General features: G+C 67.7%; 38 protein-coding genes. 19 read left to right on the forward strand and 19 right to left on the reverse strand.

What is annotated here, in order from left to right; all coding sequences use genetic code 11:
• Window positions 1-16: 16 nt before the first annotated feature.
• Entirely contained in the window at window positions 17-3103 is a 3087-nt protein-coding gene (locus EBL85_RS06060; RefSeq protein ID WP_062276108.1) for an efflux RND transporter permease subunit, read from the reverse strand.
• Window positions 3100-4206 carry an efflux RND transporter periplasmic adaptor subunit gene (locus tag EBL85_RS06065; protein ID WP_123140253.1) on the reverse strand — a complete coding sequence of 369 codons (1107 nt, stop codon included), beginning with the start codon at window positions 4204-4206 and terminating at the stop codon, window positions 3100-3102. The genes EBL85_RS06060 and EBL85_RS06065 overlap by 4 nt, the downstream gene beginning before the upstream one ends.
• 213 nt (window positions 4207-4419) lie before the next feature.
• On the opposite strand from EBL85_RS06065, the gene EBL85_RS06070 reads away from it, so the two are divergent.
• Window positions 4420-5142 (forward strand): class I SAM-dependent methyltransferase, encoded by a 723-nt coding sequence (locus EBL85_RS06070; RefSeq protein ID WP_123142429.1) that lies wholly within the window; start codon window positions 4420-4422, stop codon window positions 5140-5142.
• A gap of 13 nt (window positions 5143-5155) precedes the next feature.
• Here the strand turns inward: EBL85_RS06070 and cysZ are convergent, their stop codons facing one another.
• Entirely contained in the window at window positions 5156-6376 is a 1221-nt protein-coding gene (gene cysZ, locus EBL85_RS06075; RefSeq protein WP_123140255.1) for a sulfate transporter CysZ, read from the reverse strand.
• 192 nt (window positions 6377-6568) lie between these two features.
• Between cysZ and amrS the strand changes: the two genes are divergently transcribed.
• The 4 genes from amrS to EBL85_RS06095 all read left to right on the forward strand — a co-directional run bounded on the left by amrS (window position 6569) and on the right by EBL85_RS06095 (window position 13734).
• Window positions 6569-7642, forward strand: coding sequence for an AmmeMemoRadiSam system radical SAM enzyme (gene amrS, locus EBL85_RS06080; RefSeq protein WP_123142430.1), 1074 nt, complete (start codon window positions 6569-6571; stop codon window positions 7640-7642).
• Window positions 7643-7734: 92 nt separating this feature from the next.
• The gene (locus tag EBL85_RS06085) at window positions 7735-11598 is read left to right on the forward strand and encodes a PAS domain S-box protein (RefSeq protein ID WP_190288049.1); all 3864 of its coding nucleotides are present in this window, start codon (window positions 7735-7737) and stop codon (window positions 11596-11598) included.
• 30 nt (window positions 11599-11628) lie between these two features.
• Window positions 11629-12543, forward strand: coding sequence for a response regulator (locus tag EBL85_RS06090; protein WP_123142432.1), 915 nt, complete (start codon window positions 11629-11631; stop codon window positions 12541-12543).
• Window positions 12544-12555: 12 nt separating this feature from the next.
• Window positions 12556-13734, forward strand: a complete 1179-nt coding sequence (locus EBL85_RS06095; RefSeq protein WP_123142433.1) for a response regulator — start codon at window positions 12556-12558, stop codon at window positions 13732-13734.
• Between the two features lie 10 nt (window positions 13735-13744).
• Here EBL85_RS06095 and EBL85_RS06100 read toward each other — a convergent pair whose 3' ends face one another.
• The 4 genes from EBL85_RS06100 to recC all read right to left on the reverse strand — a co-directional run bounded on the left by EBL85_RS06100 (window position 13745) and on the right by recC (window position 25251).
• Window positions 13745-15850, reverse strand: a complete 2106-nt coding sequence (locus EBL85_RS06100; protein WP_369964121.1) for a Lon protease family protein — start codon at window positions 15848-15850, stop codon at window positions 13745-13747.
• A gap of 176 nt (window positions 15851-16026) precedes the next feature.
• Window positions 16027-18057: an exodeoxyribonuclease V subunit alpha gene (gene recD / locus EBL85_RS06105; protein WP_123142435.1), complete on the reverse strand. Its 2031-nt coding sequence runs from the start codon at window positions 18055-18057 to the stop codon at window positions 16027-16029.
• The gene (gene recB / locus EBL85_RS06110) at window positions 18054-21770 is read right to left on the reverse strand and encodes an exodeoxyribonuclease V subunit beta (protein ID WP_123142436.1); all 3717 of its coding nucleotides are present in this window, start codon (window positions 21768-21770) and stop codon (window positions 18054-18056) included. The genes recD and recB overlap by 4 nt, the downstream gene beginning before the upstream one ends.
• The gene (recC, locus tag EBL85_RS06115) at window positions 21760-25251 is read right to left on the reverse strand and encodes an exodeoxyribonuclease V subunit gamma (RefSeq protein WP_123142437.1); all 3492 of its coding nucleotides are present in this window, start codon (window positions 25249-25251) and stop codon (window positions 21760-21762) included. The genes recB and recC overlap by 11 nt, the downstream gene beginning before the upstream one ends.
• 293 nt (window positions 25252-25544) lie before the next feature.
• Here recC and EBL85_RS06120 point away from each other — a divergent pair, with 293 nt between their 5' ends.
• The 6 genes from EBL85_RS06120 to EBL85_RS06145 all read left to right on the forward strand — a co-directional run bounded on the left by EBL85_RS06120 (window position 25545) and on the right by EBL85_RS06145 (window position 32872).
• Entirely contained in the window at window positions 25545-27203 is a 1659-nt protein-coding gene (locus EBL85_RS06120; protein ID WP_123142438.1) for an acyl-CoA synthetase, read from the forward strand.
• 97 nt (window positions 27204-27300) lie between these two features.
• Window positions 27301-28053: an electron transfer flavoprotein subunit beta/FixA family protein gene (locus tag EBL85_RS06125; protein ID WP_123140265.1), complete on the forward strand. Its 753-nt coding sequence runs from the start codon at window positions 27301-27303 to the stop codon at window positions 28051-28053.
• Window positions 28054-28068: 15 nt separating this feature from the next.
• Window positions 28069-28998, forward strand: coding sequence for an electron transfer flavoprotein subunit alpha/FixB family protein (locus EBL85_RS06130; protein ID WP_123142460.1), 930 nt, complete (start codon window positions 28069-28071; stop codon window positions 28996-28998).
• Window positions 28999-29014: 16 nt separating this feature from the next.
• Entirely contained in the window at window positions 29015-30790 is a 1776-nt protein-coding gene (locus EBL85_RS06135; RefSeq protein ID WP_123142439.1) for an acyl-CoA dehydrogenase, read from the forward strand.
• Window positions 30791-30800: 10 nt separating this feature from the next.
• Window positions 30801-32444 carry an electron transfer flavoprotein-ubiquinone oxidoreductase gene (locus EBL85_RS06140; RefSeq protein WP_123142440.1) on the forward strand — a complete coding sequence of 548 codons (1644 nt, stop codon included), beginning with the start codon at window positions 30801-30803 and terminating at the stop codon, window positions 32442-32444.
• A gap of 14 nt (window positions 32445-32458) precedes the next feature.
• Window positions 32459-32872: a MaoC family dehydratase gene (locus EBL85_RS06145; protein WP_123140268.1), complete on the forward strand. Its 414-nt coding sequence runs from the start codon at window positions 32459-32461 to the stop codon at window positions 32870-32872.
• Between the two features lie 40 nt (window positions 32873-32912).
• On the opposite strand, the gene EBL85_RS06150 is transcribed toward EBL85_RS06145, so the two are convergent.
• On the reverse strand, window positions 32913-33587 hold the full coding sequence (locus EBL85_RS06150) for a TetR/AcrR family transcriptional regulator (protein WP_223806074.1): 675 nt from the start codon (window positions 33585-33587) through the stop codon (window positions 32913-32915).
• A 569-nt stretch (window positions 33588-34156) separates the two neighbouring features.
• Here EBL85_RS06150 and EBL85_RS06155 point away from each other — a divergent pair.
• Both EBL85_RS06155 and EBL85_RS06160 read left to right on the forward strand, forming a co-directional pair.
• Window positions 34157-35557 carry an ABC transporter ATP-binding protein gene (locus EBL85_RS06155; protein ID WP_223806075.1) on the forward strand — a complete coding sequence of 467 codons (1401 nt, stop codon included), beginning with the start codon at window positions 34157-34159 and terminating at the stop codon, window positions 35555-35557.
• A 1-nt stretch (window position 35558) separates the two neighbouring features.
• Window positions 35559-36422, forward strand: a complete 864-nt coding sequence (locus tag EBL85_RS06160) for a polysaccharide pyruvyl transferase family protein (RefSeq protein ID WP_223806076.1) — start codon at window positions 35559-35561, stop codon at window positions 36420-36422.
• Between the two features lie 8 nt (window positions 36423-36430).
• Here the strand turns inward: EBL85_RS06160 and EBL85_RS06165 are convergent, their stop codons facing one another.
• A complete protein-coding gene (locus EBL85_RS06165; RefSeq protein WP_123142443.1) occupies window positions 36431-39931 on the reverse strand; it encodes a YhaN family protein in 3501 nt (1166 codons plus the stop codon).
• Window positions 39928-41169 (reverse strand): DNA repair exonuclease, encoded by a 1242-nt coding sequence (locus EBL85_RS06170; protein WP_123142444.1) that lies wholly within the window; start codon window positions 41167-41169, stop codon window positions 39928-39930. Before EBL85_RS06170 ends, EBL85_RS06165 begins: the two co-directional genes overlap by 4 nt.
• 390 nt (window positions 41170-41559) lie before the next feature.
• On the opposite strand from EBL85_RS06170, the gene EBL85_RS06175 reads away from it, so the two are divergent.
• The 4 genes from EBL85_RS06175 (at window position 41560) to EBL85_RS06190 (ending at window position 46246) form a co-directional block, all read left to right on the forward strand.
• Window positions 41560-42444 carry a L,D-transpeptidase gene (locus EBL85_RS06175; RefSeq protein WP_165913483.1) on the forward strand — a complete coding sequence of 295 codons (885 nt, stop codon included), beginning with the start codon at window positions 41560-41562 and terminating at the stop codon, window positions 42442-42444.
• The gene (locus EBL85_RS06180) at window positions 42441-43589 is read left to right on the forward strand and encodes an aminotransferase class V-fold PLP-dependent enzyme (protein ID WP_123142446.1); all 1149 of its coding nucleotides are present in this window, start codon (window positions 42441-42443) and stop codon (window positions 43587-43589) included. Before EBL85_RS06175 ends, EBL85_RS06180 begins: the two co-directional genes overlap by 4 nt.
• Before the next feature lie 354 nt (window positions 43590-43943).
• Entirely contained in the window at window positions 43944-45593 is a 1650-nt protein-coding gene (locus tag EBL85_RS06185) for a tetrathionate reductase family octaheme c-type cytochrome (RefSeq protein ID WP_123140276.1), read from the forward strand.
• Window positions 45593-46246: a cytochrome b/b6 domain-containing protein gene (locus EBL85_RS06190; RefSeq protein WP_062276155.1), complete on the forward strand. Its 654-nt coding sequence runs from the start codon at window positions 45593-45595 to the stop codon at window positions 46244-46246. The genes EBL85_RS06185 and EBL85_RS06190 overlap by 1 nt, the downstream gene beginning before the upstream one ends.
• Here EBL85_RS06190 and EBL85_RS06195 read toward each other — a convergent pair.
• From EBL85_RS06195 to hisC, 7 genes are all read right to left on the reverse strand, one after another.
• On the reverse strand, window positions 46191-47120 hold the full coding sequence (locus tag EBL85_RS06195) for a DMT family transporter (RefSeq protein ID WP_123142447.1): 930 nt from the start codon (window positions 47118-47120) through the stop codon (window positions 46191-46193). The genes EBL85_RS06190 and EBL85_RS06195 overlap by 56 nt on opposite strands.
• Window positions 47121-47215: 95 nt before the next feature.
• Complete coding sequence (locus EBL85_RS06200; protein ID WP_123142448.1) at window positions 47216-47977, reverse strand: AraC family transcriptional regulator; 762 nt, start codon at window positions 47975-47977, stop codon at window positions 47216-47218.
• A 70-nt stretch (window positions 47978-48047) separates the two neighbouring features.
• Window positions 48048-48413 carry an integration host factor subunit beta gene (ihfB, locus tag EBL85_RS06205; RefSeq protein ID WP_005223924.1) on the reverse strand — a complete coding sequence of 122 codons (366 nt, stop codon included), beginning with the start codon at window positions 48411-48413 and terminating at the stop codon, window positions 48048-48050.
• Window positions 48414-48490: 77 nt separating this feature from the next.
• The gene (gene rpsA / locus EBL85_RS06210) at window positions 48491-50173 is read right to left on the reverse strand and encodes a 30S ribosomal protein S1 (RefSeq protein WP_062276163.1); all 1683 of its coding nucleotides are present in this window, start codon (window positions 50171-50173) and stop codon (window positions 48491-48493) included.
• Window positions 50174-50308: 135 nt separating this feature from the next.
• The gene (cmk, locus tag EBL85_RS06215; RefSeq protein ID WP_123140279.1) at window positions 50309-50977 is read right to left on the reverse strand and encodes a (d)CMP kinase; all 669 of its coding nucleotides are present in this window, start codon (window positions 50975-50977) and stop codon (window positions 50309-50311) included.
• Window positions 50974-52311: a 3-phosphoshikimate 1-carboxyvinyltransferase gene (gene aroA / locus EBL85_RS06220; protein ID WP_123142449.1), complete on the reverse strand. Its 1338-nt coding sequence runs from the start codon at window positions 52309-52311 to the stop codon at window positions 50974-50976. The genes cmk and aroA overlap by 4 nt, the downstream gene beginning before the upstream one ends.
• Window positions 52312-52426: 115 nt before the next feature.
• A complete protein-coding gene (gene hisC / locus EBL85_RS06225) occupies window positions 52427-53485 on the reverse strand; it encodes a histidinol-phosphate transaminase (protein ID WP_123140281.1) in 1059 nt (352 codons plus the stop codon).
• Window positions 53486-53618: 133 nt separating this feature from the next.
• Between hisC and EBL85_RS06230 the strand changes: the two genes are divergently transcribed.
• Together EBL85_RS06230 and yhbY are read left to right on the forward strand one after the other, a co-directional pair.
• Window positions 53619-54287 carry a heme-binding protein gene (locus EBL85_RS06230; protein ID WP_123142450.1) on the forward strand — a complete coding sequence of 223 codons (669 nt, stop codon included), beginning with the start codon at window positions 53619-53621 and terminating at the stop codon, window positions 54285-54287.
• A 107-nt stretch (window positions 54288-54394) separates the two neighbouring features.
• Window positions 54395-54697, forward strand: coding sequence for a ribosome assembly RNA-binding protein YhbY (gene yhbY, locus EBL85_RS06235; RefSeq protein WP_062276170.1), 303 nt, complete (start codon window positions 54395-54397; stop codon window positions 54695-54697).
• On the opposite strand, the gene EBL85_RS06240 is transcribed toward yhbY, so the two are convergent.
• Window positions 54698-55537 (reverse strand): hypothetical protein, encoded by an 840-nt coding sequence (locus EBL85_RS06240; RefSeq protein ID WP_123142451.1) that lies wholly within the window; start codon window positions 55535-55537, stop codon window positions 54698-54700. It abuts the gene before it with no gap.
• Between the two features lie 9 nt (window positions 55538-55546).
• Window positions 55547-57625, reverse strand: coding sequence for a molybdopterin-dependent oxidoreductase (locus EBL85_RS06245; RefSeq protein WP_123142452.1), 2079 nt, complete (start codon window positions 57623-57625; stop codon window positions 55547-55549).
• Between the last annotated feature and the right edge of the window lie 46 nt (window positions 57626-57671).

The raw sequence follows: 57671 nt of genomic DNA on the forward strand, positions 1-57671 counted from the left end.
ATCTGGGCGCCGGGGCTCAGCCGGCCTGGGGCGCGGTGTTCTCTTCGTCTTCGTCGGTCAGCGGGCCGCTGTGCTCCTTGGGCGAGAGCAACAGATAGAAGGCCGGGACCACGAACAGGGTGAACAGGGTGCCGATCCCCAGCCCGGTGACGATCACCAGACCGATGTCGAAGCGGCTGACCGCACCCGGACCGCCGGCGGTGAGCAGCGGGATCATCGCCACCAGCATCGCCACCGTGGTCATCAGGATCGGACGCAGCCGGATCGTCGAGGCCTCCTCGATCGCCGCGCGCTTGTCGAGCCCGTCGCGCTCGCGCAGCTGGTTGGCGAACTCGACGATGAGGATGCCGTTCTTGGCGATCAGTCCGATCAGGGTGATCAGTCCCACCTGGGTGTAGATGTTGACGCTGGCGAAGCCGAGGAAGAGGAAGGCCATGGCCCCGGCGATCGACAGCGGCACCGACATCAGGATGACGAAGGGATCGCGCCAGCTCTCGAACTGGGCGGCGAGCACCAGATAGATCACCACCAGCGAGAGGAAGAAGGTGACCTCGAGCGCGCTGCCCTCGGTCTTGTACTGACGCGACTCGCCCTTGTAGTCCCAGCTCACGCCGCGCGGGAACTGCTCGCCGGCGATCTCCTCGAGCGCGCCGAGCGCCTCGCCGAGGGTCACGCCCGGCATCGCCACGCCGGAGACGGTGATGGCGTTGAGCTGCTGGAACTGGATGCGCTTGGAGGGCTCGACCTGGTTGCGGACGGTCACCAGGGCGTCGAGCGGGATCAGCTCGCCGTCACCGTTGCGCACATAGTAGTCGCCGAACTCCTCGACGCTGTCGCGGAAGGCGCGCTCGACCTGGGGGATGACCTGATAGCTGCGCCCCTCCAGGCTGAACCAGTTGACGTAGTCCTCGTTGAGCATCACCCCGAGACTGGTGCCGAGATCGGCCATGCTGATGCCGAGATCGCCGGCGAGATCGCGATCGACCTCGAGCACGGTACGCGGGCGCTCGTACTTCACGTCCTTGGTGAGGAACATGAACTTGCCGCTGCCCATCGCCTGACCGAGCAGGGCGTCGGCGATGCCGGTGAGCTCCTTGTGCGAGCGATCCGAGAGGATGACGAACTCCACCGGCAGGCCGTCGCCCGGGGTGGGCAGGCTGGGGCGCGGGAAGACCACCGTCTGCATCCCGGTGATCTGCGAGACGGCGCCCTGGAGCTGCGGCTCGATCTCCATCTGCGAGCGCTCGCGCTCGTCGGTCGCGGGCATCTTGAAGCCGCCGAAGGTGGTGCTCTGGTCGCCACCCATGCCGATGATGATGAAGCTCTCCTTGTACTCGGGGAAGGACTCGAAGATCGGCAGCAGCTCCGTGTCGACATAGTGCTTGTCGTAGTCGATGGTCGCCGTCTGCGGTGCGGTGGCCATGAAGAAGAGGATGCTCTGGTCCTCGGTGGGGGCCAGCTCCTTCTCGGTCATGGTGTACATCACATAGATGCTGCCGAGCAGTGCCACGGCCACCAGCAGGGTCACCGAGGGGTAGCGCAGCCAGCGCACCAGCAGACCGCGATAGCTGTTGGAGAGCCAGCCGAAGAAGCGCTCGACACCCTGCTCGAAGCGGCTCTGCTCGCTGCTGGCGTGCAACACCCGCCCGGCGAGCATCGGCGAGAGGGTGAGCGCGACCACGCCCGAGACCAGCACCGCGCCGGCGAGGGTGAAGGCGAACTCGGTGAACAGCGAGCCGACCAGCCCGCCCATGAAGCCGATCGGGGCGTAGACGGCGATCAGCGTGGTGGTCATGGCGATGATCGGCAACGCCAGTTCGCGCGCGCCGTCGAGCGCGGCGCGCAGCCCGCTCTTGCCCATCTCGAGATGACGATGGACGTTCTCGACGACGATGATCGCATCGTCGACCACCAGACCGATGGCCAGCACCATCGCCAGCAGGGTGAGCAGGTTGATCGAGAAGCCGAACAGCAGCATCAGGAAGCCGGCGCCGATGATCGACAGCGGGACGGCCACCGAGGGCACCAGCGCGGCGCGGATCGAGCCGAGCGAGAGGAAGATCACCAGCAGCACGATCAGCACCGCCTCGCCGAGGGTGGCGAAGACCTCGTCGATCGAGGACTGGATGAACGCGCTGCCGTCATAGGCCTCGAATCCCTGCAGCCCCTCGGGGAACTGGGCGCGCAGCTCGGGCAGCAGCGCCTTGACCCGCGAGGCGACCTGCAGCGGGTTGGCCCCGGGCGTCGGCTCGATGCCGATGAAGATCGACGGCTTGCCGTTGTGCAGGCTGCTCGAATCGTAGCTCTTGGCGCCGAGCTCGACCCGGGCGATGTCGTCGAGCCGGATCAGGGTGTCGTCCTGATCGCGGATCACCAGGCGGCGGAAGTCCTCGACCTGGCTGACGTCGGTGGTCGCCGAGAGGTCGACCTGCACCATGTTGCCCTTGACCTTGCCGATACCGGCGAGGTGGTTGTTGTTGGCGAGCACCTGGGCGACCTCGTCGCCGCTGATCCCGAGCGAGGCCATCCGCGCCGGGTCGAGCCAGACGCGCATGGCATAGGTCTGGTCGCCGAAGATCTCGGCCTTGGCCACGCCGTCGATCGCCTGGAGCTGGGGCTGGACCACGCGCAGCAGATAGTCGGTGATCTGCGGCAGGGTCATCTGCTCGCTGGTGAAGGCGAGATACATGAGCGCGGTGGAGTCGCCGGTGGAGGAGTCGATCACCGGGTTCTGCGCCGCCTCGGGGAGCACGTTGGTGCGGCTGGCGACCTTGGCCTGGATCTCGGCGACCGCGGCGTTGGGGTCGTAGTTGAGCTTCATGTGCGCCTCGATCATCGAGGTGCCGGCGCTGCTGGTGCCGAGGATGAAGTCGATGCCGTTGGCCTCGGCGATGGCCTGTTGCAGCGGGGTGGTGATGAAGCCCTGCACCAGGTCGCTGCTGGCGCCCGGGTAGGCGGTGGTGACGGTGACCACCGTGTTGTTGGTCTCCGGGTACTGACGGATCTCGAGATCGAGGAAGGAGCGCAGACCGAGGATCAGGATCAGCAGGCTGACGACGCTCGCCAGCACCGGACGGCGGATGAAGATATCGGTGAATCTCATTCGGCCTCACCCTCGGCGTCGGTCGACGTCTGTGCTGGCTTGTCGACCACGCGCACCGGCTGGCCGTTGGTGAGCTTGACCTGACCGCCGAGCACCACCCGGTCGCCGGCGACGAGTCCGTCGAGGATGACGATCTCCTCGCCGCGCACCGCGCCGGTGGTGACCTGGCGGCGCTCGACCAGGGTCTGGCCGTCGCGCTCGACGACGCGATAGACCGAGTCGCCATAGGTGTTGAAGGTGATCGCCTCGCGCGGCAGGGTCAGCACCGCGTCCTGGGTCGGCAGCAGGGTCTCGACGCGGGTGAACATGCCCGGTCGCAGCGCCAGATCGGGGTTGTCGAAGCGGGCGCGGATCCTGACGTTGCGCGTGCCCTGGTCGATGCCCGGATCGATCGCCTGGATCCTGCCCTCGAAGACGCGCTCGGGATAGGCCGCCACCCGGACCCGAACCTGCTGACCGGCGTGGAGCTGGGCGAGATGGCGCTCGGGCAGGGCATAGTCGACATAAACCGGATCGAGTGCCTGGAGCGAGACGATGGCGGTGCCGGCGGCGAGGAACTGGCCGAGATCGACCTGACGGATGCCGAGCTGACCGGCGAAGGGCGCGCGGATGGTCTTCTTGCGGATGTTGGCCTCGATGGCCTTGACCTCGGCGCGGGCCTGATCGAGCTGGGCGGCGCGCTCGTCGACGTCGCCCTGGGCGACGGCGCGATCGCGCAGCAGGGTGCGGTTGCGTCGCAGCTGGATCTCGGCGAGCTGCTCGGCGGCCTTGAGGCCCTCGAGGGTGGCGCGGTCCACATCGTCCTCGAGGCGCAGTAGAATCTGCCCCGCCTCGACCATGGCGCCGGACTCGAACAGGATCTCGCGGACCTGGCCGTCGACCTCGCTGTTGACCTCCACGCCCTGGACCGCCTGGACCGTGCCGACCCCGGAGAGGGTGGGACGCCAGTTGGTGGTGTCGACGCTGACGGCGGCGACGGCGGTGGCCGGGCGGGGCTGGGAGAAGGCGGCCATCTCCTGGGCGATCTGGCCGTATTTGAAGAAGGCGAGTGCGCCGATCAGCGCGGCGAGCGCCACCAGCACGGTGAGGATTCGGGCGATCATGCGTGCTACGAGCCTCTTGCGGTCGATGTCGTTGATGGTGGTGTCGTTGGGGTAGCGGGTGGAGGCTGCGCTCGTGCCGAACGCCGGGTGCTCCGGTCCGTCGAGTTACCTGGCGACGTGGTCGCCAATTATAGGGGCGTGAGGATGCGGGCGTCTCGTCGAGACGCCGCCGTTCGTGTCCAAGCGACCCGGATCGATATGGAGAGTTCCCCTTTGGTTCAACAGATGCGTCTCAACGACCCCAGTGCCTATCGCCTCGATCGCGAGCCCGAGGTGCTCGCCGGGCTGCTCGACCCGGCAGGTCAGGAGGTGCTCGAACTCGGTTGCGGCGCGGCCTGGATGACGCGGCTGCTGGTCGAGCGCTTCGGCGCCGCGTGGGTGGTTGCCACCGAGGTCGATCGCGCGCAGCTGGCGCGCAACCGTGCGCTCGATCTGCCCCCTGCGATCGAGTTGCGCGAGGGCGGTGCCGAGGCCATCGCCGATCGCGACGGACGCTATGCGCAGGTGTTCATGTTCAAGTCGCTGCACCACGTGCCGCCGGCGCTGATGACGCGCGCGCTGCACGAGATCCACCGGGTGCTGGCGCCGGGCGGCGCGCTCTATGTCTCCGAGCCGGTCTACTGGGGCCCCTTCGCCGAGCTGACCGGGCTGATCCACGACGAGCGCGCGGTGCGTGCGGCGGCCTTCGCCGCGCTCCAGGAGGCCGTCGAGGCCGGGCTCTTCGACTGCGAGCACGAGGTCTTCTACCAGGCCGAGGGCAGCTATCCGGACTGGGCGCACTTCGCCGCGCGCTTCATCGATGTCAGCCATCGCGCCGAGCCTTTGCCCGAGGCGCGCCGCGCCGAGGTCCGCGCGGCCTTCGAGCGCCACCTGACCCCGAGCGGCGCGCACTTTCTCAAGCCGCACCGCGTCGACCTGCTGCGCAAGCCGGGGTAGTCGGGTTTCCGGCTCAGGCCGCCTCACCGACACGCGTGAGCACGCGCTTGGCCTCGTTGATCTTGGCGGCGAGATAGGCCGAGCCGCCGCGATCCGGGTGCATGCGCTGGATCAGCCGGCGATGGGCGGCACGGATCGCGTCGTTGTCGGCGTTGGTCGCCACCCCGAGGATGGCGCGCGCCTCGTCGTCGCCCATTCGCGTATCGCTCGGGCGCGGCGGCGCGCTGCGCGGCTCCTGTTCCTGACGGGCGCGGGCGCGCTCGGCGAAGCGCTGTCCGCGCTCGCGCGAGAGATAGACCTCGAGCGCCTCGGCCGAGGCAGCATCGCTGGCGCAGCCGCCGGCGAGCAGATCGAGCAGGGCCTCGGTGGCGATCGACTCGAGCCGCTGTCCCTGCAGTGGGCCGAGCAGGATCTCGCCGCCGATGCGCCCGGAGAGGTGGTCGATCTCGAGTCGCACCCAGCGCGTGGTCATGCGCGATTCGTAAGGGCCCTGATAGCGGGCGCGGGCGTGCTCGCGATTGAACTCGCGCACCCACATCGCGGTGGCGCCGGCCACCGCGCTCGGCATCAGGATGAAGTTGACCACCGGCACCATCCCCAGCCCGGCGGCCGCCGCGCCGAAGCCGAGGCTGAGTCCGCGCTCGCCGCGCAGCCGCGCGCGCATCTCGCGGAACTTCAGCCCGTGGTTGCCCATCGGGTAGTCGCTGTACTGCACCGCGAGGATCCAGGCGGTGTAGAGGAACCACAGCAGCGGGCCGACCACCGGGACGAACAGCAGGACCAGGAAGGGGATGGCCAGGGCCAGGGCGTAGACCACCTTCACCAGCTCGTCGAGCAGGGTCGGGAGCAGCTCCTTGAGGAGCTTGCCGACGCTGCCGCTGTCCTGCAGCGGTCGGCCGGTGAGCAGCAGCTCGACCTTCTCGGCGAGCAGGTTGTTGAACGGCGAGGCGATCAGGTTGGCGACCAGGTTGAAGGTGTAGAACACCACCACCAGCAGCAGCAGCGCGAACACCGGCCAGAGGATCCACTCGAGCCAGCCGAGCCAGCTCGGGATCTGGGCCTCGACGAGGTCGAGGAAGGCGGCGAACTCGCGGGCGCCGAGATAGATCGCCAGCGAGAAGACGAGGATATTGACCGCCAGCGGGATCAGCACGAAGCGTCTGAGTCCGGGGCGGGTGATGAGCCGGACGCCTTGCAACAGGTATCCGGCACCGAGCATGGGTTTGGCGACCATAAGCGGCATCTGACGTCGTTGTCGAGGGGCTGGACACGATGGTCCTGACCCTGGGGTTAAGGGCGATCCTGTGGATCGAGGAGAGTCTCGGGATACGGGGGCGTTGCGGTCGGGACGCGGCGGCCCGCATCGGCAGCAGTATACTCAGCACGAGACCTCGATGCAGTGCACAAAACGCACGGGAGGTGGACGATGTCGATCGCGCGCCGCGCGCGTCACTGGCGAGCGCTTGCCGATGGTCGGGTGTGCTGTGAGCTCTGTCCGCGTCGCTGCCGGCTCGCCGAGGGACAGCGGGGGCTGTGTTTCGTGCGCGCCTGCCGCGATGGGGCGCTGGTGCTCACCGAGGCGGCCCGCCCGCTCGGTTGCCGTCCCGACCCGATCGAGAAGAAGCCGCTCTACCACTTCCTGCCGGGGTCGCTGACCTATTCCTTCGGCACCGCCGGTTGCAACCTCGCCTGTCGCTACTGCCAGAACTGGGAGATGAGCCGGGCGCGTGTCGCCGCCACGGGTGGCGGCGCGCCGACCGATCCGGCGCGGATCGTCGCCGCGGCGAGGACGAGCGGCTGTCGCTCGCTGGCCTTCACCTACAACGATCCGGTGGTGTTCCACGAGTACGCGCTCGATTGCGCCGCGGCGGCGCACGCCGCGGGGCTGTATACGGTGGCGGTGAGCGCCGGTTATGTGCAGCCTGCGCCGCGCGCCGAGTTCTATGCCGCGATCGATGCGGCCAACATCGACCTCAAGGCCTTCGACGACCGCTTCTATCGTCGGCTCTGTGGCGCCCGGCTGGCGCCGGTGCTCGAGACCCTGGAGTCTCTGGTGCACGAGACCGCCGTCTGGGTCGAGATCACCACCCTGGTGATCCCCGGCGAGAACGACGATCCGCGCCGATTGCACGCGCTGAGTGCCTGGATCGCCGGGCATCTCGGCTGCGAGGTCCCGCTGCACCTCAGCGCCTTCCATCCCGCCCACCGCATGCGTGACCACGCCGCCACCCCGATCGCGACCCTGATGCGTGCCCGCGAGATCGCCCGCGCCAACGGGCTGCGTCACGTCTATCTCGGCAACCTGGGAGCGGAAATCGGCGGGGAGACGCGGTGCGTGAGCTGCGGGGCACGGTTGATCGCGCGCGTCGGCTACCGGGTGGTGGCGCGCGCGCTGGACGAGACCGGACGCTGTCTGGTCTGTGGCGCCCGCTGTCACGGTGTGTTCACGACGGCTGCCCGCGACACCGCCTTGGATCATCCCGCTCGCGGGCCTACCTAGTCAGTTGCGCCGGCGTTGTCCCCATGGTCGGTGTGTCGATATCCTTACCTCTTGGGAGACGCGGGCCCCGAGGCCCCACGGCGGATGAACCCATGGAGCAGCCCCGTTTGCACATCCTCCTGCTGGAGGATGCCTCCAGTGCGCCACTTGCGCTCGATGCCATGCTCGATGGCGCGGCACATGTGCTCGAGCGTCATCGTCTCGACCAACCCGGTCTGGCTGAGCTGATCGCCAGCCGTGTCGACGACTGGGATCTGGTTCTCTGCGATGGTCGCGCCGCGAGTGCCGACCTGGAGCGGGCGCTGACGGGGAGCGGCGCGTTGCCGGTGCTGCTGCTCTCGCCGCTCGACGATGGCGGCGCAGCTGTCTGTCGCGTCTGGGAGGCCCTGTCAGGCCCCCTCGTCGAGCATCTTGCCAGGCTGGCCGTGCCGCGTTCGGCGGGGGTGGGTGACGATGACTCGATCCGGCTGGAACGGATCGTCGCCAGTGTACCCGGCATGATCTACGCCTATCGGCTCGATGCCGAGGGCGCGCCACAGCTCCAGTTCATCACCTCGACGGTCGAGCCGATCCTCGGGATCCGTGCGAAGGAGCTGTTCAGCGACAGTCATCGCTTCATCGCCAACATCCACCCCCAGGACCTGCCGCGCGTGCTCGCGCATCATCGTCAGTGCGAGCGCGAACTCTGCCATCGTCACGATCAGTATCGCTATCTCCATCCCGGACGGGGTGAGCGCTGGCTGGAGGCCTGGTCGGTGCCGGGGCGTGAGCGCGACGGCACCATCCTCTGGTACGGCTATCTGCACGACATCACCGAACGCAAGCACGCCGAGATCGCGCTCGAGGAGGAGCGTCGCCGACTGAGCACGCTGATCGAGACCATCCCCGATCAGATCTGGCTGAAGGATCCCAGGGGACAGTATCTCGCCTGTAACCTGTCGTTCGCCCGCTGTATCGGGCTCGACAAGCGACGCATCCTCGGGCGCAATGACCGCGAGATCTTCCCCGAGACGCTCGCCGAGCGGGTGGAACGGCGTGATCGCGAGGCGGTCGAGCACGGCGGCGCGATCCGCTACGAGGTGTGGTTCGACTGCGCCGACGGTAAGCGGATTCGGATGCAGACGATCAACACCCCGATGTTCGATGCCGCTGGGGCGCTGGTCGGGGTGCTCGGCGTGGGGCGCGACATCACCGTCGCGCACGAGGCCCAGCGGGCTCGGTTCGAGAGCGAGAAGCGCTATCGCGATCTGATCGAGCACGCCAACAGCGCCATCATCCGGCTCGGGCGTGATGCGCGGATCGAGTTCGTCAACCCCTATGCCGAGCGCTTCTTCGGTTACCGCGCCGCCGAGTTGATCGGGATGCCCTTCACGGTGCTGCTGGCGTCTGCCTCGTGCGCCGCGCAGACCCTGCTGCCGGGGTTGATCGGGGATGCCGACGGCCACTCCAGCCGGGTCGAGCGCAATCGGTGTCGCGATGGGCGCGAGATGTGGATGAACTGGACCAACAAGCCGGTGTTCGACGCCGCCGGCGAGTTGGTCGAGGTGCTCGCCATCGGCAACGACATCACCGAACTCAAGCGTACCGAGTCGGCGTTGCGCGAGAGCGAGGAGCGCTTCCGCGCCCTGTTCGAGAACATGCATGTCGGTTTCGCGCTGCACGAGGTCGTCACCGATGCCCAGGGGCATGCGATCGACTACCGCTTCCTGGCCGTCAACCCCGCCTACACCCGGATGACCGGCCTCGCCCAAGAGCAGGTCATTGGTCGTCGTGTCGGGGAGGTGATCCCCGGCATCGAGGACGATCCGGTCGACTGGATCGGGCGTTACGGGCGGGTGGCGCTCTCCGGTGAACCGATCCGCTTCGAGGCCTATGCGGCCTATTTCGAGCGCTGGTTCAATCTGCTCGCCTATTCGCCTGCGCCCGGACAGTTCGCGGTGCTGGTCGAGGATATCAGCGAGCGCAAGCGGATCGAGACCGAACTCGAGAGCCGGCGGCGCGATCTCGAGGCGCAGGTGCGCGCGCGCACCGCCGAGCTGGAGACGGCCAAGCGCGCCGCCGAATCGGCCAGCGAGGCCAAGAGCCTGTTTCTGGCCAACATGAGCCACGAGATCCGTACCCCGATGAACGCCATCATCGGATTGACCGAGCTGCTGCGCCGCGAGCAGACCGATCCGGGTCTGACCGAACGGGTCGAGCGCATCAACGAGGCGGCCCATCATCTGATGGGGTTGATCGACGACATCCTCGACCTGTCGCGGATCGAGGCGGGCAAGCTGGTGATCAACCGCGAACCCTTCGCCATGGCCGATCTCTTCGATCAGTCGATCGCCCTGCTCGAGAACCGCGCCGAGGAGAAGGGATTGAGGGTTCGGCGCGAGATCGCGTCGGACATCCCGGCGGTGTTGGTCGGCGACGTGTTGCGTCTGCGTCAGATCCTGCTCAACTTCCTCGGTAACGCGGTGAAGTTCACCGAGCAGGGCGAGGTGGTGGTCTCGGCCGGGCTGATCGAGCGCGATGCTGCACGGGTGCGGCTGCGCATCGCGGTGCGCGACACCGGCATCGGTCTCGACACCACCCAGCAGGAGCGTATCTTCGAGTTGTTCGAGCAGGTCGACGGCTCGCCCACCCGGCGCTATGGCGGTGTCGGCCTGGGGTTGGCGATCAGTCGTCGACTGAGTCTGCTGCTCGGTGGCGAGATCGGTGTCGAGAGCCGTCTCGGGGTCGGCAGTACCTTCTGGGTGGAGCTGCCCTTCGAGATCGCCGAAGAGGGCCAGCACGCGCCAGCCGCGCAACCCTTGCAACGCCTCGCGACCGAGCGTCTGCGCGGGGCGAGGGTGCTGCTGGTGGAGGACAACCGGGTCAACCAGGACGTGGCGCGCGAGATCCTCGAGTGGGTCGGGGTGCGGGTCGAGGTCGCCGGAGATGGCGCAGAGGCGCTGGCGCGGGCCCGCGAGTCGGTGTTCGATCTGGTGTTGATGGACATCCAGATGCCGGTGCTCGACGGTTTCGAGGCGACCCGGCGCTTGCGCCGGCTGCCCGGCTATGCCGAGACCCCGATCCTGGCGATGACCGCGAACGTCTTCGAGGAGGTCGAGCGTCGTTGTCTGGCGGCGGGCATGAACGGTCATCTCGCCAAGCCGATCGATCCCGAGCGGCTCTACGGGGTCATCGCCGACTGGCTGCAGCGCTCATCGGCACCGATGGCGCGCGATCAGGGTTTCGAGGAGCGGATGCGTGCGCTCTCCGGGGTGGACCTCGAGCAGGGGATGATCAGGGCCGGGGGACGCGTCGAGAGCCTGGCGCTGCTGCTCGCGCACTTCATCGAGGCGCATGGCGCCGATCCCGCGCGGTTGCGCGCGCTGCTCGCTACCGGGCGACCCGACGATCTCGAGCTGGTGGTGCGCCGTGCCCACGAGCTCGGGGAGGGGGCCGGCGCGCTGGGACTGACAGGCGTGATGGCAGGCGCCGCCGGGTTCGAGCAGGCGGTGCGCGAGGGGACCGGTCACCGGGCGGCCTTGGCGCTGCTCGAGCTGGCGCTGACCGAGACCTGTGACGGTGTGCGTCGGGCCCTGGCCGCAGTCGCTCGCCCTGACGCCTCGCCGCGACAGGACTCGGGCGAGGAGGAGACGTTGATCGACTGGAAGGCGCTGCGCGACAAGTTCGGTGGTCGGGATGCGTTTATCCAGCGTCTGCTCGCCTCCATGTGTGATTCACATACAGGGACTCCGGCACTGCTGCGTGCAGCTGCCGAGAGTGAGGATCATCAACGGATCGCCTCCATGGCGCACACCCTGGCCGGCAGCGCGGGGAATCTCGAGGTCCCGTCGGTGGCGCGCCTGGCGCGCGAGGTCGAGCGTGCGGCGCGCGACCGCGATGCGCAGGCTGGCGCATTGGCCGGTCGGCTGGCCGACAGACTCGTGCGCCTGCTCGAGGAGATCGCCCGCCCGCGCTGATGCTGGAGGATTTCTCGTGGAGAAGGACAGATGACAGAGTTGCTGGTGGTCGATGACGAACCCTTGAATCTGGAGATCATCGCCGACTTCCTCCAGGCGCCCGAACGGATCTTCACCTTCGCGCAGGATGGCCAGGAGGCCTGGGACAGGCTGCAGGCCGAGCCCTCGCGCTTCGACCTGCTGATCCTCGATCGACGGATGCCGCGGATGGACGGCATCGAGCTGCTCGAGCTGGTGGTCAGGGATCCGCGCTTCGAGGATCTGCCGGTGATCATGCAGACGGTGGCCAGCTCGCCCGAGGAGGTCGCTCAGGGGTTATCGGCGGGTGCCTGGTACTACCTGGCCAAACCCTACCAGGCCGAGGCGTTGCAACGGATCGTCAACGCTGCGCTGCTCGATCGGCGCAACCGTCATGCCTTGCGCCAGCTCCAGCGCGAGATCTCCAGTACCTGGGGACTCCTCCAGGAGGGGCGCTTCCGTTTCCGCGAGCCGCGCCATGCCTCGCTGCTGGCGGTACAGCTCGCCGATCTCTGTCCGCGCGCCTCGCTGGTGGCCATGGGTCTCTCCGAGCTGATGATCAACGCCATCGAGCACGGTCTGCTCGGGATCGGCTATGAGGAGAAGGGGCGGTTGCTGGCGCAGGATGCCCTGACCGACGAGATCGCGCGCCGCCTGGCCCGCCCCGAACAGGCCTCGCGCTGGGCCGAGCTGTGGCTGCGGCGCGAGGCCGAGCGGATCTGTTTCACCGTCTGCGATCATGGTCCCGGTTTCGACTGGGCGCCCTATCTGGAGCTGGCGCCGGAGCGCGCCTTCCATCATCACGGTCGCGGGATCGCCATGGCCCGTCAGCTCGCCTTCAGTGCGCTCGACTATCAAGGACGGGGGAACGTCGTGCAGGCGTGGGTGAGCCTGAACGAGTCGACGCCGGAGTCCAATGATGACTGAGTCGAGGCCTGCATGCGTCGGGCATTGATCGTCGAGGATGACCAGTCCATCGGCCCCTTGCTGGTCCAGCTGGTACGCCGCCTCTGGCCCCAGGCCGCGGTCGAACACTGTGTCGACGGGCGCTCGGCGCTCGATGCCTGGCAACGTCATGGTGGGGCCGATCTGGTGCTGCTCGACTGGGGCCTGCCGGATACCACCGGGACGGCGCTGTTGAAGACGATTCGCGCCACCGGCCACAAGGTGGTGTGCGTGATGGTCTCGGGACATGCCGATCGTGATCGCATCATCGAGGCGCGCCGTTTCCAGGCCGATGCCTATATCGTCAAGCCGTTCCGTGCCGCCGAGGTGATGGCGCGGTTGCGCGAGGTCGTCGACGCGTCGGGCGCGGTGACGGCGGCGAACGACGATCTCGACGCCCTGCCCGAGTTCGTGACGCGGATGCTCGAGCACGAGTCGCTGGGGGTACCGCTCGATCCGGCGCTGGCCGAGGCGCTGGAGGGGATGGCCGATCTCGATGCCGAGGCCCGTCTCAAGCTGATGCGTCGCTGCCAGTTCGAACCGGCGTTGGTCGGTCCCTTGCTGGGGCTGGCCAACAGCAGCCCCTACAATGACGGCTCGGTGCTGATCGAGACCCCGGCGAGGGCGCTCGAACGGGTCGGTTCGGCGGTGCTGGTCAATATCGCGGTGACCGCTGCGCTCCATTCCGGCAGCGCGCTCGTCGCCGAGGTGCTGGTGGCGCACCAACGCCGTCTGCGCCAGGAGGCGCTGGCGCTGATGCGACTGCTCAATGTCCTCGGACGCGTGCTGCGCGTGGATGTCGCCGGGTGCCGTGCCGCGGCCATGCTCACGCGTCTCGGTGAGCTGGCGCTGCTGGTGCTCCAGCAACGCTGGGTCGATCTGGGCGGACGACTCGATCCGAGTGAATGCGAGCGACTGCTTGTCGCACGCGCCGCCGAGACCGGTCATCAGCTCAAGGTGCAGTGGGGGATACCGACCGCGCTCCAGATGCGGATCGGCGCGGTCTATCAGCTACCCAGCGGAACCGTCCATCGCGATGCCATCCTGATGCGGATCGCCGGCCTGGTGCATGGCGAGCGTGACGGTGATGAGCTCAACCGGCTGCTCTCGCGCCTCGGTATCGAGCAGTCGCCGCAATGGTTGCGCGCACAGGCGGCTGAACTCGGCGACTGAGGTCGAGGCTTCAGCCGCCTCGGGCGGCTGCGATCGCCCGAGCATGCTCGATCAATGTCTGCTCGACACGCTGGTTGACGCTGCCCTCGGGGTAGCGACCGGCGCCGTCGCGCTCCCCGGCAGGGGTCGCGGTGAGCAGGGCGATGGCCTCGTCGATGTCCGCGACGGCGTGGATGTGGAACTCGCCGGCGGCGACCGCCGCGACCAGCTCGTTCGAGAGCATCAGCGTCCTGACGTTGGCCGTCGGGATCAACACCCCCTGCTCGCCGTCGAGCCCTCGCGCCCGGCAGAGCGCGAAGAAGCCCTCGATCTTCTCGTTCACCCCGCCGATGGCCTGGATGGCGCCGTGCTGATCGATTGCGCCGGTGATCGCCAGCGACTGACGCAGTGGCAGCCCGGAGAGCGCCGAGAGCAGGGCGCAGAGTTCGGCGGCCGAGGCGCTGTCGCCGTCGATCGGGCCGTGGGACTGCTCGAACACCAGGCTGGCGGCGAGCGAGAGCGGCTGGTGGCGGGCATAGCGCCCGGCGATGAAGCCCGAGAGGATCAGCACGCCCTTGGAGTGGAGCGGCCCGCCGAGCGCGACCTCGCGCTCGATGTCGATCAGTTCGCCCTCGCCGGCGCGCGCGCTGGCGCTGATCCGCACCGGGTGGCCGAAGCCGCTGGCGCCGAGTTCGACCACCGCCAGGCCGTTGACCTGGCCCGGCAGGTGCCCGGTGGTGGCGATGCGCAGGGTGTCCTCGAGGATCGCCTCCTGGATGCGGCGGCTGATGCGGTCGCAGCGGCGCCGGCGCGCAGCGAGCGCCCGATCGACGTCTTCGGCCTCGACCAGCTCGGTGCCGCGGACCCCGGCATGATGGTCGGCCTCGTGGACCAGATCGGCGAGCGCGCGCATCTGGCCGCTGAGATGCGTGCGCTCGCCGGCGAGCCGGGCGCTGTGCTCGATCACCCGGGCGACGGCGGTACGCGAGAAGTGACGTAGCCGCGAATCCCGGACCCAGCTGGCGACCAGTCGCGCCAGGGCGTGTTCGTGCTCGGGGTCGCGCGGCAGCCGCTCCTCGAATTCGGCGCTGACCTTGAACAACTCCTCGAACTCCGGGTCGGCCTCGGCGAGCAGGGCATAGAGCATGTGCTCGCCGAGCAAGACCACCTTGACCCGGAGCGGGATCGGCTCGGGCTCCAGCGAGACGGTGGTCAGCGGACCGTTGCCGCCCTCGGGCGAGTCGAAGCGGATCTCGTCGTTGTGCAGCGCGCGTTTGAGCGTCTCCCAGGCGAGGGGTTGGGCGAGCAGCTTGCGTGCCTCGATCACCAGATAGCCGCCGTTGGCGCGATGCAGCGCGCCGGGACGGATCATGGTGAAGTCGGTCTCGAGCGCGCCGAGCACGGCGCGGTGCTCGATGCGCCCGACCAGCTCGCGGGGGCTGGGCAGGTCGCACTGCACCACCGGCGCGCCGCCATCGTCCTGGTGCGAGAGCAGCGGATTGACCCGGTAGCGATGCATCCAGGGGGTGCCGTCCTGGGGGTTTTGCGGTTCCTCGTCGGTGACGAGGAACTGGTCGAAGTGCGCGATCACGTCGTCCTCGACCGCATGCAGATAGGCCAGGGTGTCGGGTTGGCCGTGGTGACGGCGCTCGATCTCCTCGAAGAGATGACGCACCGCGCCGCGCGCCTGATCGCTGTTGAGCCGGTCGATCTCCTCCTCGCAATGGCGCTTCCAGCGCGCCACCTGATCCATCACCGCGTGCAACGCCTCGCGCAGCTGCTCGATCTCGGTCTCGATGCTTGCGCGCTGCTCGGGTTCGAGCGCGGCGAAGGCCTCGGGCGCCATCGCCTTGCCCTCTTGCAGTGGCGCCAGACTCAGGCCCTCCTGGGTACGCAGCAGTGCCACACCACGCGCGCGGGCGCGCTGCCCGATCTTCTCGAAGGCCCGCTCCCGACGTTGTTCGAGACCGTGTTCGATGGCGCGGGCGCGGTTGCGGTAGTCGTCGCTCTCGAAGGCGCGTCGCAGTGCCCGTTGCAGGTCCCTCACCAGCCGCTCCATGTCGCGGGCCAGTCCGGGGCCCTGACCCGGCGGCAGGCGTAGCGCCCTGGGGTGGTGTGGATGGCTGAAGTCGTGCACATAACACCAGTCGTCCGGGAGCGGGTCGCGGCGAGCGCGCCGTCGTAGCGCATCGAGCACCAGCGCCGACTTGCCGCTGCCGGCGGGACCGATGGCAAAGAGGTTGTAGCCGCGATGACGGATGTCGATGGCCAGGCCGATCGCCTCGAGCGCACGATCCTGACCGATGAAACCCGTCAGCGGCTGCAGCTCGGCGGTGGTGGTGAAGGCCAGAGCCCGCTGACGCGCCTGACGCGGCGCCGCAGCGCGGCCTCGAGCACCCGTGGGCTCTGATGGACCAGGGTGAAACGCTCGCGGGCACGGGTGATGCCGGTATAGATCAGCTCGCGGGTGAGCACCGGGGTGGGGTGGTCGGGCAGGGCGAGGGCGGTATGGGTGAACTCCGAGCCCTGGGACTTGTGCACCGTCATCGCGAACACCGTCTCCACCGCCTGCAACCGGCTCGGCAGCACCCAGCGGATGGCGTCGCCGCCGTCGGGGTGCGGGAAGGCGACACGCAGCACCCGCCGCTGTCCACCGTCGGCGTCGCGCAGCGGCGTCTCCAGAGCGATGCCGATGTCGCCGTTCATCAGCCGCAGCCCGTAGTCGTTGCGGGTGATCAGCACCGGTCGCCCGGCGAACCAGGCGTGATCGGTGCCGTCGAGCAGCCCGGCGCGGGTGAGCCAGTCAGCGATCCTGGCGTTGAGTCCGGCCACACCCCAGGGGCCGTGGCGCAGCGCGGCGAGGAGCTGGAACTCGCCGTGGGCGGCGAGCACGGCGCGTGCCCAGTCGTCGATCTCGGTGTTGTCGGCCTCCGCGGCGGGGGCCTGCGCTCGCATCAGGCGGAGATAGCCGTGGTAGCCGGAGACCACCAGGTCGATCAGCGCGGGATCGTCGGGGGTCCGGACCGTCAGTTCGGCGATCACCCCGAGCGCCTCTTGCTGGGGGGCGGTGAAGAGCGCCTGGATCTCGGTGCGGGTGGGCGCGGGCTCGGTGTTGATGCGCTGGGCCAGCGCGCCGATCCCGCCCTCGGCGCGGAAGCGATAGCTGTGCCTGAGCATGGCGATGGCCTGGTCGAGCGGTGTGCCGGCATCGTCGAGGGTCTCGGGCGGGAGTGACTGACCACAGGCGGCGCCGACCCAGCTGGCGGTCGCCTCGGTGTAGTGTCCGGCGCTGGCGCGGCGGCAGAGATCGCCGAGCACCGCCCCGGCCTCGACCGAGGCGAGCTGGTCCTTGTCGCCGAGCAGCACCAGCGCGGTCTCGGGGCGCAGCGCCTCGATCAGCGCGGCCATCAGCTCGACATCGACCATCGAGGCCTCGTCGACCACCACCAGGTCGGCGTCGAGCGGGTTGCGGGCGTGGTGGCGGAAGGCGCGACTGTCGGGGATCGGGCCGAGCAGCCGATGCAGGGTCGAGACCGCGGTGGGGATGGTCGCGCGCAGCGACTCGGCCACCGGCAGGTCGGCCACCCGAGGGGCGATCGAGGCGTTGAGCCGGGCGGCGGCCTTGCCGGTGGGGGCGGCCAGACGGATGCGCAGCGGCGCCCGGTCGGCGGCGAGCGCGAGCCCCTGGAGCAGTGCGAGCAGACGCACCACGGTGGTGGTCTTGCCGGTGCCGGGACCGCCGGTGATCACCGCGAAGGGACTGCGCGCGGCGAGCACGCAGGCGATCCGCTGCCAGGGATCGCCGTGCTCGGCGGGGAAGAGATCGGCGAGCAGTGGGCGCAGCCGTGCCGGGTCGAGAGGCTGAGGGCGCGCCAGACGCTGCGCGATGCCCTGTTCGATGATCCGCTCGTAGCGCCAGTAGCGGCGCAGATAGAGCAGCGGGCGTCGGGGCGTGCCGGCGAGCACCAGCGGCGCGCAGTCATCGTCGTCGCTGCCGGCGAGATCGCAGACGGCGCTGCTGGCGCCGAGTCGCGCCGCCCAGGCGGCGGGGTCGAGCCCGGCGAGTCGGGCGGTGAGCGCGTCGTGGATGCCGGGCTCGGGCGGGCGCTCGGTGTCGCTGGCGAGCAGGGTCTCGGGGTGGGCGAGCGCATCGCCGAGGTCGAGACAGACGTGACCGTGCGCATTGCGCTCGCTGACCAGGGCGACGGCGAGCAGCACCGCCGGGTCCTGCTCGCCCGCTTCGCGCTGGACGAAGCGGGCGAGCGCGAGATCGAGTGCGCGCAGTACACCCTGTTCGACCCACAGGGCCAGCTCGTCGAAGAGTATCCGGTTGGTCTCGTTCATGCCGCCGCCTCCCGTTCGCCGGCGAAGAGCCGGTCGAGCGCCTCGACGAAGGCCACCGGCGGGCGGTCGAGATGGAGTCCCTGGGAGCTTGCCGCGGCGCCGCGCAGGAAGGCGTAGATGGCGCCGCCGAGGTGACGCTCGGGGTCATAGTCGGGCAGGCGCGCGCGCAACAGACGATGGAGCGCGAGCAGATAGAGCGCGTACTGCAGGTCGTAGCGGGCGGCGAGCACCGCCTCGCGCATCGCCGTCTGAGCGTAGGCGGCATCGTCCGGGCCGAGCCAGTTGGACTTCCAGTCGAGCAGGTAGAAGCGTCCCTGGTGCTCGAAGACCAGGTCGATGAAGCCCTTGAGCATGCCCTCGAGGCGCTGGCGCTCGAGCGCCGGGCGCGCCGCGCCGGGGGCGATGTAGCGGCGCACCAGGGCATCGAGCGCGGCGGTGTCGACGGCGCGGGTCTGGATCCAGAACTCGAGCTCGACCTGGAGGCGCTCGGGGTCGAGTGCGGCGAGCCGGAGATCGGCGCCGTCGATCGCGGCGAGCGACCAGGTGCGCGTCAGATAGCCGGCGAGCCACTGATCGAGTGTGTCGATCCAGTCGGTCAGCCCGCGTCTGTTGCAGCGGCGCGCGATGGTCTCGCGGCGCAGCGCGGTGGCGGCGAGCGCGGCGCGGTAGCCGCGCAGGGTCTCGCCCTCGGGGGCGCGCCATTCGAGGGTCGCGGCCCATTCGAGCAGGCCGTGGAGGAAGGTGCCGTAGCGACTGCCGCGCGGGAAGGCGTGCAGCCCGGTGAGGCGCGTCGGCTCGACCGGTCTCGCCCTCGGGGCCTCGGCCAGCGCCTCCTCGAAAGCGGTCTCCTGGGCGGCGGTCTCGCGCTCGCCCGGCGTGTCGTCGGGCTCCTCGCTGGCGCTGTGGCGGGCGAGCGCCGAGTAACTGGTGATCCACCAGGGGCGTGGTGGCCGGTGTGGTGGTGGCCGGGCGCTGTCGAGCGAGACCTCTGCCGCGGTCTGCGCGAGCGGCGTGGTCGCTCTCGGCTCGTCGAGCGTGGTGAGTGCCGGCCAGTGCGCGAGTCTCTCTCGGAGCGCAGAGGGTTCGTCGATCCCGAGCAGATGACCGAGCGCGGTGACCGGCAGCTCCTTGGTGGCGCCGAGTCCGAGCCAGAGTGCGTCGCGCGCCCGGGTGAGGGCGACATAGAGCTTGCGCAGGTCCTCGCCGAGGCGCTCGCCATCGGCCTGCTCGACCAGCGTCGGCGCGGCATGGAGATGGAGCCGCAGTCGGCCCTCGGCATCATGGGTCTTGAGCGGGAGGTCGTCGCTGCGTACCTGACGGGTGGTGGCGACGAAGGGGACGAACACCAACGGATACTCCAGCCCCTTGGATTTGTGGATGGTGATCACCTGCACCAGGTCGGCGTCGCTTTCCAGTCGCAGCTGCTGGGTCTCGGCATCTTCGCCGCTCTCGCCCTGGATACGCGCCTCGAGCGCGCGCACCAGGGCCTGCTCGCCGTCGAGTTGCTGGCTGGCGCGGGCGAGCAGCTCGCCGAGATGGAGCAGGTCGGTGAGCGCACGCTCACCATCGGCGCGGGCGAGCAGCCGGGGTGCGATGGCGAAGTCGGCGATGACGCGATAGAGCAGCGGCAACACCCCCTGGGTGCGCCACAGCTGGTGATAGCGCCTGAGCCGTTCGCCGCAGTCGTCCCAGTAGAGTTCGTCGTGGTTGAGCCGGTCGAGCTGGTCGAGCGGCAGGCCGATGAGGTCGCAGGCCAGCGCCTGACGCATCAGCCGCTCGTCGAAGGGATCGGCGACGGCGCGCAGCAGCAGGAGCAGGTCGTGGGCCTGGCGGCTCTGATAGACGCTGTTGCGCTCGGAGAGATAGACGCTCGCCACGCCGAGCTGGTGCAGTTCGGCGCGGACCTGTGCGGCCTCCTGATGGCGATTGACCAGGACCGCGATGTCGCCGGCGCGCAACGGGCGGTGTCCGCCCCGTCCATCGGGGAGGGTGGCACGCCCGCTGGCACCCTGTTCGAGCAGCGAGACGATGGTACGCGCGGTGCAGGCGGCCATCCGCTGGGCATAGTCCCCCTTGCCGAGCGGTTTGCCCTCATCGCCGTCGAGCACCCAGGCCTGGAGCACCGGGGCGGGTTCGCCGTCGATCCTGAGGCGGTCGTCCTCGGCGCGGCTCGGATTGGGCGAGACGGCGAGGAAGGGGACCGGGTCGGCGGTCTGGTCGCGGAACAGGAAGGCGCCGCCGGGGCGTTGCTCGGCCTGGGCGAAGAGCGCGTTGATGCCCTCGATCAGCGCCGGGCAGGAGCGATAGTTGGTGTCGAGGCTGTAGTGCCGGGGCGCGGTGGCGGCGCGGGCGCGCAGATAGGTGTGGATGTCGGCGCCGCGGAAGGCATAGATCGACTGCTTGGGGTCGCCGATCATGAACAGTCCGGTCTCGGGGGCGTTCTCCTCGGGGCGGTAGACGGTGGCGAAGATGCGGTACTGCAGCGGGTCGGTGTCCTGGAACTCGTCGACCAGGGCGAAGGGGAACTGACGGCGGATGGTGGCCGCCAGGCGCGCGCCCTGCGGACCCTGCAGCGCTTGGTCGAGTCGTTCAAGCAGATCGTGCTGGGTGAGCAGGGCGCGCGCGCGCTTCTCCTCCTCGATGCGTTCGGCAACCCGGTGCAGGGCGTGGGCGAGCAGCGGCGGTTGGAGTTCCGGGAGGTCGGCGAGCTGCTCGAAGAGCGTCTCGAGCGCACGGCAGGCGGGATGATCGACGGGTGGGGCGTCATCCTTCCAGATCTCGGCGACGGCCCGTGATGACATGCGCTGCCAGGAGCGGCTGTCGGCCTTCAGTGCGGGGTGTTCGGCCTCGGGGTCGAGGATCCAGGCACGCAGTTGCGTGATGACATCGGCGCGATGCTTGCTGTTGAGCTGGCGCTGGTTGAATGCCTTGCGCGCGGCGGCCTCCTCGAAGAGGGTCTCGAGCTGGCCGCACCAATCCTGCTCCGACCACGCCTGTTTGAGCGTCTCGATCCGTCGGCGACGCGTCTCGAGCACGTCGGCGATGATCGTCTCGGGCGGTTGTTCGGGCGCCCTCGGGGCGTGCTCGCACAGCCCGAGCAGTCGGGCGAGTCGCTGTTCGAGCGCGAGCGGGGACGACCAATGCACGTGGACCCGGGCGAGGGTGGCGCGATCGAGGTCGCCGTAGCAGCTGCGCCAATAGTCCTCGACGGCCTGACGCAGCAGCGGCGCGGCATCGTTCTCCAGTTCCAGCTCGAACATGTTGCCGCTGTCGAAGGCGTGCTCGCGCAGCATCCGGTGACACCAGGCATGGATGGTCGAGATCGCCGCCTCGTCCATCCACTCGGCGGCCTGTTCGAGATGACGGGCGCAGAGGTTGGGGTCGGTGTGCGCGCTCATCTCCGTACGCAGCCGGGCGAGCAACGGATCGCCGCTGTCAGTCTCCGGACAGCGGAAGGCGGCGGCGGCCTCGACCAGCCGGGCGCGGATGCGCCCGCGCAGCTCGTCGGTGGCGGCGTTGGTGAAGGTCACCACCAGGATCTCGGGTGGCTGCAGCCGGGTGCGCGCGCCGAGCGCGACACCGTGACCGAGCACCAGACGGAGATAGAGCATCGCCAGGGTGAAGGTCTTGCCGGTGCCGGCGCTGGCCTCGATCAGACGGGCGCCGCAGAGCGGGATGGCGAGTGGGTCGAGACGATTGGGTTCAGCTGTCATCCCAGGTGGCCTGGTCGGGGTTCTTGATGTCGGTGTGCAGGTCGGTATAGAGCCGCTCGGCCCAGTCGGTGAACTCGGGATGTCGCTGGAGGCTTGAGGCGTCGGGATAGCAGCGAGCGAGATAACCGCTGTGCTCCAGGGCCGCGGTGAAGGACGGTTCGAGGTCCGGGGCGTCGTCGCGGCGTCCGAGCCAGGCGATGCCGGTCTCCAGGGTCGCCGGCAGCGGCGCACGCATCCCCGCCCACCAGGCCGCGAGCAGTCGTTGGAGACGGGTACGCGAGAGTTCGGGATCGAGCGGTCGCAGGTGCAGCCGACCCGCCGGGGTGAGCACCCAGGTGGCGACCGGCTCACCGTTGAGCTGGGCGGCGAGATGGTGCAACCAGTGCTCGACGATCTGGTGCCAGCGGTAGTGCTTGTCCTTGACGATGCTGCTGGCGCTGAGCCGGAGCTGGATGCGTGTGTCCTGGTGCTCGGCGCCGAGCCGGGGGGCGAGCTGGTCCTCGAGACGCAGCGCCACATCGCCGTCGGTGCGGTGTTCGAGGCTGAGCGGTGAGGGGTGCCCGAGATCGCGTGGATACTCGCGACGCAGTGTCTGCCAGCGCTGGTGGAGCGGCAGCAGTCGCTCGCCGATGCCGGCGGCGAGCAACTCGCCCTGGGCGCCCGCGGGCAGTTCGCCACGGGCCTGCAGCCGTTCGAGCGCGGCCTCCAGCCGGGGGGCGAGTGCGAGTTCGACGTCGGCGGGATCGAACAGTTCGGTGATCAGCTGGTCGCTGAGCTGCCAGTTGAGCAGGCCGTCGAGGGCGAAGGTCTCGACATCGGATGGCCGCTCGCTGGCGCGCGGGCGGTCGACCTGGAGACGCTGACGGAACAGCGCATCGACCGGGGCGCGGAGGAACTGGGCGAGTCGACGCAGGTCGAGCGGTCCTTCCGGGCTCCAGGTGGGGAGATCGCTGTCGTCGTCGGTGCCGGGTGTGTCGTGGATTGCGCGCCACTCGCTGGCATAGGTGAACAGCCGGGGGTCGCGACCGGGGCGGAAGTAGGCGCGACTGAAGGGCTGCAGCGGGTGCTCGGTGGTGAGCGCGGCGAGCAGCGTCTGACCGTCGCCGTCGGGGTTGGCGCAGCGCCAACCGGCGGCGAGGTGGTCGCGCAGCTGACCGACCAGGACCGAGGGGGTCTTGGCGGTGTTGTCGCGGATGTCGCGCCCGATCCAGCTGATCGACAGCCGCTCGCGTGCCGAGAGCAGCGCCTCGAGGAAGAGATAGCGGTCGTCCTCGCGGCGCGAGCGATCGCCCGGGCGGTAGTCGTCGGCCATCAGGTCGAAGTCGGGGGGGCGATGGTTGCGCGGATAGTCGCCGTCGTTCATCCCCAGCAGCCAGATCTGGCGGAAGGGGATGGCGCGCATCGGCATCAGCGTGGCGAAGTTGATCGCGCCGCCGAGAAAGCGCTGGGTGAGGCTGGGTGCGTCGAGCCCGCGCAGCAGGGTGTCGCGCAGCACCTCCAGCGGCAGGGGCTCGGCGCCGGCGTCGGCCTGACGACAGTCCTCGTCCCACTGCTCGAGGCTCTCGCGTACGCGCGCCAGGGCCAGCTCGTCGCTCTCGCCGCAGGGGCTGAAACAATCCTCGAGCAGTTGCTCGATGGTCGTGACCCAGTCGCCCGGGGTGCGCGGCTGGTCGAGTCGTTCCCAGTAGCGCTCCAGGGTCTCCAGCAGGTCGATCAACGGGCCGAGCAGTGTCGCCTCCAGGCCGCCGACCTCGGCGTGCGGCTCGATCCCGCGCCAGGCGCAGGTCGCGCCGGCGGCGAAGCCGAGCAGCATCCGCCGCAGTCCGAAGCGCCAGGTGTTGCGCTCGGCCGCGGCGGGCAGTCCGAGGTGTTCGCGCTGGCGCCCGTCGAGTCCCCAGCGCACGTTGGCGCCGATGATCCAGCTGCGCAGCCGGGGCAGCTCGCCCTCGGTGAGACCGAAACGCGCGCGCAGCGCGGCGATGTCGAGCAGATCGAGCAACTCGGTGACGGTGAAGCGCGCTCGCGGCAGGTCGAGCAGCGTGGCGACCCCGATCAGCAGCGGATTGCGGTGGCGCTCGCCCTGGTCGGCGATGTGGAAGGGCAGATGACGCGGATCCCGGCGCGGGATGCGGCCGAACACCGCAGCGATGTGCGGCGCATAGAGGTCGATGTCGGGGACCATCACCAGGATCTCGCGCGGGGCGAGTGGGCGGCCCTCGGCCTCGGCGGTGACGAAGGCGGCGAGCAGCTGGTCGTGGAGGATCTCGACCTCACGCTGGGCGCTGTGGGCGATGGTGAAGCCCAGGCTGTGGTCGTCGGTGGGATCGATCGCCGTGTTCTGCTGCTGGCGCTCGCCGAGCGGTCGCAGGTCGAGGATGTCGTCCTGGAGCTGGGCGAGCAGATGGTGCTCGGTGGCGGACTCGAACAGGTCGATGTCGAGCGACTGCTGGCGGAACACGCCTTCGTAGTGCTCGCGCCGGTCGTGCTCGTCGAGCAGACGGATGTAGTCGCGCCCCTGCCGACCCCAGGCGGCGAGCAGCGGGTGACCGTGGAGATGGAGGGCGGTCTCGTCGACGTCCTCGGGGACCTTGCGCGCGTGGTTGCGCCCATAGGCGCGGGCGAAGAGTGCGCGACCCTCGATGATGTCGCCCCAGTAGTGTCGGCTGGGATTGTGGACGAAGAGCATCACCTGACTGTGGGCGGCGATGCCCTCGAGTACCTCGAGGGTCTGGCGCGGTAGCGAGGAGATGCCGAAGACGATCACCCGCCGCGGCAGCCGGGCCGGGGCGGCGTCCTCGACCGTGGCGAGGAAGCGACGGTGGATCTCGGCGCGGCTGGCCTGGGCGAGCGGGTCGTCGGTGGTCGTCCCGGCGAGGTCCTGGTGGAGCAGTCGCCACAGCAGCGGTTGCCAGCGCTGTTGCTCGGGCACGGGCTGTTGCGTGGCGTCGGCGCGGATCAGGACGTCCTTGCCGCGTCCCCAGGCCTCGAGCCAGTCGGCGCGATAGACCTGGTACTGGTCGAAGAGGTCGGCGAGTCGTTCGGCGAGTTGATGACGTCGGCGCGCGCTCTCCTCGCCGTGCATGAAGGCGTGTAGCGGCGCGAGCACCGGATCGGCGGGGCGTTGCAGCAGCTCGCCGAGCAGCCGGTGGATGCGCCAGGTGAGTGGCGCCTTGTCATAGGGGGAGCTTGGCGGCAATGCGCCGAGCACGCCGCGGTAGGCCTCCCAGACGAAGCGTCCCGGCAGCATTACCCGCAGCGCGGCGGAGATGCCGCAGCCGCCACCGAGTTCGCCCCCCGGCGGTTCGGCGAGGGCGAGTTTGATCCACTGGGCGATGCCGTTGCTCTGCACCAGCACCACCTCGTCCTCGAGCGGGTGGAGCGGGTAGCGTGCCACCCAGGTGGTCAGCAGGTCGCGCAGTGACTCCAGCCGGTTGCCCTGGATCAGCATGAACCCGGTGGGCCAGTCCCCAGATCTCGTCACCCCGTGCGACTCCTCTCGTGTATCCGCTCGCCCTCGTCGGGCTTCGATGTTCCCGTCCCATCCTGCATCAGGAGCCGGGGGCGATCAATCCGCGGCTGCCGAGTCGCCGTGATCGCGATGGGACGATGACCGGCCGGGATGTCGTGGCAATCACGAAAAACTTTTCACACGATCGTTTGACAAGCTAGTTTTTGGGGTGATAGCGTCATTGCCGAATCGCAATCAGGCAGGCGCAGGCTTCCGGCTGAAAATCAGGGAAGCGGTTCTCAACACCATCGGAGTTACAGGAACGTATGTCCGAGCCAGTCGTTGATCTCTACGAGCAGGACCTCGAGCCGAGAGCGGCCAACCACGAGCCGCTCAGTCCGCTGAACTTTATCGAGCGCACCGCGGCGATCCATCCTCGCAAACTGGCCATGGTGCATGGCACGATCAGGCGCGACTGGGCCGAGACCTATCGTCGCTGTCGCCAGCTCGCCAGCGCGCTCGAACGGCGCGGGATCGGCCGCGGCGACACCGTCTCCATCGTCGCCCCCAATATTCCGGCACACTTCGAGGCGCATTTCGGCGTGCCCATGGCCGGGGCGGTGCTCAACTCCATCAATACCCGACTCGATGCCCCGGCGATCGCCTTCATCCTCGAACACGCCGAGGCGAGGGCGGTACTGGTCGACTGCGAGTGCGCCGAGGTCGTCGGTCGGGCGCTGGCGCGCATCGAGCGCGAGATCCTGGTGATCGACATCGCCGACCCGGACTTCGCCGATGCCCAGGCGCCGATCGGTGAGATCGACTACGAGTCCTTCCTCGCCGAGGGCGATCCCGATCATCAGTGGTCGGTGCCCGACGACGAGTGGCGGGCGATCACCCTCAACTACACCTCGGGCACCACGGGTGATCCCAAGGGGGTGGTCTATCACCATCGCGGGGCCTATCTCGGCGCGATCAACAACGTGCTGAGCTGGGGACTGCCCAACCACGCGGTCTATCTCTGGACCCTGCCGATGTTCCACTGCAACGGCTGGTGCTTCCCCTGGACCATGGCGGCGATGGCCGGGGTCAATGTCTGTCTGCGTCATGTACGGGCACACACCATCGTCGAGACCATCGCCCGTGAGGGCGTGACCCATCTGTGCGGCGCGCCGATCGTGCTGAAGATGATCAACGAGGTGCCGGCCGAGGCGAAGGCCGCGATCACCCAGTCGGTGCGGGTGATGACCGCCGGTGCGCCGCCGCCCTCGTCGGTGATCGCCGGGATGGAGGCGATGGGCTTCGAGGTCACCCATGTCTACGGACTGACCGAGACCTATGGTCCCTGTGTGGCCTGTGCCTGGAACGACGAGTGGGACGGGCTGGCGCTGGAGGAGCGGGCACGGCTCAAGGCGCGCCAGGGGGTACGGATGCCGATGCAGGCGGCGATCATGGTCGCCGATCCCGCCACCCTGCAGCCGATCCGCCAGGACGGCGTGACCCTGGGCGAGATCATGATCCGCGGCAACCTGGTGATGAAGGGGTATCTGAAGAACCCGGACACCACCAGCCGCGCCTTCGATCGCGGCTGGTTCCACAGTGGCGATCTCGCCGTCTGGCACCCGGACGGCTATGTCGAGATCAAGGACCGCTCCAAGGACATCATCATCTCGGGTGGCGAGAACATCTCCTCGATCGAGGTCGAGGAGGTGCTCTTCGGCCATCCGCTGGTGCAGGACGTCGCCGTGGTCGCCAAGCGCGACGAGAAGTGGGGCGAGGTGCCCTGTGCCTTCATCACCCTGGTCGCCGACGCCGAGCTTAGCGAGCAGGCGGTGATCGACTATTGCCGCGCCCGCATGGCCCATTTCAAGGCGCCCAAGCATGTGGTCTTCGCCACCCTGCCACGCACCCCCACCGGCAAGCTGCAGAAGTATCTCCTGCGCCAGTGGGCGAACGATGCCCAGAGCGAGGTCGCGACGGCCTGAACGCCGTATCGACCGAGATCGAGTGATGGAGAGAGACGAGGCGACGACCGTCGTCGTACCGGCCCCTGTCGATGACTGGGGCCCGAGGAGGAGCGTCATGAAGATACTGGTCCCGATCAAGCGGGTCATCGACTACAACGTCAGGGTCAGGGTCAAGTCCGATCACTCGGACGTCGACCTGGCCAACGTCAAGATGGCCATCAATCCCTTCTGCGAGATCGCCGTCGAGGCGGCCGTCCGGTTGCGCGAGGACGGCAAGGCCGATGAGGTGGTGGCCGTCTCGGTCGGTCCCAAGGCGGTGCAGGAACAGCTGCGGACCGCGTTGGCGATGGGGGCCGATCGCGCCATCTGGGTCGAGACGGCCGAGGATGCCGATCTCGGCCCGCTGGGGATCGCCCAGTTGCTCGCGGCGCTGGTGCGCGAGGAGCAGCCGGGGCTGGTGCTGCTCGGCAAGCAGTCGATCGACGGTGACAACAACCAGGTCGGGCAGATGCTCGCCGGTCTGCTCGGTTATCCCCAGGGCACCTTCGTCTCCGGACTCGAGGTGGTGGACGAGGGCATCGAGGTCGTCCGCGAGGTCGACGGTGGTCTGCAGACCCTGGCGTTGCGACTGCCGGCGGTGATCACCACCGACCTGCGACTCAACACCCCGCGTTTCATCCGTGCCCCCGACATCATGAAGTCCCGGCGCAAGCCGATCGCGCACACCGGAGCCGAGCAGCTCGGAGTCTCTCCGGCAGCGGGGCCGCGCCTGCTGGCGGTACATCCGCCCGAGCCGCGCGCCGGCGGGATCCGGGTCGAGTCGGTCGGCGAGCTGCTCGAGCGGCTGAGACAGGCACAGGTGATCTGAATGGAGGAGGGGATGATGCGCACTCTGGTGATCGCGGAACAGGACAGGGGCCGGCTGGCGCCGGCGACACTCAACGTCCTGGGCGCCGCCGGCGAACTCGATGGACCCTGCGACCTGCTGGTGGTCGGGCATGACTGTGCGGCGGCGATCGAGTCCGCCCGCGTGCTTCCTGGCGTCGAGCGCGTGCTGGTGGCCGATGCCCCGGTCTATGCCGATCGGCTCGCCGAGAATCTCGCCGAGCTGGTGGTGGCGGTCGCGCCCGGCTACAGCCATCTGCTGGCCGCGGCCAGCACCTCGGGCAAGGATCTGATGCCCCGGGCAGCGGCGCTGCTCGGGGTCAATCAGGTCTCCGAGGTGATTGCGGTCGAGTCCCCGGCGCGGTTTCGCCGACCGATCTATGCCGGTAACGCCATCGCCACGGTGGAGAGCGACGACCCGGTGAAGGTGCTGACGGTGCGTCAGACCGCCTTCGCCGCGGTCGAGCCCGCCGGCGGCACGGCCGAGGTGGTCGAGCTCGAGCAGGTGATCGAGGTGGTCGCGACCCGGCTGGTCGGCGAGCAGCTGGCCGAGTCCGAGCGCCCGGAGCTGACCAGCGCGCGGGTGGTGGTCAGCGGTGGTCGCGGACTCGGCAGTCGCGAGGGCTTCGAGCTGGTCTATCGGCTCGCCGATCGGCTCGACGCCGCCGTCGGCGCCTCGCGTGCGGCGGTGGACGCCGGCTTCGTCGCCAACGACCTGCAGGTCGGCCAGACCGGCAAGGTGGTCGCGCCCGAGCTCTATATCGCGCTCGGCGTCTCGGGGGCGATCCAGCACCTGGCGGGGATGAAGGATTCGAAGGTGGTGGTGGCGATCAACAAGGACCCGGACGCGCCGATCTTCGAGGTTGCCGACTACGGGCTGGTCGCCGATCTGTTCGAGGCCGTGCCCGAACTTATCGAAGCACTCTGACTCCCTTGGTATAACCATGAGCAGCTATCAGCATTGCTATCGCGAGAGTGATTTCGTCCTTCGCCATCTGATCGATTTCGACGGACTCTGTGTCGAGAACGGCTTCGAGGGCGTGGATCTGGACCTTGCCAACAGCCTGATCGACGAGGCCGCGCGCTTCGGCGCCGAGGTGTTGGCGCCACTCAATGTCGTCGGTGACCGTGAGGGTGCTCGGATGGGTGAGGGGGGCGTGGTGGAGACGCCCGGTTTCGCCGCTGCCTATCGGCAGTTCGCCGAGGGGGGCTGGCAGTCGCTCAAGGTCGACGAAGGCCATGGCGGACAGGGGTTGCCCGATGTGCTCAATGCCGCGGTCAGCGAGATCTGGCACGCGGCCAACCTGTCGCTGGCGCTCTGCCCGATGCTCACCGAAGGCGCGATCGAGGCCCTTGCCGAGCACGGCGACGAGACCCTGCGCGCGCGTTATCTGCCGCGTCTGAGCAGTGGCGAGTGGACCGGCACGATGAACCTCACCGAGCCCGACGCCGGCTCGGATCTGGCGGCGATCAAGACCCGCGCGGTGCCGGATGGAGAGGGTTACCGCATCAGCGGTCAGAAGATCTTCATCACCTGGGGCGATCACCGGATGACCGACAACATCGTCCACCTGGTGCTCGCGCGACTGCCCGATGCGCCGCCCGGGGTGAAGGGGATCTCGCTGTTCGTGGTCCCCAAGTATCGGCTGGACGCGCATGGCGATCCGGCTGAGGCCAATGGGGTGCGCTGTCTCTCACTCGAACACAAGCTCGGCATCCATGGCAGCCCGACCTGTGTGATGGCGTTCGACGACGCCTGGGGCGAGTTGGTCGGCGAGCCGCATCGCGGGCTCGCCTATATGTTCACCATGATGAACCGTGAGCGCCAGGTCGTCGGCCTGCAGGGCCTGGCGATTGCCGAGCGCGCCTATCAGCAGGCGCGTCTGTATGCGATGGAGCGGTTGCAGGGCACGCGTCGTGACGGCACGCGGGTGGCGATCATCGCACACCCGGACGTGCGGCGGATGCTGATGACGATGAAGAGTGGCATCGAGGCGATGCGCGCCCTGGTGCTGGAGACCGCGGCCGAAGCCGACCGGGCGCGGGGCGCGAATGAGGGTGCGCGTCGGGCGCATCATCAGGCCAGGCTCGAACTCTTCACCCCGATCGTCAAGGGCTGGATCACCGAGTTCGCCCAGGAACTGACCTCGCTGGCGATCCAGGTCCACGGCGGCATGGGCTTCGTCGAGGAGACCGGGGTAGCGCAGCACTATCGCGACGCACGTATCCTCACCATCTACGAGGGGACGACCGGGATCCAGGCGCTCGATCTGATCTCGCGCAAGCTGCTTGCCGACGAGGGGCGGGCGATCGGGGCGTTGTTCGACGAGATGGAGGAAACGCTCGGCGTGCTCCGGCAGGCCGAGGAGGCGTCTCTGGTCGTACTCGCCGACCCCTTCGCCGATGGGCTCGCCGCCGCCCGGCGGGCGTGCGACTGGGTGCTGCGCGAGGCGCCAGACGATCGCCAGTTGGCCGGTGCCGTCAGCGTCGAGTTGCTGATGCTGCTGGGCTATCTCTGTGGTGGCTGGATGCAGGTGCGCAGCGCACTGGCCGCGCATCGCGCGATCGAGGACGGGGAGGGCGATGCGCTCTTTCTCGATGCCAAGCTCAAGACGGCCCGTTTCTATTGCGAGCACGTGCTGGCACGGACCCAGGCGGCGCTGACTTCGGTGCTGTCCGGATCGACGAGCCTGATGGCGCTCGATGCAGAGCAATTCTGAGGAGTCGTCGATGAGCGAACGCGATCTGATGGAGTTCGACGTGGTGATCGTCGGCGCCGGTCCGGCCGGGCTGGCGACCGCGATCCGGCTGGCGCAGGCCGACCCGGCGCCGAGCGTGTGCGTGGTGGAGAAGGGGGCCGAGGTCGGTGCTCATATCCTCTCGGGCGCGGTGATCGAGACCCGGGGTCTTGATGAGCTGATCCCGGACTGGCGTGAACGCGGCGCGCCTTTGGAGACCCCGGTCGAGCGCGAGGAGCTGTATCTGCTGCGCGATGCGCAACGCAGCTGGCGGATCCCCGAGGCGATCTCGCCACCGAGTTTACATAATTCAGGCAATTATCTGGTCAGTCTCGGCAACCTGTGTCGCTGGTTGGCCGCTGAGGCCGAGGGTCTGGGCGTCGAGATCTTCCCTGGGTTCGCCGCCACCGAGGTGCTGTTCGGCGAGCACGGTGAGGTGATCGGTGTCGCCACCGGCGACATGGGGATCGGCGCCGATGGCCGTCCCAAGGACAATCATGCCCCCGGGGTCGAGTTGAGGGCGCGCCAGACCGTCTTCGCCGAGGGGTGTCGGGGCCATCTCGGCAAGCAACTCTACCAGCGCTTCGGCCTGGATGCCGAGTCGACTCCTCAGCATCATGCCTTGGGCATCAAGGAGTTGTGGGAGATCGCGGCGGATCGGCACGAGCTCGGGCTGGTGCAGCACGGTACCGGCTGGCCCTTGCCAGAGGGAACCCATGGTGGCTTCTTCCTCTATCACCTGAGCAGGTGTCAGGTCGCCGTCGGGTTGATCGTCGATCTCGATTATCCCAATCCCTGGCTCAGTCCCTTCGACGAGTTCCAGCGGATGAAGCACCACCCGCTGTTCGCCGCCACCCTTGAGGGGGGAAGACGGATCGCCTATGGCGCACGCGCGCTGGCCAAGGGTGGTTTCGATGCCTTGCCCAGACAGCACTTCCCCGGGGGCTGTCTGGCCGGGTGCGAGGGCGGTACGCTCGACAACGCCAAGCTCAAGGGGGTTCATACCGCGCTCAAGAGCGGGATGTTGGTCGCCGAGGAGATCCTTGCGGCCTTCGCCGTCGGTGATCCCGGTGGGCGCGAGCTGACGGGTCTCGAGGCGCGGTTGCGTGCATCCTGGCTGTACGAGGACCTGCGTGTCGGTCGCAACTTCGGCCGATCGCTGCACCGTTTCGGGACCCTGCTCGGTGGGGCTGTCAACAGCCTGGATCAGCGCCTGCTCGGCGGCAGACGACCGATCCGGCGTCCGGGCGATGCGCCGGACCATACCTGGCTGGAACCTGCCGCACTGAGCGAGCCGCTCAGCTATCCCGGGCCCGATGGGGTGCTCAGCTTCGATCGGCTCTCCTCGGTCTATCTCGCCAATACGGCACACGAGGAGGATCAACCCTGTCATCTGCATCTGGCCGACCCGTCGATCCCGACCGGCTCGAATCTGGCCGAGTATGCGGAACCCGCGCAGCGCTACTGTCCGGCCGGGGTCTACGAGCTGGTGGGCGAGGGCGGTGATGACCCGCGTCTGCAGATCAATGCAGCCAACTGTGTGCACTGCAAGACCTGCGACATCAAGGACCCGGCGGCCAATATCACCTGGGTCGCCCCCGAGGGCGGTAGTGGCCCGAACTATCCGAACATGTGAATGAGGAACCAAGGATGCCGACCCTCGAAATCGGTCAGCGCGCAACCCTGACCCGGGCCTTCAGCGAGGCCGATGTGCGTTTCTTTGCCGAACTCTCGGGCGACTGTAATCCCGTGCATCTCGACCCCGTCTATGCAGCCGAGACGCGATTCGGTGAGCGGATCGTTCACGGGATCCTGGTCTCGAGTCTGTTGTCGGCCTTGCTTGGCCATCATCTGCCGGGCGACGGTGCGATCTATCTCGGCCAGGAGCTCAATTTCAAGGCGCCGGTCTATCTCGACATGCCGGTCACCGCCTCGGTCGAGATCACCGCAATCCGTACCGACAAGCCGATCGTCACCCTGGAGACGCGCTGTGTGGACGCCGAGACGGATCGGCTCCTGATCTCTGGTGAGGCGCGAATGTACGTACCCTGGTTGCAAGCCTGACCGCTCCGATTGGAGCGATATCGAGCACGGGAGATGCCGGTCAGGTGTCTCCCGTGTTCGTTTGTGTCAGATGATGCGTCGACTGCACGCCCTGGCGTACCATATCGAGCATGATGTCGGCGATCTCCTCGGGGGAGCGGATGCCGCGGCGGTACCACAGGCATGCCCAGTTCATCCCGCCGAGCAGGAACAGGCGCAACAGCGAACGATCGGTGTCCGGGGCGACCGGAAGATCCTCGATCAACTCCCTGAACAGATTCTCGTAGGTCTTGCGAAAGGGCGTGATGCGCTTGAGCAGGTTGTGCTTTCCCACCAGCGCCAGGTTGCGTCCGGTGATCCTGTCCACCGGTGATCCCTCGACGATTCCGGCGACATGGACCTCGCAAGCGACGCGCAATCGCTCCCAGGGGTCGTCTAGATCCGCGATGGCGGCCTTGATCCTGGCCTCGACCCTGGTGATTCCGGTGCGATGTACGGCGAGATAGAGTTCCTCCTTCGAAGGGAAATAGTGATAGACGGAGCCTGGCAACAGGCCCACCTTTCCGGCGATATCGCGGATGGAGGTGCCGTCGTAGCCGAGGTCGAAGAAGAGCTCTGCGGCCGCATCGAGGATACGGGTCTTGCGATCTCGTGGCGGAGCGTCCTCGGCGGGTTCGTCCTCGGACAGCGCGCCACGAGCGAGCAGGGCACGTTGACGTTGGTCGAGTGATTCCATTCCTTTTGGTGAACTGCGTACCAGCGCCCTGAGACGCTTTACCTGGGTCTCGAGTCCGTGGCGTTGGAGGACATAGCGGACGCCGGATGGTGAGATTCTGAGCCCTGAGGCGCAGAGCAGACGTGAGATCGACGCCTGTCCGAGCTCAGGACGCTCGCGTGCCAACCTTAGGATTGCTTCTTCTCGAGCTGGGTCTGTTGGTGGGTTTGGTCTCATTCTGGATCGCTGCCGTTATGGGATGTCGATCGAGAGTAGCATGTTGCTTTTTACTTATAAACTATCTAAACGAATATTTGACAAGTCCAAATTATATGACTGGTTTCCTTCCTTTAGGTAGGCTTTTGAGGAAAGTCCAAAAAGAAACCAATGGGAATATCTTGCCAAAGAGTTAACATAATATACATTATGCGCAATCAAGGGTGGGGGCCGTTCAGGCCCCGCTCCGCGTGGCAACTGGGCTGAACACGAAGCCATCGTCTTCTGCACGCCTGATCCACCTGCATGTAGCCCAACACGCATCAGCGCCAGCTCATCCAAGTCCGTAACCAGCGCCACATAGCAACCGAAGCGTGTTGCGTCTCCGTTTGCCCCGACGTTTGACAATCCTCTCACCCATGAAGAAGCTATCGAACGTTACCCGGACCAACCGGCCCCATGCTCCGCCCGCTGCCGGTTCGATCACTCACTCAGTCCATTATCGACTGCATTCATGGACGTACCTCAATATGTCGATCATCGAAGTCGAGCATCTGACCAAGGAGTTCAAGCTCGGTCAGCTACATAGTCTGAAGAGCTCACTCGTCAATCAGGCGCGCCGCATTCTTGGCCAAGCACCGACCGAGACCCCGCCCTTCAAGGCACTCGACGATGTCGGTTTCAGCATCGAGGAAGGTGAAGTCGTCGGTATCATCGGACACAACGGCGCCGGCAAGAGTACCTTGCTGAAGCTGCTTGCGAACATCACCAGCCCGACCTCGGGAACGATCAGAGTGGATGGCCGGATTGCGCCGCTGATCGAGGTCGGCGCCGGTTTCGTCCCGGACCTGACCGGACGCGAGAACGTCTATCTCAACGGCGCCATTCTGGGCATGTCGCGTCAGCGGATCGAGGAAAAATTCGACGAAATCGTCGATTTCGCCGAGATGTCGGCCTTCATCGACACCCCGGTCAAGCGTTACAGCTCGGGGATGAAGGTCAAGCTCGCCTTCGCCGTCGCCACCAGCATCGACTCGGAGATCCTCATCGTCGACGAGGTCCTCGCCGTCGGTGATCTCGCCTTCCAGCGCAAGTGTTTCGATCGTATGGAAGACCTGATCCGGCGGCGCGGCAAGACCGTCCTGCTGGTCAGTCACAACATTCGTCAGGTCTCGCGCATCTGCTCGCGGGTGATGCTGTTCGAACGCGGGCGCGTGCTGATGGATGATGCCCCTCAACCAGTCGTTGACCTTTACTACCAGAAGAGCAACGAGAAGGTCCTGGCCGATCACTCGGAAGCGATCCTCAAGCACGCCCGTATCGACACCTCCGGCGAGGCGGAGGTCCTCAGCGTAACCCTGCTCGACGACCAGGACAGCCCGACCGATGCCGTAGAGTCCGGCGGGCCGCTCAAGGTCCGGGTGCGCTTCAAGCTCCATGTCGCGCTCGAACAACCCGAGATCGTGATCGGCACCCATACCACGGACTTCGTTTATCTCGACTCGGGTTCGACCGCCGGGATCGCCGAACGGCCCGACCTCGCAGCCGGCGAACACGAGGTCGAATACCGGATCGATACCTATCCCCTCGCCCCCGGGACCTACAACATCCGTTTTGCCCTGCTCGATCGCAACCGACGGATGGTCTACATCGGCGAGGCACTGAAGGTGTTCATGGTGAAGTCACAGGGTAACGAGGCCAATGAGGCCTCGGCGCGCATGCTCTCGTTGCCTGCTTCCTGGGTACTCGACGGTCGAGCCTATGCCGGCGCATAAGATGAGACGCATTATCAATTTCCATCGTGATGATCCGAATATCGGCGATCAGATGAGCGCGCCGACGCGCTATTTCGACTTCCCCGACCACGAGGTGGTGCGCGCGGATCTGATCGACGAGACGTCACTCGACCTCGACGAGGCCATCGTCATCCTCGGTGGCGGCGGTCTGCTCGACACCTTCTTCCTGCCCGCCATCGAGCGGATCAGGACCGCCACCAGGACGGGGCGGCTCATCGCCTGGGGGGTCGGCCAGCAACTCGATACCGGCCCCTGGTGGCAACGTTATCCCGAGTTCCCTTACGCTCGCTTCCTCGAGGGGTTCGACCTCGTCGGAATCCGCGACGACGGCTTTGCCCACCCCTGGGTGCCTTGCGCCAGCTGCATGCACCCGATCTTCGACGCCCCGCCGGCGCCGCATCACGAATTCGTGGTCTTCTCTCACCGTTCACGCCCACTGCCGATCCTGGAGTGGCCCAACCTGCGCAACGATCAGGCCGATTTCGAGGAGACCATCGCCTTTCTCGCCTCGGGCGAGACCATCATCACCAGCTCCTACCACGGCCTGTACTGGGGCATGCTGCTCGGGCGGCGGGTGGTCGCCTTCCCGTTCAACTCCAAGTTTCTCACCCTGCGTCATCCCCCAACCCTGTACCCGGCGATCTGGGAGCGCCCGGGGCGACTGCAGCGACTGCTCGGGCGGCTGCGTGCACGCACCCCCTCCCCCTATGTCTGTCGCGATGTCGAGGGCTGGCGGCTACTTGCGGGCGCCAGCCGCGCCCAACCAGAGATGCTGGAGGCCTGTCGGGCAAGCAATCGCGCCTTCCATCAACGGGTTCTGGAGCTGATCGACCAGGGTGACTGACCCCCTGCTCACCCGCCTTGGTCCAGGGCATGGATGAAGATCCGCCGCCCCTCCGGATCGACCTCTCGCGCCAGCTCGAGCAGGTGTCGGTGATGGGTGAAGAGGATCACCTGGGTCTGTGCGGAGAAGACGGCCAGGGTCTCGAGGGTGGCGCGGGCACGGGCGTCATCGAACTGCACCAGGATGTCGTCGACCACGAAGGGCAAGGGCTCGGCCTGGCGCAGATGGTGCTCCAGCCCCGCCAGACGCAGTGCGAGATAGAGCTGATCGCGCGTCCCGGTGCTCATCGCCTCGACCCGCACGTGTTCACCGTTGGCGCGAACCCCCACCAGCACCGCTTGATCGTCCTCGCCGAAATCGCTCTCCACCCCGCTGAAGGCGCCACAGGTCAGCCGCGCGAAGGCCTCGGCGGTGCGCGCCAGGATCGGGTCGCGATGGCTGCGCCGAAAGCCCTCGATGGTCTCGCGCAGCACCATCGCCGCCAGTCGGTAGCGTAGATAGCGACCGCACTGATCGCGCAGCTGCGCATCGATGCGCTCGATCTCCTCGGCCTCGGTGGCGGCGGCATCGGCGCCATTCATGGTCGCCAGACGATGCTCGGCCTCGACCCGTACGGCAAGCAGACGTTCGCGCTCGGGGTCGAGCGTCTCGTCGAGACGGCGCTCGAGTCGGGCGAGCGCCTCGAGCAGCGCCTCCCCGGCGATCTCGGCGGCACCGGCCTCGGTCTCGAGCTGCTCGAGCACGAGACCGTCGCCCGTCTCCATCAATCGCCCCTCGACGGCGATCAGCTGCTGCTCGAGCTCGCGTTGCAGTCGCGCACGTTCCTCGATCCCGGCCAGGGCATCGAGGCCCTCACAGCCGGCCAGGCGACAGAGTTCGGCGATCCTGGTCTCTGCGCTACTCGAGGCGCTACCGGCCTCCTCGAGTTGACGCCGCGCCTCGTCACGCTGGCGCAACAGCTCGTCGCGCCGCTCCTGCCGGGCGCGCATCCCCTCGAGCCGAGCATCCAGGGTATGGAGCGCCAGCTCCGCTGGCTCCTCGGCGAGATCCGGGGCGATCCGCGCGATCCGCTCGCGCAACTGCGCGAGAAAGCCCCGGGCATCGGCATCGATATCATCGATGCGGGTCTGAAAACCGGCCGCCTCGCGAGCATCCTGCAACGCCTCGGCCAGTTCGGCGAGATGCTCCTGGGCCTCGCTCGGCAGGCTGTGGACGGCGAGGCCGACCCGCGCCATCGCCTCACCCCAGTCGCGTTCCCAGGCCGACCAGTCACGTTCGGCCTGCTCACAGGCGCTCCAAGCCCCCTCACGGCGCTGCCGGGCCCGCTCCAGCTCGGCGAGCAGGGTCTCATGCGTCCGGGCATGTCGTTGCAAGGCATCGAGCACGGACGCCGCCTCACTCATCCAGACATCCATGCCCTCCCCATCCGGCCCCTGTCGATCGAGCGCCAGCAACGCCCTGCGCAAGGCATCGACACCGTGCATCTGACGCTGCTCGAGCAGCTGACGTTGCTCGCGCACCGCGGTGAGCCGCTCGCCCTGCTCGCGCAGCCGCCGCGCCTGTCCCAGCCAGCCGCGCATCTGTCGCGGCGAGCGCGGCTCCTGCACCGAGCAGGCTTGCCAGAGCGCGCGCCAGGCGGCGTCGAACTCGCACTCGGCGCTCTCCAGCTCACGCCAGGCCAGATCGCAGGCCGCGCGCTCGCGCTCGCACGCCTCGCGCCGTATGCACAACGACTGATAACGCTGTACCCGGTCACTCTCGCGCCTGAGCCGGTCGGCCAGGACATCGGCCTCGTGCAGCGCCGTCTCGAATCGTCGCGCCAGCGCCGCCCCGGCCTCCAGTCGCAGTGATGCATCGTGCGCCTTGAGTGCTTGCCAGTGACGCTCACGCGTCTCACGCGCGGCGGTCAATGCCGTTTCGCTGGGAACCTCTCCAGCGATCCCGAGGGTGCGCGCCTCGGTGTCGATCTCGACCATCTCCCGTTCGCAGCCTTGCCGCCGCTCGCGCAGACGTTGGCGCTCCAGCGCCAAGGCATCGGCGCGCAGCATCCAGTGCTCCAGGGCGTCGAACTCCGGCAGCGGCGCACACAGCAAGGACTCCAGCCCCTGACTCCAGCCACTCAAGCGAGAGAGTTCGGCCGCGCACTGTTGCCCGAGGGCACGTTCCTGCGCCTCGAGCTCGGCCAGATCGGCGTCCAGCGCGCCGGCGCCACGCGCCTGCTCGAGCGCCAGCTCCAGGGCCGCGACCGAACGTGGCGGTGTACGCGCGGCAAGTTGACGCTCGCAATCCTCCACCGCCCGTGCGGCCTCGTCGCGCGCCAGCCGGGCGCGTTGCAACTCGCTCCACAGCGCCTCGCGCCGCTCCCCCAGGGCGTTGATTCGACGACGCGCATCGAGCCAGTCACGCAATGCCTCGGTCGGTGCCTGCGCAGCCCCGGCATCGACTCGGGCGACCCGTTCGACGACCCGGGCGTGCAGGGCGTCGCGTCTGGCGATCAGCATGGGGCGATCCGCCGCGGCCTTGCGATGGCTGCCGAGTCGTTCACGCAGCTCGACCAGTTCGGCGCCAGCGGCAAGCAACCGGGGTTCGATGACGATACCCGCCAGCTCTTGTTCGAGCGCAGTGAGCCGCGTCGAGACCAGTTCGCCCAACTCGATGGCGCGGATACGCTGGGCCTCGGCCTGCTGGCGACGCGCGCCGAAGTCCTCCGGCAGATGCAACCGCTCGCCCAACCCGTCCAATCGCGCCAGCAACCCCCGGCGCACCTCCAAGTCGGCGCGGGTGCGACGGATGCGCTCGAGCCGGGCCCGCTCGCGCAATACCCGGTCACGTTCGGCATCGAGTTCGGCGAGCGCCCGGCAAGCCGTCTCATGAGCGGCACGCGCCCGTTCCCAGTCCACGGCGCCGAGTTCGAGGTCGCGCTGACGACGCTGTCGCTCGGCCCGCTCGGCGAGCGCCATGTTGATCTGCTGCTTGCGCCCGCGGGGACGAAACAGCGCATCGGCCGAGGCGTCCAACCCCTCGAGCACGCGATGGACCGCCACCCGGCCGAGCCCGGAGCCGAACAATGCCTCGGCCTCGCGCCCCCGTTCCTCGAGCAGGGTACGCCCCCCGCTGACCAGGGTCTCGTGATCGATCCCGAACAGCCGCTCGAACAACGCCGCATCGACCCCGCCGAGCAGACGTTGCAAGCGCTGTTCGTCGAGTGCTTCGCCAGCGGCATCGAGCAGGGTGTGCTTGCGTCCCTTGCGGCGGACACAGTGGAGTTGCTCACCCGTGGCGCCGAGCAACAGCGCACCGACCCTCAGCTCGCGCGCAGGATGGAGAAAATCGTCACTGGTGCGTTCGGGGATACCGTAGAAGAGTCCGTGCAACGCACGCAGCGCCGAACTCTTGCCCGCCTCGTTGGGACCATGGATCAGGTGCACGCCGGCATCACCCGCGCTGAGATCCAGCACCCGATCGGTGAAGGGACCGAATGCGCGCAACTCCAGTCTCAGCACCCTCATCGCGGATCGCTCTCGAGCAGGCGTGCGCGTAACAGTGCGCGCACATCATCGAGACAGGCGCGCAGCACCGCCGGGTCGGTGGGGTCGTCCTCGCCTCGCCGGAGACCGGCCGGGAGACGTGCGGCGAGCGGTTCGAAGCCCTCGGCCAGACGCGCCAGCGCCTCGGGGTCGAGTTCGAGCGTCTCGATCGCCGCGAGCAGACCACCGAGGGTCTCGTCGGCCTCGCCCCTCCTCACCTGCGGACGGGTCTGCAGACGAACCTGCTCGAGCCAGAGCCGGTCGCCGTGGACGCTGGCGAGCCCGCGACAATCGTTGACCAGCTGTTCGTGTTCGGCACGCAGCCAGGCATCGAGCGCAGTCGCACCACTCAGCGCCAGCCGCACGGCAAGCAGCCGTCCCTCGGCCTGGTCGATGACACGCTCCAGCGCACACCCGATGCGGGCATGGACGGCATCGAGATCGGTACTGCCCTCGATCTCGACAGCGAGCAGGTGCCAGCGCACCACGTCCAGCGCACGATGCTCCAGACAGACCCTTCCTGCGCGATCGATCTCCACCAGGGTCGCACCCTTGGCGCCGCACTCGCGGATATGGCGCCCCTGCAGATTGCCGGGAAAGACGATCCAGGGGGATTCGGCGAGGACCTCGCGAGCATGGACGTGTCCCAGGGCCCAGTAGTCATAGCCGTGACTGCGCAGCGCCTCGAGCCTGCAGGGCGCATAGGGGGCATGACCGGGACGCCCGTCGAGCGAGGTGTGCAGCAGACCGATGTTGAACAGACCGGAGACCGGCGGTGGATAGGCCCGACTGAGATCGGTGGTGACCGCCCGGGTGGCGAACCCCTGACCGTGCACGGCCACGCCAAGCGTCTCGAAGAGCCGGGTCTCGGGGCGCTCGGTGGCGAAGACATGGACGTTGTCGGGCAGACGCAGGGTCCGGGTGATCTGGCTGGCGGCATCGTGATTGCCAGCGATCAGACAGACCGGAATGCCGGCGGCATGCAGGCGCTGTATCTGAGCGATGAAGAACAGCCCGGTGTTGTAGTCCTTCCAGTCGCCGTCGTAGAGATCGCCGGCGAGCAGCAGCAGGTCAACCGACTCGGCAAGCGCCAGCTCCACCAGGTTGACGAAGGCGCGTCGGGTAGCGCCGCGCAGCGCCTCGAGCGGTGCGCCGGGATAACGCTCGAGCCCCTGTAACGGGCTGTCGAGATGAATATCGGCGGCGTGCAGGAATCTCACGCGTCCATCCCCTCCATGCGGGTACGAGTCCATCGATTTCGGGGCATTCTCGCCCTGCTCCGCGAGCAGTGTCCAACACCGTTGTCATGTTCCCCGCGATCGCGCCGTTATTCGAGGTCGGCGGATGCCCTCGAAACTTCGCCACGTTATCCTAACCATATTGAGAAAGCGCAACAGCACCGACACAACCACCCGGGGAATCCCATGATGAGCAATCCCACGCCCACCCTTCGCACCCTGGCACGCCCCCGGACCCTCTGGTTATGCGCCCTGGCCCTGACTACCCTGAGCGGTTGCACCGAATGGCCACGACTTGCCGCCAAGCCGGAACCACAGCCGGCCCCGCCTGAGCCGGCGGAGCAACAGCCGCCACAGCCACAATCGACGCCCGTGATCCCCAAGGAACCCTCGCTCTACGAGTGGCGTGGCGAGGGACGACGGGTCTCGCACATCGTCGTCGACACCGACGACCAGAAGGCCAGGTTCTATGACGGCGACGTGGAGGTCGGTTGGGCGACCGTGGCCACCGGGGTGTCGCGTCACCCCACACCGACCGGCAGCTTCACGGTGATGGAGAAGGTCGAGAACAAGCGCTCCAACCTCTACGGTCGCTACTACGGCTCCGGGGGCAAGTTGATCCAGTCGAACGTCAAGGTCGGGCGCGACCCACTGCCCGACGGCGCCCGCTTCGTCGGCGCCAAGATGCCCTATTTCATGCGTCTGACCTATGACGGCATCGGCCTGCACGCCGGCCCCATCCCGCGTCCGGGCAGACCCGCCTCGCACGGCTGTATCCGCATGCCCGCCGAGGTTGCACCCTTGCTGTTCGCCAAGGTCGACCAGGGCACGGCGGTGACCATCGTCGGGCGAGGCCCCAGCTACGGCAACTATGCCAAGCGCCAGCGTCAACTCGCCGCAGAGCGCGCGGCCAGCGCACGGCGCGAACAGGCCGCCCGGGCGCAGAGCGCACCCGAGCCGTCGCCGCCGCAACCGGCACCGATCACCACGACGACGCCCAGGGTCACGGACACCACCGCGCCGACACCGCTCGCCCCCGCCCAGCAGCAGCCGGACCAGCCGACCGCACCCGACGACGCCCCGGCGACGGTGGCGGACACGCCACAGACCGTCGCTCGTGACGAGCCTGCCCCCGCCACCGTGCAGGACATCCGTCAACCGCTCGGTAGCTCGGCGTTGCGTCTGCCCGAATCGGGCATGGTCCAGCGCCTCTCGCCCGAACCCACGACACCGACGCCGGAGGCCAACGAGGGATGAGCCTGCGCCAGCACCCACTCGCCGAGGAGTTCCCACTGGCCCCCGAGCTGTGTCACCTCAATCACGCCGCCGTCGGCCCCTGGCCGCGACGCAGCGTCGAGGTGGTGCGCCGCTTCGCCGAGGACAATGCCGCGCACGGCTCGCTGGCCTATCTCGACTGGCTGCAGGTCGAGACACGTCTGCGCGAGCGGCTCGCGCGACTCGTCGGCAGCGCCGACACGGGCAGCATCGCACTGCTCAAGAACACCTCCGAGGCGCTCTCGGTGATCGCCCACGGCCTGCCCTGGAGCGCCGGGGACAATATCGTCGGAATCGCTCAGGAGTTTCCCTCCAACCGGATCGTCTGGGAGTCACTGGCACCACGCGGGGTGGATTGGCGGGCGCTCGATCTGGAGCAGAGCAGCGATCCGGAGAGCGATCTCTGCGCCCTGTGCGACGAGCGCACCCGTCTGATCGCGGTGAGCTGGGTACAGTACGCCCGCGGCCTGCGGCTCGACCTGGCACGGATCGGTGCCTTCTGTCGCGAGCGTGACATCCTCTTCTGTGTCGATGCCATCCAGGGACTCGGCGCGCTGCCCTTCTCGCTCGCTGATAGTGGCGCCGATTTCGTCGTCGCCGACGGCCACAAGTGGATGCTCGGCCCGGAGGGGCTGGCGCTGCTCCATATCGCCCCGACCCAACTCGAGCGCCTCGCGCTGCACCAGTTCGGCTGGCACATGGTCGCCAACCCGGGGGACTTCGAACAGCGCGACTGGAGTCCGGCGCCCGACGCCAGACGCTTCGAATGCGGCAGCCCCAACCTGCTCGCCGCGCACGCGCTGGAGTCGAGTCTGTCGCTGCTCGAGGAGGTCGGCACGACAACGGTCGAGACCCTGATCAGACAGCGGACCGATTGGCTGATCGCGGCGATCGATCGTCACGGCCTCGAACTCTTGACCCCCCGCCCCCCCGAACGGCGCGCCGGGATCGTCACCTTCCGGGTCCCCGGCGTGGCGAGCGAGCATCTCTACCCGGCACTGATGCGCCATCAGGTGCTCTGTGCCCAGCGCGGCGGCGGGATCCGCTTCTCGCCACACTTCCACACCACCGAGGAGACGCTCGAGCGCGCCATCGACGCGGTCATACGGCTCGCAGGCACCCTGTAATCGCCATCGCCCTTGCCCGCTCCGGCGGGCTCGGCGCACAATGTCGCGCATTCGGTCCAACCCCGCTCAACCCCAGGAGTCGCAACGGCGTGAAGTGGTACGGAATCCTGCTGGGCGCCCTGCTCGGAACCCTCTTCGGGACCATCATCGGCTATCTGCTCGTGCCCGCCATGCTGCCCTGACTCGCCCCCGGCGTGCTGCCGTCCCCGGCGAGCGGCAACAAAGCGTGATCGACTTGCGCTTGCTCAAGGCGCAGGGTTCGGCTTTCGTGTTTATTTACCAGCCCTAAGCGGGCAATCCTCATCGGCTCGATCAGGTCCGCGAACGCCTTCCCCATCCAATCCGAGGTGCGAGATGTTCATCACCACCACACGACTGGTCGCCGTGGGCCTGATGCTGGTCGCCTGCTCGTCGTCGGCATCGCCCCACACGACGCCGCAGGAGACGACAGCGCAGGACACGCCGAGTCAGCAACGCCCCCAACGCTCCGGTCCACTCACCGGCGGCACTGCCGATCATGCCAAGTTCGAGGTGCTGCAGCAGGCCTTTGAGTCCGGCCCCGAGGTCACCGAAGCGTGTCTGAGCTGTCACACCGAGACCGGTGAGCACTTCATGCGCAACGTCCACTGGACCTGGGACTATGTCGACCCGGATACCGGTCAGCAGCTCGGCAAGCGTCACCTGATCAACAACTTCTGCACCAACGCCCGTGGCAACGAGGGGATGTGCGCCCAGTGTCACGCCGGCTACGGCTGGAAGGACGAGGATTTCGACTTCACCGACGAGACCAGGATCGACTGTCTGGTCTGTCACGACGGCACCGGTACCTATTACAAGACCCCGAACAACGAGGGCCACTCGGCCTGTTCGGTGATGTTCGAGGACATGGCCCCGCTCGATCTCGGCGAGATCGCGCGCAACGTCGCGCTACCGAGTCGGGAGAACTGCGGGACCTGTCACTTCAACGGCGGTGGCGGCGACAACGTCAAGCACGGCGATCTCTCCACCGCACTGATCGATCCTCCCCACGATCTCGACGTGCATATGGACGCTGCGGGACTCAACTTCTCCTGCACCGCCTGTCACATCACCAAGCAGCACGTCTGGGCGGGCAGCCGCTACAAGGTCGTCTCGCGCGACACCGAGGGCACCGGCCAGCCCGGCGAGCGCCGCGACGTCGCCACCTGCGAGTCCTGCCACGGCCTCTCGCCCCACCCGATCGACTCGATCCGCGCCTTCAAGCTCAACGACCATGTCTCGAGCGTGGCCTGTCAGACCTGCCACATCCCCGAGTTCGCCCGCGGCGGCGTGGCCACCATCACCGATTGGGACTGGCGCACCGCCGGCAGGACGCGCGACGGCGAGGGCTATCACGAGCACGGCTATACCCAGGGCAACGGCGAGCATCGCTACACCTACAAGTCGATCAAGGGCGATTTCGTCTATGACGAGGACATCGTGCCCGAGTACGCCTGGTTCGATGGCCAGATGCACTACACCACCATCGATACCAAGTTCGACGACAGCCAGCAGCCGATCGAGATCAACGGCTTCGACGGCTCGCGCGAGGACGCCGATTCACGCATCTGGCCGTTCAAGCGGATGCGCACCTGGATGCCCTACGACGCCGGCAACGCCACCCTGGTCTACACCCATCTCTGGGGCGTCGATGACGCCGCCTACTGGGGCAATTACGACATGGGACGGGCCATCGCCCGCGGCATGGCCGATTTCGGGCTCGACTACTCGGGCGAGTTCGGCTTCGTCGAGACCCTCTCCTGGTGGCCGATCACCCACATGGTCGCCCCCAAGGAAGATGCACTCGCCTGTCGCGACTGCCATGCCGCCGAGGGCCGTCTCGCCGGACTCGAAGGGGTCTATCTGCCCGGCCGCGACCACAGCCGCTGGCTCGACATCATCGGCATCATCGCCGTCGGCGCAACCCTGCTCGGCATCCTCATCCACGCCCTGATCCGGCTCTTCTCGAAGGGGGAACAACACTGATGGCCATGCGCAAGGTTCTGATCTTCGGACGCTTCGAGCGCTTCTGGCACTGGAGCCAGATGGCGCTGATCGTGATCCTGATGCTCACCGGCTTCGGTCTGCACGGTTTCCACGACCTGTTCGACTTCGAGGTCGCGGTGACCATCCACATGTATGCCGCGAGCGCCCTGCTGATCCTCTGGATGTTCAGCGTGTTCTGGCTCTTCACCACCGAGACCTGGCGCCACTTCCTGCCGACCGGACACGGGCTCTGGCAGGTGCTGCGCTTCTACAGCTTCGGCATCTTCAGGGGGGAGCGCCACCCCTACCGCAAGGCTTTCTGGCGCAAGCACAACCCCCTGCAGGCGCTGGCCTATCTGATGCTCAAGGTGGTGCTCTTCCCGCTGATCTGGGTCACCGGGCTGCTCTATATCTTCTACTTCCTGTGGCGCGACATCCCCCACGCCACCGGCTGGCTGGAGGCCGTGGCGATGATCCACACCGGCGCGGCCTTCGCGATCCTCGCCTTCGCCTTCATCCATGTCTACATGCTCACCACCGGACATTCCTTCCGCGAGCATGTCACCCCAATGATCACCGGCTTCGACCTGGTCGAACTCACCCCCGAGGAAGAGGCCTATCTGGAGAAGGATCAGCCGGCGATGATCCGCTGACCCGATGACGGCCAGGGATGGCCACCAATAACGCACTGATGAGGATCAGCACGACACCGCCCCACTGCGTCGGCGAGAACCGCTCGCCGAGACAGAGCACGGCACCGAGCACCGCCACCACCGGCTCGACGGTAGCCAACACCGCCGCGCGCGAGGCGTTGACCAGTCTCAGTCCACGGGTGAACAGGGCATAGGCGAGCAGGGTCCCGAGCAGGCCCATCGCCAGCAAGGCGCCCCAGATCGCCCACTCCCCCCGGTGAACAGCCACTCCTCCGAGCGCCTGCCAGGTCACGGGCAACAGGATCAGGATCAGGGCGCTGAGGATGAATCCACTGGCCATCACCGGATCCGGCCCGAGCCGTGCAATCAGGCGGCGTCCGAGCACCGGATAGAGCGCATAGCACAGGCCCGCGGCGAGCCCGAACAACACCCCGGAGAGCGCCCCCGTTCCGGTCGACAGGGTCTGGCCGAGCAACACCACCACCCCGCACAGGGCGCCGAGCGCGGCGGCGACCCCGCGTACCGTCACCGACTCGCCATCGAACAACACCGCAAAGACCAGCGCCCAGAGCGGTGCGGTATAGAGCAGCACCACCGCCACACCGACCCCGACCTTATCGATCGCCTGGAAGTAGCAGAGGTTGTAGCCGAGCACCCCGATCAGGCCATGGACCACCAACCGCGGGGACTGCGCCGCCAACACCCGCAGATCGACGCCACGCAGCAGCCAGCGCGCGCCGACGACGAGCAGCAGTGCGGCACAGAGGATCCTCAGGATGGCGACCTGCTGACCGTCGAACCCGGCGGCATTGAGGGTCACGGCGAACAGGCCGAGGAGGCCCCAGAGCGCCGCGGCGGCAAGGATCATCGACATCGCGAATCCTGGTCGTTGACGATAAAGCGCGACAGCCTAGTGCAGCAGCGCCCGCGGTGTCGTTCGGCAAACCGCGCAAAGGATTCGGAAATCGCTCACCCTGCTCCAGCCGCTGCGCGTCGGTAATCGCTCGGGGTCATCCCGAGATGCTCTTTGAACAGGCTGCAGAAGGAAGACGGATTGCGATAGCCGAGCAGGTGGGCGATGGTCGCGACCGAGTGATCGGTCTCGCGCAGCAGCCGAGTGGCGCGTGCGAGTCGCTCGGCGATCTGAGCCTGCTTGGGAGAGCGTCCATGACGGGCCCGATACAGCCGATTGAGCTGACTGACCGAGAGTCCGACGCTGGCTGCAATCTCGGCCACATTCGGCCCATCGGCACCCTCTCCGGCGAGCAGGCGTTCAGCACGCAGCAAGCGCGAGGGCGGCCTGATCTCGCCGTCGATGGCCTCGGCAGCAGGCTCGGCAAGCAATTCGCACGCCGTAGTGATCGCCGCGCGCGAGCAGAGGCGCCGTCCGCCCTGTTCCAGCTCACCGGCGAGCAGGGCGAGATAACGCGAAGCCGTGGAGCCCAGGGTTCGCACCGGCGCCGCATCATCGTCCAGACAGCGTTCGATCAACAGCGGATCGGCGAGGTCGAACACCAGGAATCGATTGCGTGCGCTGCCGCTGAAATCATGCCGGGTGCCGGGCGCGAGCACCGCGACCATACCGACGGCGAGCCGGGTCTCACGGCTGGCGATGGCGAGATCCATGGTGCCCTGCAACGGGATCACCACCTGGGCATGGGGATGGTGGTGGCGTGTCTGGCGGGGGGTGTAGTGACGCAGCTCGATCAGATAGGGTTGATCATCGCGCATGGTGTCGGGACACACCGGAGGGTCGATGAGAAACGGGCACCGTGAGGCTCACGATGCCCGTCGAGCGGTCTCAGCTGGAGACTGCGACCTGCAGGGAGGGCGCGCTGGCATCGTCGTCATCGACAACGTCGGCCTGCGCGGCCCGGTCCCGCTGGAATGCCTGGTTGACGCGATCCCGGAGTTCCTTGCCTGGCTTGAAGTGCGGGACGTGCTTGCCGGCCAGGGCCACCGATTCCCCGGTCTTCGGGTTGCGACCGATACGGGGTGGACGGTAATGGAGCGAAAAGCTTCCGAAGCCACGAATCTCGATTCGTTCACCGGAGGCGAGCGCGCTGCTCATGCGCTCGAGGATCTTTCGAACCGCCTCTTCGACATCTTTGTAGGGAAGATGATCCTGCTCGGCGGCCAGAACGTCGATCAGCTCGGATTTCGTCATGGTATCGACTCCTGGAAAAGCATGCGGGGCCCGCCAGACGACGGGCCCCGGAGGGTCATGGAAGCGTCAAGCCGGCATTAGTTGCCGCGCTGGGCCTCTTCCATCTGCTCCTTGAGGATGTCGCCGAGGGTGGCGGTGCCACTGGAGGACTCGCGGGCATAACCCTTGATTGCCGCCTGCTCTTCTTCGACGTCCTTCGCCTTCATCGACAGCGACAGGGTGCGGTTCTTGCGATCGACACCGAGGAACTTGGCCTCGATCTCCTCGCCGGCCTTGAGCACGGTGCGCGCATCCTCGACGCGGTCACGCGAGATCTCGGAGGCGCGGAGGTAGCCCTCGACACCGTCGGCCAGCGCGATGGTCGCGCCCTTGGGATCGACCTCGGTGATCACGCCGGTGACGATGCTGCCCTTGTCGTGCAGCGCCACGAAGCTGGAGAAGGGATCCTTGTCGAGCTGCTTGACGCCGAGCGAGATGCGCTCGCGCTCGGGGTCGACCGAGAGCACCACGGTCTCGAGCTCGTCGCCCTTCTTGTAGCGACGCAGGGCCTGCTCGCCGGACTCGTCCCAGGAGATGTCGGAGAGGTGCACCAGACCGTCGATGCCACCCTCGAGACCGATGAAGATACCGAAGTCGGTGATCGACTTGATCTTGCCGGTGACGTGGTCGCCCTTCTTGTGGGTCGCGGCGAACTCGTCCCAGGGGTTGAGTGCGCACTGCTTGATGCCGAGCGAGATGCGACGACGCTCCTCGTCGATGTCGAGCACCATGACCTCGACCTCGTCGCCGAGCGCGACGACCTTGCTCGGGTGGATGTTCTTGTTGGTCCAGTCCATCTCGGAGACGTGGACCAGACCCTCGACGCCCTCTTCGATCTCGACGAAGCAGCCGTAGTCGGCGATGTTGGTCACCTTACCGAAGACGCGGGTGCTCTCGGGGTAGCGACGCGAGATGTTGACCCACGGATCCTCGCCCATCTGCTTGAGGCCGAGGGAGACGCGCTGACGCTCACGATCGAACTTGAGCACCTTGACGCTGATCTCGTCACCGATCTCAACCACCTCGGAGGGGTGCTTGACGCGACGCCAGGCCATGTCGGTGATGTGCAGCAGGCCGTCGATACCGCCGAGATCCAGGAACGCACCGTAATCGGTGAGGTTCTTGACGATACCCTTGATCTCCATGCCCTCTTCGAGGTTCTTGAGCAGCGCCTCGCGCTCGGCGCTGTACTCTTCCTCGACCACCGCACGGCGCGACACCACGACGTTGTTGCGCTTGCGGTCGAGCTTGATGACCTTGAATTCCTGCTCCTTGCCTTCGAGGTAGGTGGTGTCACGCACCGGACGCACGTCGACCAGGGAGCCCGGCAGGAAGGCACGCACGGTACCGAGGTCGACGGTGAAGCCGCCCTTGACCTTGCCGTTGATCATGCCCTTGACGGTCTCGGCGGCCTCGAAGGCCTTCTCCAGGTGATCCCAGGCCGCGAAACGCTTGGCCTTCTCGCGCGACAGACGAGTGACGCCGAAACCGTCCTCGACCGCGTCCAGGGCGACCTCGACCTCGTCGCCGACGGCGACCTCGAGCTCGCCTTCGGCGCTGATGAACTGGCTGCGCGGGATCACGCCCTCGGACTTCAGCCCGGCGTTCACCATCACGTTGTCGGACGTGATTTCGATCACGGTACCAATGACGATGGTGCCCGGCTGGAGCTGGGTGGTGTTCAGACTCTGTTCAAAAAGTTCGGCAAAGCTTTCGGTCATGAGATCCAATTATCCTGAAGAACGGCGCGCGTTCCACTCCGTCCGGAGCGGTGGGTGATGAATTAAACGACAAGGCCGATGCAGCGCGCACCGACCCGACCAAGTGTCGACCCGTCCCGAGAGACGGGATCGACGTCAAGAGACCAGCTCCGGGAAGACGCGCCTTACCTCTTCCAAGACCCGATCGAGCACTTCCTGAATGGACATCGCGGTCGAATCCAGCGTCACGGCGTCCGTTGCCGGACGCAGCGGCGCGACCGCGCGGTTGCGGTCGCGCTGATCGCGCTCGCGAATATCCTTTATGAGGTCCGGGAGACTAGCATCCAACCCCTTTTCTTTCAACTGTTTATAACGCCGTTCGGCGCGCACCTCGGGGCTGGCATCGAGAAAGACTTTCAATGGAGCCTGAGGGAAGACCACGGTGCCCATGTCGCGACCATCGGCGATCAGCCCAGGCTCGCGCGCCATGCGTCGCTGCCATTCGAGCAACGCCTCACGCACCGGGGCGTGCGCGGCGGCGCGTGAGGCGGCCATGCCGGCCTGCTCGGTGCGGATCAGGTCACTGACGTCCTCGTCGGCGAGCAGCACCCGGCGCTCGACGAAGCGTAGCTCGAGCCCGGCGGCGAGCGCCGCCAGTCCCTCGGCATCCTCGAGGTCCACCCCGGCGCGCCCGGCGGCGAGCCCGAGCACCCGGTAGAGCGCCCCGCTGTCGAGACAGTGCCAGCCGAGCCGTTCGCCGAGCAGCGCGGTCAGGGTCCCCTTGCCGGTCCCCGAGGGACCATCGACGGTAATTACCGGAATCATGCGCGTTGTTGCTCCTCGATCTGCAACCCGGCGCTCGCCGCCAGCCGTGGGAAGCCGGGGAAGGAGGTCTCGACGTTGGCGCAGTCGTGGATCTCCACCGGCCCGGCGGCGCGCAGTGCGGCGATGGCGAAGGACATGGCGATGCGGTGATCGCCGTGGGCCTGGATCGGCGCTCGCCCGAGGTTCGAGCCGAGCGCGCCGCCACGGATGCGGATGCCGTCGGGCAGCGGCTCGGCCTCGATGCCGAGCGTGGCCAGACCATCGGCCATCACCTGGATGCGATCGCTCTCCTTGACCCGCAGCTCCTCGGCGCCGCCGAGCCGGGTCTCGCCCTCGGCACAGGCGGCGGCGATGAACAGCGCCGGGAACTCGTCGATGGCCAGGGGGACCTGGTCGCGCGGGATCTCGATCCCGTGGAGCGGCGCATGACGCACGCGGATATCGGCCACCGGCTCGCCGCCGGCCATGCGCTCGTCGCGCAGCTCGATGTCACCGCCCATGGCGCGCAGGATGTTGATCACGCCGATCCGGGTGGGGTTGATACCGACCCCCTCGAGCAGCAGATCCGAGCCCGGCGCGATGCTCGCGCCGACGAGGAAGAAGGCCGCCGAGGAGATATCGGCCGGCACCACCAGCTCACAGCCCTGCAGCCGTCCGCCACCGCTCAGACAGACCCGAGCGCCGTCGCGACGCAGCCGATAGCCGAAGGCGCTGAGCATGCGTTCGGTGTGATCGCGCGTCGGCGCAGGCTCGGTCACACAGGTCTCGCCTGCGGCGAAGAGCCCGGCGAGCAGCAGGCTCGATTTGATCTGGGCGCTGGCCACCGGCAGTGCGTAATCGATCCCGGCGAGTGTCTCGACCGGGGTGATGCGCAACGGCGCGGTGCCGGTCTCCGAGGTCTCGATCCGCGCGCCCATCCGCGCCAGCGGTTCGGTCACCCGACGCATCGGACGCCGCGTCAGCGAGGCGTCGCCGACCAGGGTGGTGGCGAAACGCTGACCGGCGAGCAAACCGGCGAGCAACCGCATCGAGGTGCCGGAGTTGCCCATGTCGAGCACCGCGTCCGGGGCCTCGAGCCCATGCAGACCGACCCCGCGCACCCGCACCCTGCCCGCCTCCGGGCCTTCGATCTCGACGCCCATGCGGCGAAAGGCCGCGAGCGTGGCGAGGGCATCGGCGCCCTCGAGAAAACCGCTGATCCGGGTTTCGCCCTCGGCCAGCGCCGCGAGCATGATCGAGCGATGCGAGATCGACTTGTCGCCCGGTACGCGCAACCGCCCGGTGAGCGCCCCGCCGGGGCCGACCAGATAACGGATATCCTCAAGCTCTGCCAAGTGTCCCTCCGCGTCGTGTCGACCGGGTTTTTATGGATAAACGGTTAATTTTACGCGCCCGAGCACAACCGGGTAAACCGCCATGTCGGGTTGAACGCGTCCCGAATCACCACTCTCAGTCGAGCAGGCGGTCGATCTCCTCGACCAGACGACGCATCTCGGCATCGGTACCGATCGAGATGCGCAGGTGCTCATGCAGACGTGGCCGATCGAAATAACGCACCAGCACCCCGACCTCGCGCAGCTGCTCGAAGAGCGCGCGGGCACGGCCGTTCGGCACCCGCGCCAGCACGAAGTTGGTCTGCGAGGGCAGCACCGCAAAGCCGCGCCGGGTGAGTTCGGCGACCGTCCACTCGCGCGTGGCCATCACTCGCGCGATGCAGTCGCGGAAGTAGTCCTCGTCCTCCAGCGCGGCGAGCGCGCCGGCCTGCGCCAGCCGATCGAGCGGATAGGAGTTGAAGGAGTCCTTGACCCGCTCCAGACCCGCGATCAGCTCGGCCGAGCCATAGGCGAAGCCGACCCGCAGCCCGGCCAGCGAGCGCGACTTGGAGAAGGTCTGCACCACCAAGAGCTGCGGGTGCTCGGCGAGCAGCGCCACCGCGCTCTCGGCGCCGAAGTCGACATAGGCCTCGTCGATCAGCACCACCCGCTCGCGGTTGGCCGCGAGCAGGCGCTCGAGCTGTTCGAGCGGCAGCGCCCGACCAGTCGGGGCATTGGGGTTGGGGAGCACGATCGGACCGCTCTCGGCGACATAGTCGGCCGGGTCGACCTCGAAGGCGGCATTGAGCGGGACGATCCGCGAGGCGATCCCAAAAAGCTTGCAATAGACCGGATAGAAACCGTAGGTCAGATCCGGGAAGCGTAGCGGCTCGGGCTGTTTGAAGAAGGCCATGAAGGCGAGCGCCAACACGTCATCCGAACCGTTGCCGATGAAGACGTTCTCCGGCGCCAGCCCCGCACGCGCGGCGAGGGCCGCCTTGAGCGCGCCGCTGTCGGGATCGGGATAGAGTCGGAGCGCGTCGACCGCCGCGTCATCGAGCACCGCACGCACCCGCGGCGAGGGCGGATAGGGGTTCTCGTTGGTGTTGAGCTTGGTCAGCTCGACATGCCTGGGCTGCTCACCGGGGACATAGGGCTGCAGGGTGTGGACCAGGTCGCTCCAGTATTGACTCATGTTCGGCGGATCGCGGAATTGGATGGACAATCGCTCAGTTTATCCGCTGGGCCGGCTCACTGTCAGGCTCACCCTGTCAATCACCGACCAACGCCCATAGCCTGGGGACCAGGGACGTCACGAGGAGAGGACCATGCCGAGATCGAACATCCGGCGCGCGACGCTCGCCGCCCTGGCGCTCGCGCTGATCCTGGGCAGCATCGGAGGACGACTGATGGCCACCGAACAACCCGCCTATACCCTGATCGAACAACACCGCGGCTTCGAGCTGCGCCGCTATCCGCCATTGCTGGTCGCCGAGGTCGAGGTCGAGGGCACCTTCGATGCCGTCGGCGGTCGCGCCTTTCGCGTGCTCGCCGACTACATCTTCGGTAACAACCAGGGGTCACGGAAGATCGCCATGACCGCACCGGTCAACCAGCAACCGCTGGGGCGCGGCGAGCGCATCGCCATGACCGCGCCGGTGACCCAGCAGCCGAGCGGTGAAGCACGCTATCGCATCAGCTTCATCATGCCCGCACACTTCACCCGCGACACCCTGCCCCGCCCCAACGACGGGCGCGTCCACATCCGCGAGATCCCGGCGCGACTGCTCGCCGCGCACCGTTACTCCGGCGGCTGGGGCGAGGGACGCTATCGCGAGCATGAGTCGCAGCTGCTCGCCGCCGTGCAGGGCGCCGGCCTGAGCCCGGTCGGCACGCCGATCTATGCCCGCTACAACTCGCCCTTCTCGCTGCCGTTCCTGCGTCGCAACGAGGTGCTGGTCGAGGTCGAGCGCGCACCGACAGCGCTCGGGGACTGAGCCGATCCGAGGCGGCAGAGCGCCGCCGGGACTGCTATCATCGCCCCCCATCGGGGCCGGTCCTGCACCGGCCCCGACCCGTTTCGCACAACACAGCCAAGGCCTTCATGAGCATCACCGAAAAACAGAAACGCTGGCTCAAGCAGCAAGCGCATCATCTCAAGCCCGTCGTCATCGTCGGTCAGCACGGCATCACCGATGGGGTGATCGCCGAGCTCGAGATCGCGCTCGATCATCACGAGCTGCTCAAGACCAAGATCAGCGCCGGCGATCGTGAGCTGCGCGACGCGGCCATCGCCGAGCTCATCGAGCGCACCGGGGCGATGCTGGTCAATCGCATCGGCAACATCGCCATCCTCTATCGCGCCAACCCGCGCAAGCGCGACCCGCTCGCCCTGCCCCGGATCTGATCAGCCGCGCCGGCGCTCGAGCAGCGCCAGCGCCGCGCGGCCGACCGCGCGATCGGTCGCGCGCAGGATCGCCACCCGATCCGGGGTGTGCCGATCCTCGCTCACGCTGACCCCGAGCGCGGCCAGCGCCTCGCTCTCCTCCCCGCTCAGCGCTCGCCGACCGAACACCGAGATCACCATGCCACCGGGGACCGGCGGTGGCGGCACGAAGGGCGCGCCGTCGACCAGCGCCACCCAGGCGGGGACGAACCCCGGGCCATAGAGATCGAAGAAGCCGTTGGAGCCGCGCAGATGGATCTCCACCGGCCGCCCCCCGATCAGCTCGATGTTGCACAGCCCGGTGTAGTCGGCGAGATGGCGATCGACCAGTTGCGCCAGCTCCGGCTCGATCTCCGGGATCGCGACCCCGACCTCCCAGACGCAGGGTCGTCCCTGGTCACGCCACTGGCCGGCACGGGTGTGCGCCTGCCAGCGAATGTGTCCGGACTCGAGCAGCAGATCGCTGCTGGTCTGCTCGCCCTCCAGCCGCTCGCACCAGAAGCTCCCGGGACGCACCGGCACGGCATCGGCGCGAGACACCCCGGCCTCGAGCGCCATCCCGGCGAGGTTGACGATCGGCTTGACGAACACCGGCGTCTCCGGCGCGAGCCCGAACGCCATCGGCGACACCCCGCAGGGCGCGGCCAGCAGGCCCTCGGTCAGCGCCAGGGCGAGCTTGTCGTAGACCCCGCGATGCACCGGGTTGAGTCGCCAGGCGGCGGCATCGCTCACCGCCACCACCCGGCGCGGCTGGGGCCGGAACAGTGATTCGCGCTCGGGGAGAACACCGATAAAGGGCACGGCCCGACCTCAATCGAGCGGTCGGATCTCGCACAGCCCCGACTTGAACGGCGGGAAGCCGCTGATCGGGTCGAGGTGCACATCATCGGTGAGCAGATTGACGTTGGCCTCGTTCCAGCCGTGCACACAGTGCACCACGCCCGGCTTGATGCGCTCGGTCACCTGGGCATAGAAGCGCACCTCGCCACGGGGCGAGCCGACCATCACCGCATCGCCATCGTCGATGCCGCGCACCATGGCATCCTCGGGGTGGATCTCGACCAGCGGACGGGGAATGGCCCGACGCATCCGCGCGCTGTGCTGGTGTTGCGAGTGGGTGTCGAACTTGGTGCGCGCGCCGCTGGTCAGCACCAGCGGGAAACGGCAGGCCAGCGCCGGGGTGGAGACCGGCCCCTCGGCCGGTTCGCGATAGACCGGGAGACCGTCGTGACCGGCAGCGCGCAACGCGTCCGAGTCGAACTCCACCTTGCCGCTGTCGGTGGGGAAGCCACGCAGCCGATAGAGCCGATCGGCGTCCATGAAACCATGATCGACCAGGTCGTCGATCGCATCGGCATAGACGGTCACCCCGTCGGGGCTGGCATAGATCGCCTCGCGTACCGCCTCGGGCAGCCCCTCGGCGGCCTCCGCCCAGGAGGCCTCGAGGTCCCCGTCCCAGAACAGCGCCCCCATCCCCAGCCGCACCCCGAGCTGGAGGAAGATCTCGCCGTCCGCACGGGCCTCGCCCCGCGGGGCGAGCAACGCGCGCCGATAGCGCACCTCGCCCTGATAGGCGCAGCCGGGATAGGCGATCAGCGCCGGGCGTTCCAGGTTGGTCGCCGCCGGCAGCACGATATCGGCCTGACGGGTCGCGGGGTTGTGGAAAAAGTCGCTGGCGGCGAAGAAATCGAGCGCGCCGAGCGCCCGCTCCATCCGCGCCGAGTTCGGCCACATCGCGGTATTGATCCCCATCGCCAGCAGCGCGCGGATCGGCTGCGGATCGCCCGCGAGGATGCAATCGGGCAGCAGCATGCTCTGCGCCGCCGGCCAGTAGCGGGTCCAGATCGGGAAGCGCTCGCTGCCGACACGCGGCGGCAAGGCCGCCAGACAGTGATCGAAGCGCTCGATCGGCCGGGGCAGCGCCTTGTCGTTGAAGAAGCGGTTGCCGCCCTCGCGATCGAGGTTGCCGGTCACCGCGCTGAGCAGGATCAGCGCGCGATGGTTCTGGAAGCCGTTGCTGTGCTGCACGGTGGCGGTCGGCGACAGGGTGATCTGCGCCGGGGCGGTGGTGGCGTAGCACTCGGCGGCGCGCTCGATGTCGGCGGCCGCCACCCCGCAGATCGCCGCCACCCGACGCGGGTCGAAGTCGCGGACATAGTCGCGGAAGGCATCCACGCCCTGCCCCCACTGATCGAGAAAGACCTGATCCTGCCAGCCGTTGGCGAAGATCAGATGATGGAAGCCGAGGGCAAGCGCCCCATCGGTACCGGGGCGGATCTGCAGATGGACATCGGCGCGCTCGGCCAGCGGCGTGCGTCTGGGGTCGACCACGATCAGCGCCCGCTCGGGGCGTGGACTGGCCAGCGGGTGCTGGTCGAAGGGCGGGATCGAGCCGCGCGGATTGGTCGACCAGATGAGATGACAGCGCGTCTTCGGCGAGACCACGGTCGAGGTGGTCTTGATCTTGTAGCCGAGGGTGAGCTTCTCGGCGACCATGGTGGCCGAAAAACAGCAGCCGCTCTCGGTCATGTAATTGGGTGAGCCGAAGCTGTGGGCGAGTCGCTGCAGCTGCGGTCGCGCCTCCTTGGTATAGCCGGCGAAGAAGCCCACCGCCGGCGCACCGTGACGTTCACGGGCACGCGTCAGCTCGGCGGCGATGGTGTCGAGCGCCTCGTCCCAGCCGATCCGCTCGAAGCGTCCACTGCCTCGTGGACCGACCCGGCGCAGCGGATGGAGCAGTCGTTCGGGGTGATCGCGCCGTTCGAGCTGGACATAACAGCGCGGGCAGTCGGGCCCGCGGACCTTTACCGGCTCGCCGGCGGTATCGAGCTCGACCTCGATCGGGCAGTTGGCGTCACACTCGTAACAGGTCGTCTGCGCGCTCGGCATCTCCTTCGTCCCCGCTCGGGCTGGCATGATCCGGGGATGTGCGCCG

It is taken from the genome of Marichromatium sp. AB32, from assembly GCF_003718675.1.
GTDB lineage: Bacteria > Pseudomonadota > Gammaproteobacteria > Chromatiales > Chromatiaceae > Marichromatium > Marichromatium gracile.

Coding starts and splice junctions, on each gene's coding strand:
- EBL85_RS06060 (WP_062276108.1), bottom strand. CDS start 3,103: ATGAGATTCACCGATATCTTCATCCGCCGTCCGGTGCTGGCGAGCGTC.
- EBL85_RS06065 (WP_123140253.1), bottom strand. CDS start 4,206: ATGATCGCCCGAATCCTCACCGTGCTGGTGGCGCTCGCCGCGCTGATC.
- cysZ (WP_123140255.1), bottom strand. CDS start 6,376: ATGGTCGCCAAACCCATGCTCGGTGCCGGATACCTGTTGCAAGGCGTC.
- amrS (WP_123142430.1), top strand. CDS start 6,569: ATGTCGATCGCGCGCCGCGCGCGTCACTGGCGAGCGCTTGCCGATGGT.
- EBL85_RS06085 (WP_190288049.1), top strand. CDS start 7,735: ATGGAGCAGCCCCGTTTGCACATCCTCCTGCTGGAGGATGCCTCCAGT.
- EBL85_RS06090 (WP_123142432.1), top strand. CDS start 11,629: ATGACAGAGTTGCTGGTGGTCGATGACGAACCCTTGAATCTGGAGATC.
- EBL85_RS06095 (WP_123142433.1), top strand. CDS start 12,556: ATGCGTCGGGCATTGATCGTCGAGGATGACCAGTCCATCGGCCCCTTG.
- recD (WP_123142435.1), bottom strand. CDS start 18,057: ATGAACGAGACCAACCGGATACTCTTCGACGAGCTGGCCCTGTGGGTC.
- recB (WP_123142436.1), bottom strand. CDS start 21,770: ATGACAGCTGAACCCAATCGTCTCGACCCACTCGCCATCCCGCTCTGC.
- EBL85_RS06120 (WP_123142438.1), top strand. CDS start 25,545: ATGTCCGAGCCAGTCGTTGATCTCTACGAGCAGGACCTCGAGCCGAGA.
- EBL85_RS06125 (WP_123140265.1), top strand. CDS start 27,301: ATGAAGATACTGGTCCCGATCAAGCGGGTCATCGACTACAACGTCAGG.
- EBL85_RS06130 (WP_123142460.1), top strand. CDS start 28,069: ATGCGCACTCTGGTGATCGCGGAACAGGACAGGGGCCGGCTGGCGCCG.
- EBL85_RS06135 (WP_123142439.1), top strand. CDS start 29,015: ATGAGCAGCTATCAGCATTGCTATCGCGAGAGTGATTTCGTCCTTCGC.
- EBL85_RS06140 (WP_123142440.1), top strand. CDS start 30,801: ATGAGCGAACGCGATCTGATGGAGTTCGACGTGGTGATCGTCGGCGCC.
- EBL85_RS06145 (WP_123140268.1), top strand. CDS start 32,459: ATGCCGACCCTCGAAATCGGTCAGCGCGCAACCCTGACCCGGGCCTTC.
- EBL85_RS06150 (WP_223806074.1), bottom strand. CDS start 33,587: ATGGAATCACTCGACCAACGTCAACGTGCCCTGCTCGCTCGTGGCGCG.
- EBL85_RS06160 (WP_223806076.1), top strand. CDS start 35,559: ATGAGACGCATTATCAATTTCCATCGTGATGATCCGAATATCGGCGAT.
- EBL85_RS06165 (WP_123142443.1), bottom strand. CDS start 39,931: ATGAGGGTGCTGAGACTGGAGTTGCGCGCATTCGGTCCCTTCACCGAT.
- EBL85_RS06180 (WP_123142446.1), top strand. CDS start 42,441: ATGAGCCTGCGCCAGCACCCACTCGCCGAGGAGTTCCCACTGGCCCCC.
- EBL85_RS06185 (WP_123140276.1), top strand. CDS start 43,944: ATGTTCATCACCACCACACGACTGGTCGCCGTGGGCCTGATGCTGGTC.
- EBL85_RS06190 (WP_062276155.1), top strand. CDS start 45,593: ATGGCCATGCGCAAGGTTCTGATCTTCGGACGCTTCGAGCGCTTCTGG.
- EBL85_RS06195 (WP_123142447.1), bottom strand. CDS start 47,120: ATGTCGATGATCCTTGCCGCCGCGGCGCTCTGGGGCCTCCTCGGCCTG.
- EBL85_RS06200 (WP_123142448.1), bottom strand. CDS start 47,977: ATGCGCGATGATCAACCCTATCTGATCGAGCTGCGTCACTACACCCCC.
- ihfB (WP_005223924.1), bottom strand. CDS start 48,413: ATGACGAAATCCGAGCTGATCGACGTTCTGGCCGCCGAGCAGGATCAT.
- rpsA (WP_062276163.1), bottom strand. CDS start 50,173: ATGACCGAAAGCTTTGCCGAACTTTTTGAACAGAGTCTGAACACCACC.
- cmk (WP_123140279.1), bottom strand. CDS start 50,977: ATGATTCCGGTAATTACCGTCGATGGTCCCTCGGGGACCGGCAAGGGG.
- hisC (WP_123140281.1), bottom strand. CDS start 53,485: ATGAGTCAATACTGGAGCGACCTGGTCCACACCCTGCAGCCCTATGTC.
- EBL85_RS06230 (WP_123142450.1), top strand. CDS start 53,619: ATGCCGAGATCGAACATCCGGCGCGCGACGCTCGCCGCCCTGGCGCTC.
- yhbY (WP_062276170.1), top strand. CDS start 54,395: ATGAGCATCACCGAAAAACAGAAACGCTGGCTCAAGCAGCAAGCGCAT.
- EBL85_RS06245 (WP_123142452.1), bottom strand. CDS start 57,625: ATGCCGAGCGCGCAGACGACCTGTTACGAGTGTGACGCCAACTGCCCG.